This window comes from Ruegeria sp. H7 (assembly GCF_056532945.1).
In genome coordinates this window covers 172,095-229,765 of sequence record NZ_JBQFNZ010000005.1, presented here as the reverse complement: position 1 = coordinate 229,765, position 57,671 = coordinate 172,095, and the positions used below count along the sequence as shown (strand labels likewise).

The following is a 57,671-nucleotide window of genomic DNA, read 5'->3' as shown; positions in this document are numbered from 1 at the left end:
CTCCTTAGAAAACTGCTACTGGGCCGCAAGCGGCGGTTGCGCGCACCGCTGCGACGACATCAAATTGCTGTAGTGATCGATCTGCGCATCGGTCAGACGCGCCATATCCTCGCCCGAAAGCTGAGCCTTGTACCATTCAACCGTCATTCGAATGGCTTCGGACAGGTCCAGTTGTGGCCGCCAGCCCAACTGTGACTGCGCCTTGGTGCTGTCCAGCCGAAGCAGCCCGGCTTCGTGCAAATCATCCGGTGGGGTGCCAAAGGTAAACTTGGGCGCGCCGTCCCCCCAGGTCTCGGTCATTATCTGCGACAGGCTACGGACATTCACTGTGCCGGATACATCCGGCCCGAAGTTCCACGCGCCCGCAAAATCCTGACCGGACCCCAGCAGCCGTGCCGCCAGGGCCAAATAGCCTGACAACGGCTCAAGCACATGTTGCCAGGGTCTGATGCTGTTGGGGTTGCGAATATGAACCGGCGTGTTCTCTGCCGCGGCGCGGATGATGTCGGGGATCAAACGATCCTCGCTCCAGTCCCCGCCGCCAAACACATTGCCCGCCCGTACGGTGGCCAGACGCGGGCCGTCTGGGTCGGCAAAGAAGGAATGCGCGTAGGACTGCGCCAACAGCTCGGTACAGCCCTTGGAGGCGCTATACGGGTCCTTGCCGCCCATGGGATCGTTTTCGCGATACCCCCAGACCCATTCCTTGTTGTCATAGCATTTGTCACTGGTGACAACGACAACCGCCTGCAAGGATTTCATCCGCAGCGCGGCGTCCAGAACATGCGCCGTGCCCGAGACGTTGGTGGCAAATGTCTCAGCCGGGCTTCGGTAAGACCGGCGAACCAAAGGTTGCGCGGCCATGTGAATGACCAGATCGGCATCCACATCCGCAAGCGCCTTGTCAACCGCTGCCGCATCGCGAATGTCGGCAAACCGACTGTCGGTGAAACCGTCGACCTTGCACAGGTCAAAGAACCCCGGCCCCGGCTCAGGCGGCAGGGAAAGTCCGACGACGTCTGCCCCCAGCTTTCTGAGCCAGGCGCAAATCCACCCGCCCTTGAAACCGGAATGCCCGGTTACAAGAACCCGCCGCCCGGCAAAAGCGGCGTCAAACTGAGGATCGACTTGGTCCGTCATGTTCCGATCTCAAATCGCCAGTGCAGGATAGCTTTCGTCGCCCTCGTCGCTGAAGTTCATCCAGGGCGGCAGTTCATCGTCGCACAAGGCGTTCAGCGTGTTCCGGTCGCGAATGGTGTCCATTGGATGCCAGAACCCGTCATGGCGGAAGGCCATCAACTCTCCGTCGCGGGCCATCTGGGTCAGCGGCGTCATTTCCAGCGGTTCATTGTCGTCGACCATGTAGTCCAGAACGCCGGGTTCGAAGACAAAGTAGCCGCCATTGATCCAGGTATCGCGCTTGCGCACCTTTTCGGTGAACGCCTCGACCCGGTCGCCTTTGATTTCGATGTTCCCAAAACGCGCCGGAGGTTGAACGGCCGTCACAGTCGCCAGTTTCCCGTGGCTTTTGTGGAAATCGATCAGCGCGTTGATGTCGATATTGCCCAGCCCGTCGGAATAGGTGCACATGAACGGCTCATTCGGATCCAGCCATTCTTTTAGTCGGCGAATTCGACCGCTTGTCATCGTGTGCGCACCCGTGTCGACAACCGACACGTTCCAGCCGCCGGGGGCCGAGGGCACAAGCTTGAGCTCTCCGGTATCCAGAGCGACCGAGATGTTGTTTGCAATAAGATGGTAATTTGCGAAAAACTGTTTCAGCAGCAACGCTTTGTAGCCCGCTGCAACCACAAAATCCTTGTGGCCGAAATGACTGTAAATATCCATGACCCGCGCGATGATAGGACGACCGCCTACCTCGACCATGGGTTTCGGGATCGAAACCGTCTCTTCGGCCAGACGTGAGCCCAGTCCACCAGCCAGAAGCACCGTTTTCATCGTTTTTCCTTCCTTGTTAAAATCAACTTAAAAAATCGAGAACCACCCAGAAGGATGCCCGACGCGTCGGTTACATCGTCACTTCGTGGGAAACGAATCGAGCCTTTCACGCTCATTGACCCGCCTCCTTCGGCTTCAAGTATACCACACCTTGGCCGTAGCGATTATCAAGACCCGCGATTTCGGCCTTTTGGTACCCATTCGTCAACGCGTACTGCAACAATGATGCTTCCAGCGTTGAATCGTATCCTAATACGAAAGCGGCAGGCGGGGTTTCGTTAAACAAATCTTCAATCTGGTCGTCACCAACAATCTGGTAGTGCTGCGCCAACTCGGTTGGCGTAAATTGCGCGATACGATACGCAAATGGACCGGTCGCGAATTCAGGATAGACAGGCAGATCCGCTTCCAGCGGGTATAGCGGCACCAATGTTGCCACAGGCCCTTCGGGTTGACCGCTTTGCGCGATGGCTTGTTGCAGGGCGGCTCCGCCTTCGACGAATTTCTGGGGTGTAAATTTGCTTGGGTTTGTGGCCGCGAGCATCCCCAACCCAAGACGCGGCAATCCCAGCACCAGCACCACAAGGATGCCCGCCCCGATCATTGGAACGACTTGCTGACGGCTGGCGGCGGGCAAAAGGCGGTAAATCAGCGCCAACAGGATCGGAATGCACACGATCGGCTGGACATAATATTGCGGAAAGCCCGGCGTCGGTACAAATGCAAACACCGCCGTAAGGCACATGATGGCCAGAACAACAATGGCCTGTCCAATCCCGGAATTTGCCAGCGCCCCCGAGGACACCCTCAGGCTTGCCACCATCAATACCAAAGTTAGCAGCACCAAAGTCAGGACAAGGGATGACCCCGAAAGCCATGCGGAATAGGCAAGTTGAAGCTTGCTTGACAACCCAAGCGCCAATTCCGGCTCGGACGCGGCGTTGGCCTCCCAATACGCGATATGGGGGCCTGTGTGAAACTGCAGGACATGCGCGATGAACAGTTGAGGATCGGACAGCAGGTACCAAAACAACGGCACAGCCCCCAGCAATCCGCCAACCAACAACGGCAGAACAACGCGTTTCAGACGTTCGCTGAACGTGAATCCTGCGGGTAGGAAGAACGCGGCGATTGCGATCGGCGGAATGAACATCACCGCACTGACCTTCATGCCTGCGGCAATCGACAACAGGACACCAGCCAACACCAAGCGCCAGGGTCTGAGTTCGGTTTCCAGCGTCTCGCAGACAAAAAGCCCAATACCCAAGACCGCAAAGGGCAATGGCAGAAGGTTGTTGGTTGCGGCCATCCCGGCCTCGGTCAGGAACGATTCACTTGTGAGCAGAGCAACCAGTAAAAACGTCGCCAGAAATCCTGATCTGGTCAAACGGTAGGTCAGCCATCCCGTGCCGATCAACAGCAACAGCCACGCGGCAAACACCCCGAACCGAGCCGAACCCAAAAGGCCAAACCCTTCGAACAGGGTGTTGAACCCAAGAAAATACCAGGCTGAGTACGGCACATGGTTGTAGAAAAAATCGGAATACAGGCTTTGATCCTGCATCAGGCTGCTTGGGGGAACAAACATCAGCTCGTCCCTACGTAGCCCGTAGCTCATCAAACGACCAAATACTGAGACCAGCAGAAACACCAAGCCCGAGATCGTCACCAGGTTCAGCAGCAGGCGCCAAACGTTCAGCCTTGAAGGGGCAACCCTTGCACCTGAGGTCTCGTATTGAAGATCGCTCATGACGGGTCTTCTCCGAAGGCTCGGACCTGCAGCGCCCATGAGATCAAGAGGTAGGACATCACCACAATCGGACCCAACGCGATTGCCTGAGCCAGATAGGCGTCAAGTCCCGCTTGCATCAGCCAGTGCAGCAGCACTGCGTTCACAAAGTATATCAGAACATAAGAAGAGGCATAATAGGGAAGACGTCCATATCCCTGCACACCAAAGACATAGCGTTGGTGAATGCGGAAATTCCACAAGACGCACAGGGTGAACTGCAGCAATAGCGCAAGCTGGGCCGGGACGTTCAGAACAACCAGCGCGGCGAACACAAGGTACCCGAACGCTGTGTTTACCACACCGCTTCCCAAGAACCGTATGAGCCTGGATCGCATTTCCGGCGGTGACTCCACTGGACTCAGATAGGATCCTGCAGTTTTGCTACGATCACTAAACAACGTATTCAAACCATTTAACCAATATTCGTCAAAACTATGACGAGAACAAAAAACCGGGCAGCCAATCAGCTGCCCGTAGTAGCAAATTCCCCAGTTTGAGGCAGAGGAGCCTTCCCTTTCAGACCAGCGACAGCAGGTGCAACAGATACACGGGCCGGCTTGTTTTTCAGGTCCGAGACGTCAATCGGGCGCAGCCCGTTCACGCCATAACCCGGCACAAGCTCTTTCAGAAGCCGTTTGGCGGTCAGCTCGTCACATTCGATTGCCGCCGCTTCCAGCTTGCGGATCATGGCCCGCAGTCTCGCAGCCGGAACACCTTCCGGGCGTGCGGAGCCGACACCCGGAATACCGCTGTCATGGCGCTGTTCGGACGCGTCAAACAGTTCTTCGAACAGTTTTTCACCCGGACGGGCACCGATGAACTTGATGTCGATGTCCTCATACGGCTTCAGGCCTGCCAAACGGATCATCCGCTCGGCCAGATCGACGATTTTCACCGGGCGACCCATATCCAGAACAAAGATCTCGCCATGGCTTGTGTCTTGTTTCAGGCCACTGGCAGCCGCGACCAGAGTCAACTGCACGGCTTCGCGGATGGTCATGAAGTATCTCTCCATGCGCTTGTCCGTGACCGTCAGCGGTCCACCGTTCGAGATTTGCCGCTGGAACAGCGGGATGAGCGAGCCGGACGACCCCAGAACGTTGCCAAAGCGGACCGAGAAGAACCGGGATTGTTCTTCCGTCTCATTGGTAATTCTGTCCTGCGCCTGAACATAGAATTCAGCCACCCGTTTCGTCGCACCCATGACATTGGTCGTGTTGACCGCCTTGTCGGTCGAGACCTGAACCATGGCAATTGCGCCAACATTGCGGGCTGCGTCGGCCACATTGCGCGTGCCGATCACATTCGTCAGAACACCTTCGCAGGGGTTCAACTCGACCATCGGCACATGTTTCAGCGCCGCGGCGTTGAACACCAGTTCCGGGCGGTGCCGTTCGAAGATTGCGTTCACACGGGTTTTGTCGCGAATGCTGGCGACATACATCCGGCGCGGAACGTCGGCGAAGTTCTGCGACAGATCCATGTCGATCGAGTAGGCGTTGAATTCGCAGTTATCGATCATGACCAGCTCTGCCGGATCAAACGAAGCGATCTGACGGCTGAGTTCGCTGCCAATCGATCCGCCCGCGCCCGTCACCAGAACGCGGCGACCCTTGAACATCTCGCGCAGCATCGACCGTTCGACTTCTTTTTGCGGACGATCCAGGATTTCTTCGGGGTCAACATCCTGACCCTTTCCGGTGTCGTGATCTTCCAGACCGGGAACGCGCGAAACGGAAATCCCGTTGGCTTCGCACCAACGTGTGATCCGACGAATGCCGTCGCTTTCGAAATGCGTCACGGGCTCGGTCAGAAACAGGCGCCGGGGCAGATTGTTCCAGGTTTCGAGTTTCTCGATGACTTTCTCAGAGTCCAGCAAGGTGCCAATGATCTGCACATCGTGGAAATACAGGCCCTGTGTGTTGCGGGCGTCATCGATAATGCCAACCGGCTGGAATTTGGAGTCGGTGTTGCGCAGGGACCGAACAAACAAGTCGCACGCAGCGCCCGTTCCGACCAAAAGAACCGGCACTTTCGTCTGCGCCTGGCAATGGGCCATCAGGCTGGCGTTTTGCCGTGTCAGCTCGCGGCTGCGCGCGACAACCCGCAATGCGCTGAAGCACAGGATCATGACACCAAACTGAATGACGTAAACCGCAAACGGAACGCTTGCCGTGACGGTCAGGATCGACCCGATCGCCGCAAGACAGCACGCTGCCAGCCCCGCGCCAAGCATGATCAACACAATATCCCGAAGCGAGGTCGAGCGCGCATGACGACGGTAGACACCGGCCAAGGGGAAAACCACCAAGCCAATAATACATGACAGAATGGCCAACGGTCCGGTTGCCGGAACCAGATTTTCAGCGATGGACCCGCCACCGGCCAGGTTCAGCGCGACAATCACCGCAAATGCGGACGCGACAAGGTCACCGATGACAAGCCGGTGATTTGCTCTTAGCTCGTTGAAGATTTGAGACTGCCAAGACTGGAACCCCGACAGCAATCCCCCACTTTCCTTAAATTTATTTCCCTGAGACCCAGCCCCGGAAGAAACATAATCGAAGTCACTCATACGAACGCTCCCGCGCTGCTACACACCTCTTACTGCTGGTTTGACGGATATTGGTATCGGCGCAATTTTCGCACCGCAGACATAGAACTCAAAAAAAACAACCGACTAAACGCCAGCTGGTCGATTTTATGAATCGTACTGTCTTACCCCCTCCACCTGTGCGCCCTAAAAACCTCGCCCAGGCTTGATTAACCATCTCACTCGCAGCTGCCGACAATCGGCTTACAAACAACCATCTCTGGTTCTAACTATGCCCTGACGTTACCACAGGGCAAGGCGGAACAAAAAGTATTTTTTTCACACAAGGACCCGTGAGGGGGTCTGACCCCGAAAATTTGATGTAAAACACTGGTAAAGAACATTTTTATGTCTGATTTTTGGTCATTCAAAGAGCGTTTTTTGAATATGATTTGCTCAAAAAAGCCGAGAACAGTTTTGATGCTTGGCCGGGTCCGTTTCCTTTCCGGAAACAGGGGTGCCATGTGTCACTTTATTAGGCCACTGGGCGACTCGGCAGCCAAAGGTTTACGGGACTCTCTCGCTGCGGCGGCCGTGATTTTATTATATCGTTTCAATATCTTAATTGTCTCTCGCGAAAGATGTAATGTCCTCGGGCGAACTCAGTGTCTTTCACGCTTCGCTGGTCAGACTGAAAATTTCCACGCCTTGAATTCACGAGAACCTTGCAAGGCCTTCCACTTTGCGGACAAGGTAACACGCAGTTCGAGTCACTTTGTTGGACGAAACCGCTGTGAAGGTCGACGTTTAAATTAAATTGATCCGTGTGCTAGTTATTTAGGCGTTCCGCCGTAGTGAAACAGTGAGCTTGGTCGTGAATAGAGTTTTCGAAGTCTTCGTTTGCATTCTGGCTGCTTTGCTGGCTGCACCGTTCTTCGTCATTGCCTGCCTGATCGTTATGATGAATCTGGGCTTTCCCTTGTTTTTCAAGCAAACACGCGCCGGTAAGTCGGGCGGGGTTTTTAGCATCCACAAACTCAGGACAATGACAGACGAGCGCGACTCGGCAGGTAATCTGCTGCCCGACAGCGAGCGGCAAACCCGTGCGACGGCCATGTTGCGGCGCTTGCGGCTGGATGAGGCGCCGCAGCTGTTGATGATCCTGCGCGGCGATATGGCCCTTGTGGGCCCGCGCCCGTTGCTGCCGGAAACGATCCAAGCCTTTGGCGAAGCCGGGCAGATGCGGTGCACCCAAAGACCGGGGCTGACCGGATGGGCGCAGGTAAGCGGCAATACAACACTGTCCAATCAGGAAAAACTGCAGCTTGATTTGTGGTATGTCGCCCACCGATCTTTTGCGTTGGACCTTCAGATCATGGCCGAAACAATCCGTGTGGCGATCCGGGGCGAACATCGCCGCCCTGACCGAATTCAGGCTGCCGAATCCTGGGTCAACGCCAGTACGTCCTTTGAATTGAAGGAGACGACCGCATGAAAACTGTTTTTGTTGGTGCGGTCGAAGGATCCCACGTCGCCTTGTCAGCAATTTGCGCAACCGGCTTTGTGCCGGAAATGGTGGTGACACTGCCGCGCGAACTGGCGCATCGGCATTCCGATTTCGCGGACCTGACCCCGGTGGCCGAGCGCTATGACATTCCGGTTCATTACACCGCCAAAAGCGATTCTGCCGGAACCCTGAATGCAATCCGCGCGGTGAACCCCGATTTGATTCTGGTGATCGGCTGGTCGCAGCTCTGTGGCCCCGAATTTCGCGCTCTGGCCAAGATCGGGTGCGTGGGCTTTCACCCCTCCGCCCTGCCGCGTTTGCGGGGCCGGGGTGTCATTCCGTGGACTGTCTTGCTGGGGGAACGCGATGTTGGTGCCTCGCTGTTCTGGTTGGGTGAAGGGGCCGATGACGGCCCGATTGCTGCCCAGGCCCGGTATGCCGTGGACCCGGACACGGTTACCGCGCGCGAGCTTTATGACCGCGCCCTGCAAGCCCTGACAGAGTTGCTGCCAAAGCTGTTGGCTCAAATAGAGGAAGGGGATGTTCCGGCAGCCCCTCAGCCCGAGACAGGGATCAGTATCTGCGCCCGTCGTCGTCCGGAAGATGGCCGGATCGACTGGACCCAACCCGCCGCAGAAATCCATCGTTTGATTCGGGCCGTTGGTCCCCCCTACCCGGGGGCGTTCACGCATGGCTCGGACGATACTGAACTGGTCATTACCGAAGCCCGCATTTCACCCCGTAAAGGGTATTATATCGGCCTGCCCGGGCAGGTTCAGGCTGTCGATGGGCATGTGTTCACCGTCTATTGCGGCGATGGTCAATGTCTTGACATAACCGGCTGGTCGGGCGCCGAGACACCCCCTGCCCTTCATTCAAAACTTGGATTTAAAGTATGAGTTTCCCCGGATTTTCAACCGCAGACCAAGGGCCCGTTCTGGTCGTCGCCCCTCACCCCGATGACGAGGTGCTGGGCGCGGGCGGTACCATTGCCCGGCTGGCCGATGAAGGCCGCGCCGTTCATGTTGCCATCGTCACCAAGGGCCAACCCCCCCGCTTTAGCGAAGACCAAATAGCAGGCGTGCGGGCCGAGGCGCGCGCCGCCCATAATGTGCTGGGCGTGACCCAGACCCACTGGATGGACTTCCCCGCAGCAGAACTGGCCGAGCATCCGCATGGTGCATTGAATGCGGGGCTGGGAGAGCTCATTCGCAATCTCGACCCCTCACTTGTTCTGGCTCCGCATCCGGGTGACATTCACTTGGACCACCAACTGACATTCCTGTCGACCCTGGTTGCAAGCCGCCCGTATCAGTCGGCGTATCCGGCGACCATTGCAGCATATGAGACGCTATCCGAAACCAACTGGAACGCGCCCTACCTGACACCACCCTTTGTTCCCAACGTTTTTGTAGACATATCGGACACGCTGGAGCGCAAGCTTGATGCATTCCAGTGCTTTGCCAGTCAGGTCAAAGAGCCGCCGCATGAGCGTTCCGTGGCCAGTTTGAGAGCATTGGCGACCTTGCGCGGCGCGACCGTACATCGCCACGCCGCCGAGGGGTTTGTTCTGGTTCGGTCCGTGACCTAAGCGTTCACGCTTTGCCGTAACGCCGCATTGCCGACTTTCACCACGGTTTCCGCCAATTGGTGGGTTCGATCCGCCGACCAGGTCGGGTCCACCAGAAACGCCAGACTGGTCTGTCCCAGTTCCTGCGCCACCGGTAGCGGTTTGTCAGGCGTCAAGTTGTATCTTTCGAAAACGCCTTCCCGGTAAATCTCTGAACAGCTTCCGCTGAATATGGGGAACCCGGCCTCTGACACTTCTGCGATTATTCTGTCGCGGCTCCAGCTGGCGCTCAGGGCCTGAGGTTCGACAAACGCGTAAAACCGATAGTAGGCATGCGTCAGGTCCTCCGGGGGCATCGGCACACGAAACGCCGGACAGGCCATCAAAGCGTTTGCCAGAATCGTTGCGTTTTCCGTCCTGTGCTGGCGCCAGCCGTCCAACCTTTTCAACTGCACCCGACCTATTGCCGCCGACATTCCGGTCATCCGCAAATTTGTCCCCGGTTCGGCACTGTGCAGCCAACGGAAGCCGGGGGGATGGTCCTTGCGATGGACCTGATCATAGCTTTTGCCGTGGTCCTTATAGCTCCAGGCGCGGGACCACAGATCATCGTCATCCGTGACCAGCAGACCGCCTTCGCCCCCGGTCGAAATGATCTTGTCCTGACAGAAGGAAAAAGACCCAAACGTGCCGAATGTTCCGACGTGACGGTCCCCGATCATCGCGCCATGCGCCTGCGCGCAATCCTCGATGACCCACAGGTTGTGGGCTTTCGCAAGCGCCATGATTTCGGGCATATCCGCAGGCCAACCAGCAAGGTGGACCAATATGATGCCGCGTGTCTTTTCCGTCAGCACCGCTGCAATCGTCTCGCGCGAGAGGTTCTGAGTGTCGCGGTCCACATCCGCAAAAACCGGTGTGGCCCCGGCCATCAGCACGGTGCTGACCGAGGCGATAAAGCTGCGGGGTGTCACAATGACTTCGTCGCCCGGCTGCAAGTCAAGCACCTGCAAGGCTGCGTCCAACGTCACGGTGCCATTCGCCATGGCAATCGCATGGGCTGAACCGGTGTAGGCGCGATACTCTTGCTCGAAGGCGTTTACATCCGGTCCCGTCCACGCATTGACGCGCCCGGACCGCAGAACCCGTTCAACCGCGGAGATCTGTTCTTCATCAAAAACTGGCCAAATCTGACTCATTACTCTTCCTATGAAACTGAAAGACCCGGGACGACCGAAGGCTTTCCCAACTTCAAACGCTATACGTTACACAACGGCTAATAGAATTGCCTGCGTGCAGCATAAACGCCAAGTCTTAAATCATCCAAGTGGGAATAGCAGGACAATGTTCGCAAATCGGGCGGCACCGTTTCAACAATCCGAAGAAGGCGCGGCGCTGTCTCCGAAGACTTAACAATCGCGTGAACCGTCAAATCGATACTGATCCAAGTTCAGCTGATTTTCGCCTGCTCTGGTCATATTCCCATCGCTCTGTTTTTGAACAAGAAATCGACGCGATCCAAAAGCTTGACGCGGGCTGCGATCTGTTCGTGCTCTGCCTTTTTTCGCGATGTTCGCCTAACTGTGAACTCGGCCCTATACTTGGTTCGCTTGACATGAAAGACAGCCTAAACCAGCATTAAATTAACGTCAGATCTTAGTGTGAACATTTGTTGATGAGTGACTTTTCTAACCTCTCGCCCGGTTCGGGTTGTGATCCGTCAGCGGGCCCGCATTCACATACAAGAAAACCCAAAATCGTGTTCGTCGGCAGCCTGACGACGTCGCTGACCAACTTCCGCTATGACATTCTCAAGGAACTGTCCCAACGCGCAGATGTTATTGCCTGCGGCCCGGAACGGCACCCCAAGACCGAAGCTACCTTGGCCGATTTGGGAATTGAGTTCCGACAATTTCCTTTGTCGCGAGCCGGGTTGAACCCGTTTCAGGATCTGTCGTCGCTTCGGTCCCTGATCCGGATCTGCCGGGACGAACGGCCGGACATGGTGGTCTCGTACACCATGAAACCGATGATCTTTAGCGGGCTTGCCGCGCGGCTGACCGGTGTGCCGCAAAACTATGCGATGTGTACCGGGCTTGGATATGTGTTCTCGGAAGACGATCAATCGTTCTTCCGAAATCTGTTGCGCAAACTGTCCGTCGCCCTGTACCGCATTTCACTGAAAGACGTGGATGAGGTTTTTGTCTACAACTCTGTCGACGCGGCAGAGTTTCGATCCCGACGCCTGATCGCGGCTGACGTGCCCATGCTTCAGATTCCCGGCTCGGGCGTCAATCTGGAACATTACCAGCATTCTGAACCACCCAGCGGCCCGCCCGTCTTTCTAATGGTTGCGCGCCTGCTGCGGTACAAAGGCGTGTTCGAATATGTCGAGGCCGCCCGAATGCTGCGGCAGAAATACCCGAATGCGCGGTGTCAGCTTTTGGGTCCGCTGGACGACAACCCCAATTCGGTCAGTGCCGAGCAATTGTCCCAATGGCAAAAGGACGGCGATATCGAATATCTGGGGGAAACGGATGACGTACGCCCCTATCTGCGGGATTGCTCGGTTTTTGTGCTGCCGACGGCGTATCGCGAAGGCATTCCGCGTTCGATCCTCGAGGCGATGTCAACCGGGCGCGCGGTCATAACTACCGATGCGCCGGGTTGCGAAGATGCGGTGTCTGACGGGCAAACGGGCTTCATTGTTCCGATGCGGAACTCTCAGAAACTTGCTGACGCGATGCAGCGCTTTGTCGAAGACCAGAGCCTGATTGCGACTATGGGTCGTGAGGCGCGTCATCGGGCGGAAAATGAGTTCGATGTCGCGCGGGTCAACACGATCCTGTTGCAAAAAATGGGGCTGATGAGCGAACACGAAAGTTTGCCGCCATCAGGACTGTCGATCCAAATGGCAGCAAACGAGGCGTAGAGCCTGTTAAGCAACCGAAGGGTCAGGGGAACCGGAGCGAACCGCTGGCTCGTCGCTTTTCACAAACTCCTGCAGGCTGGTCCATTGCCGCGATATTCCCGGCATATATCCATTCAGCTCATCCGCGTCTTTGGCAAAAAACTCTGCCATTTTCCGGGACAGATCGGCCGGCAATGGGGGGTATTCCACTTTCCGCGCCACAGCATTGCGCACGGCTTGCACCGGCCAGGTATTTCGGACAGGATCCAGCAACGGCCTTATTGGGCCAAGCACCCGGCGCAACCCGCGCGGAACCAACGGGATTTCCTTGTCCTTCACGCGCGTCTGCAGCGGAGGGTTCAGCGTGCCCGCAAATCCGATATGGCCGCTGACCTTGGCCAACTGCTCTTGCGCAGCGGTCCGGACGTCTTCGTAAGCCAGCAGCAAAACGTGATCTGCCGGAAACAGATCGTAAAAGCGCCGCAGGTGGAAGGCATATAGCCCGTCATTCAAAAACCGTTGATCGGCGGCGCGGTCCGGGTCCAGATGAGCGTAGATGTCGTCATTCACCTCACCCCGGCGAAACAGCATGCAATAGTCCGAATAGGCACGTTGCACAGGATCGCGCATCTGAACGATCAGCCGCACACCCGGACAATCGCGTTTGATCCGCTCGGCCGCCTTGGGTGCCGTCATATAAGAGTTCGATTTCTCACCAACCAGCTGAGCTCCGCCAGCGGCCTCAAAATAGCTGCTGTACCAGTCAGGCCCGCGTTCATATTCACGAGAAAAATAGTGCAGTTCCGGATCCGGCATGAAAATTTCCTGCGTCTCCATCAGCGACATCTGCAACCAGGTCGTCGCGCATTTTGCGGCACCGATGATCAGAAAATCCATTTGTCTTTCAAGCGGCATTAATCAGGCCCCTTCGCTTCACAATGCTTTCATAAATTGAACTGACCCGAGCGACATGCACATCGCGGCTCATGCTTTGGTGCACGTTATCTCGTGCCGCCGCCGTCACTGACTTTTTCAGGTCCGGCGACTCCAGAAGCTGTCGTACGGGGTCAACAAATGCGGACGGGTCATAGGGATCCACCAAAAACCCGCTGCGACCGTTTTCGATCGCCTCGGGATTGCCGCCATGGTTGGTCGCCACAACTGGTGTTCCCAGATGCATGGCTTCGATCAATGTGCGGCCAAAGGGTTCGTCCAGTGCCGTGACCAACAGCGCGTCGACACCTGCCATGGCCTCAGCAATGGGCGACCTGTGACCCATCAGGTGGATTTGTTCGGTAATGCCCAACGTGCGCGCCAAATCCCGGCATGTGTCTGCCAAACCTATATCGGCTGTCTCTTCCTGACCAAACACCACCCCGTGCACGGGGCGGTCCGGAATGGCGGCAGAAATCTCTGCCACTGCGCGGACGAAGTGATCTGGCCGTTTTCTTGTGTTGAGCAGGCCAAAATACCCCAGCAAGACCGCATTCTCGGGCAGGCCCAATTCCGTGCACAAGGCTGCGTGACAGGTCGAATGTTCGGGCGGATCGCTGGAAAAATCGAACGGGCTGCGCACAACTTCGAACCGGTCATCTATTGGCCGGATCGGTTTTATGGGGCGGGCAAATTCGGAAACCGAGAGGATCTTGTTGGCAAAGATCGGCGCAATCTTGTTGATGCCCGAGGCATCAGGCCCCTGACGATGATACCAGACAAACCGGGTCCCCGCCAAACGCGCCGGAAGCGCCCAGTTGGCATGCATGCGCCCGTCATTTGTGGTGACGATGTCGATGTTAAGCTGTTTCAGAATTCGAACAAAGCGGGGCACCGAGCGGGTCAGATATTTCGGAAGTGAGGCGTCACTGTCCGAGCGGCTGTAAGACGGTGCAATAATGCCGGGCTCGGTGATCAACTGATAATCCAGCCCAAGGGACGAGATATATTCCCCCAGATCACCGGCTTCGCGATGCAAGGCAATGATGGGCTCAAACCGCGCGCGATCAAGGGCCGCCACAAGGCTCAGCGATGAGATATGACTGCCCCCGATCTGATCCCCGCCGACATAGGGGAAAAACACCCGGATGGGATTTGGCATAACAATATTCCTGACTATTCAGTGTTTGGTGATAAAATAACGGTCCGGCTAACGACCAATGTGTCGCCGGGAAGCAATGCGCCAACAGCATCAAATGCGTCGGACAACAGCTTGGATTCTCTGGTTACACTGTATTCAATAACGGTTTCGCCCACCGGCTCGGCATCAGTTGCAAGACCCGCCGCGACCACCTCATTATGTAGGGTCTGTGCCGTCGCAAGCCGCGTGCGCAACGTGAGCAATTCTTGTTCAACCTGATTAAGACGGGTCAGGGCCTGTGATCTGGCCGTATCTACCAGAGCCAATTCGTCCCGTTGCGCGCGGTTGAGCTGTTGCTTGGCATTCAGCAACGCAATCTCCAGATTGAGCCGCTCGGATATCAGGTTGCTGAGCGAGATATTCAGCGCCGTGACCCGCGCGTTGACCGCCAGCCCCCGTTCCTTCAGTTCATTCACACTTTCCAGATCTTTCCGCGTAAACTCGATCTGTTCTTCGCGCAGCTTCAGTTGTTCTTCCAGGCTTTTGATCTGCTGCTCCTGAACCTCCTGCAATTCGCGAAGGCTGACCCCCTGCCCGCTGCGGGCCGTCAGGGTGGCCGCAAGGATTTGACCTTCCAGCCCGCCGATCTCGGCGGTTCCATCCTGATCCTCGGAAGACAGGGCATCGAGATCGGTCGTAAGACGCTCGCGCTCGTTTTCCAAAGCTGCGATTTGCGTGGTCAGCAAACGGATTTCGCCGCCCAAGCTGAGAGTCTGAAAATCATTCCCGGACCCCAGCTGCAATGGCGGTCGCAAGGGGCCACCAGCCAGGGCCAAAGCCTGCTGTGCCGTCAGACCGGGCCGGAACGGATAGGCGCCGGGGGCCGTGACATCGCCCAGAACATAAACGGGCAGATGGTCGATTACTTCAATCGCGACATGTGGCGGTTCAGCAAGACCCACCTGCCGCCGCAAACGCGTTTCGATCAGCTTGGAGAGGGACTCCAGCGTATTCCCGGTGGCTTGAATCTGTCCCGCAAGCGGCACCATCAAGGTTCCGTCCGGGCCGATTTTGTATTCGCCCGAGACCCCGTCCCATTGAACAAATGACGACACGACAGGATCCCAGCGCATCGCGCGCAGCAACAGGCGGTCATGTTCAAGAAGCTCATAGCTTTCAGCATGCGCAACTGCCGGGGCGTAGCCAATCGACATCAGGGCGCAGCACAAAATAAGTCTTATGAATTTCAATGCGTGATCCTCCCGGTACGCGGTGTTGCAGTATTGTTTTGGTGATTGGCCAAACCGGTTCTGAACTCGGCCATGCACGATGCGCTCAGCGACAGTGCAAGGATCAAAGGAACATTCCAGAACCGGGGATAAAAGGCCGGAAACATGTTCAGCATGACGCTGTAGACCATCAGGATGGTCAGTGTGATCGCGGGTACTTTGCGGGACCCGTTGGATGCAAATGCCAGCCATGCAAGATAGATGCCTGTCAGGATAAAGCCGACAAGCCCGAGAAGCGAGATCAACCCACCCTCGGTCAACGCAAGAAGATACATGCTGTGAACCGGTGCGCCATGGTCGCTGACGGTACGGTATTGTTCGGCACCCAGCCCCAGGAACAGAGTATCCTGCGCAACGTGCAATGCCTCTTGGATCAGGAAATAGCGGCCATCGAATGTGCCGGCTTCGCTGATGTCGCCATCAACCAATGCGCCAAGGACCCGGTCCTGAAACACTTCGGGCAGGAAATATTGGCCGAATTCCAGCATCGAGAACAGGGCGATCAGAAACCCGACCAGGGTAATCACAATGCTGCGCCGCGTTCCGCACAGGAAAACGATGATGATGGTGCCAAGCGTGCTGATCAACAGGCCGCTGTTCGATCCGGTCAGGATGACCCCGTAATAGAGCGCGGGCAGACATATGACCAACCAGATGGCCTTGATTTCTTTCAGATAGTACAAGCCCAACGTAAGGATGATCGCAATCGCGGCCAGTGTGGCACATTCGTTTTCACGCTCGATCAGTGATCGCATCCTGCCGTTGTAAGACAGCAGCCGGGGCCCGGCGTCTTCGACGAAGTGAACGATATAGGCACCAAATACCATCACAAAGGTGATGGACACGATCAGCACCCGCAGCAATGCGATCACCTGCGGGTAGCTTCGTGCCCCCAGCAACAAGGGCAGCAGCATCAGCGAAAAGAAATACTGCGATACCACAGTCACCAGTTCGACAGGATTGCCGTTTACCAACGAGCTTATGGTCAGCCCCCCGGCGAAAAGGAAAAAGGACAGATACCACATGCCACTGGCGCGGCCAAAGTAGTTGAGAGGCAGACGTTGCTGAGACACCAGAACAATAACGGCGATCACCGCGCAGGCGTCAGAGGCTGTGAAATAGACCGCTTGCAAGCGCAGGTAATTGATGGGTGCCAAAGCAACCACAAGAAACAGAAAGAACCCTTCCAGCCCTGTCAAACCGGCGCGTCTGAAACCGAAGACATCCGGCACCTGAAAACCGCCGTGTTGAGCCGGTTTGACGGGTTGGTGCAAAGCGTCAGCTTTCACGAGGCACCCCATTGTTGACGGCTGCACTGACAGCCCGTTTCAACACGATACTACACAAAACCAACCAAATGGCGTTACAAATCAAGTGCGACGCAGCAGCCCCGGCTACCCCGAAAGTTGTGACCATCGGGTATATCAGGACAAAAAACAGCCCGGTAATTAGGGCACCGATCCTGACCATCGCGCGGTCCTGTTCCAGGCTCAGCAGCGCGGGGTTGACGATGCAGCCAAACAGATAGAACCCAACGGCCACAGCCTGAATTGCAACAACAGGAACTGCAGGGCCGAATTCCGGCCCGAAGAACGCCAGAATGATCTTATCCAGCTGCCAGATGACCGGTGTCAGCACCAGCACCAGCACCACCGCAAATCCGGCGCTTATGTTGCGCAGGATTTTCCCCAGCTTCGCGACTTGTCCGCGTGCCGAAAGCCGCGTGAATTCCGGGTAGATCGTTTGGCTGAGCGGGCGACCCAGTCGCAGTGCCGCATCTCCGCAGCGCCGCGCGATATGGTAGTAGCCAACCGCAGTTGCCGGAACCATTGCGGCAAGAATAATGACGTCCAACCGTTGCGAGGTTTGGCGTAGAATGACCGAGAGGTTGCTGTTCCACATGAACCGCAGGAATCCCGGATTCTCGGCCAGCGTTTCCCGGATACCGCCAAACTGCAACCGATGTCCGCGTTTTCGCATCTGGGTCAGGCCCACCAGATAGGCCAATGTGCCGTCCAGCAGACTTATGAGAACGAAAATCGCGGCAAACCCCACAAGACCCAAGTCCAATACCCAGGCCATGATTGCCAGAAACGCCCGAAACGCCGCTGTTGCACTGTCCAGTTTGGCCAGAATGTCAAAGCGGTCATAGATGCGAAGCAGTGAAATACCTGTCGCCCGCAGCGACAGGACACAGGCTGCCGCCCCGACCGGCAACAGCCAGAAATAGGTGTCTTCCAGTCCAAGCAATGGTGCCAAAATGGGCGCGAGAAGAAATGCCACGGTGGCCGCTAGCACTCCGCCAGCCAAGTCCACGAGCACGGACAGGCCGATCAACCGTCCGAAGCGATCCACCTCATCGTTTTCCAGCGCCGTACTGGCATGTCGAATGACGGCCTGCCACGGCTCCAGATGCAGCAATCTGGCCATAATTCGGCTGTAGGCCTCCAGAACAGCAATCAGCCCCAGCCCCGCCGCACCCAATGCGCGCGCGCCAAAGGCAAGATAGACCATTCCAAGCAGAGCAACCGCAACCTGTGCCGAGAAAATCCACTTGAGATTGCGCAGAAGGCGCTTTTTCAACGGCTCATCGCGAAGCCCGGATGACAGGCGCGCAGTCAAGACAGGTCTCCGGCCATGATGGCAAGCCATGTTTCAACATGGCTCAACCCCGTTTGCGGATCCAAAGCCCACGGATCATCAATGCGGTTGGGATCCAGCCCATCGCGGGTTTCTTCCCAAGCATCGGGCAAACCGTCCAGATCGCTGTCGGCGACCGGATTGTCAGACGTAATATCGGGCCAGCCGCCAACTTGCTCGACCTCGTCGATGATCTGACCGGTGCAGTTTTGAACATCCCCGATAATAGCCGCATCCAAACTGTCCGGTTCGCGGTGCCCTTCGATCCGGTCCCCTGACCGGCTCAGCACCGTTTCAAGCGCTTCGGCGGCCGGGAGGGGATCTGTCGTCAACGGCCAGCTTCCGGGAGGAACCTGTTGCTGTATGGCGGTCACGTCCAAAACCTCGAACCGGCGCGCGCGGCAGCCGTCGGGCGTGTCTGCAATGTTGCCCTCGGCCCAAAGAGCAACGGCATAGTCATCCTCCCACTCGAACACCTGAACGGCTTCGGGCGTTTTGCGGATGGTATCGGGGCCGGTCAGGGCGACGTTCCCGATATAGGCGATAGAAGCGTCGCCCAGCAGGTCGTAGAACTCGCCAAACTGGCTGATTGGATTGTAGAAAACGTTGTTGATGACCTCGACCGGGCCAATATCAGTTGCCTTGATGTCCGGCTGCCGGTCGCGGTGATGCGCAAACAGATTTCGGATCAATGAAATCCGCCCGCACGCATTCGTGGGACCTTCGTCCGAGCAGATCAGCGCCCCTTTTGAATGGCGCCCTTTGGGATGGTTCGAACGATCCAGGCTAAGCGCAACAATACTGTCCGCCAGTGTTATGTCCTGCGCGGTCGCGTTCGAGACGTGAATGTTGACCGTCTCGTCCGAGGCGAACGCCAGGGACAGGTTGCCAAGATAGACGCGCTGACCGTTTTCTACCGTTACCGCATCCACAACCGATGACTGTTCATCCGTCACCCCGGGACGCGCCTTCAGAAAGCGCACCACGACATCGTTGACGTTCTTCAATATCAGCGTGCCGACTTTCCCTTCGACAATCCGCAGCTGTATGCCATCCCCGGGCGCAGTCTGTCCGGCGATATAGGTGTTTGGTCCAACCCAAATCGCGTTCGTCAGGTCGATAGTCCCGCTAACCGCAAAGACACATACGCGCGGGGGGCCGTTGCCTTCGGCACATTCCCGAAGCGACCCCGGACCACTGTCGTTTAGGTTAGTCACAGTCAGAACACTGCCGCCCTTCCAGCCGACAGCACCAGCGCCATAGCCTACGGCACCCGGAAAGGCAGACTCTGCCGCGACATCTTGCGCCAAAAACAAAGCAACGCTCAGGGCAATGACGGTCGACGCGCGCGCAATCAGCTTAGTAGTAGCCTGACTTATTGTAGGAATAATAGTCGGCGCCACCGCCATAACCATATCTCCTGTGCTTGCGGGTGTTCACGTCGTTGATAATTGTTCCCGTGACGTCAATTCCGTTACGCTCCAGCTTGTCCACGGTGTCGCGCAGGACGGCCTCGCTCGTATTGCCCCAACGCACAACGATCAGGGTTTTGTCGACAAGGTCGCCCAGCCGGCACGCATCATGCACGATCAGAGTTGGCGGAGTGTCCACGATCACCAGATCGAAATGCTTGCGCAGCTTGGTGTTCAGGCGCTTGAGCGTGCTTTTTGCATTGGCCGGAGACTGATCGTCCAGCATGTGCAGCGACAGAAGGTGGAACGCAGTCTCGCCGTTGACGACAACCGGCTGAGGCACAACTTTGTCTGCCAAAACATCCGCGGCGCTTGCGGGTTTGGCATCCGATCCAACAAGCTTGGTCGCGCCTCTTTTGTGGTTGTCCAGATCAAGGACCAGAACTTTCATCTGCTCTTTTGCAGCGGCCGCAGCGATGGAAACGGCGACCGTGGATTTACCTTCGCCGGGAAGGCCGGATGTAATCATGACGATCTTGCCATCCGTGACCAGATTGAACCAAAGCGTCAGGAACCCGCGCAGCGCCTGAAAGAAGGACGGGGTCGCGTCGCCCTCGAGGAACCAGGACGACGTATTCTCGCGACTGAAAAATGTGCGTTCCTTGATGCTTGGCAGGAACCCAAAATTCGCAAGGCCGGAAATTCGGGCGGTCTGGCGTTCACTCCAAAGACGGTAGTTCAGGCCTTCCAGCAACAGCGCTGCGATAAAGGCCAAGGCCAGACCGGCAACACCGCTGACCGCAACCGCAACACGCGGGTTTGGCCAATACGGCTCAACAGGAATGCGCGCGAATGAGACCTGACGCGCGCCTTGACCGGCAAACTCCAACTGTGTCTCAAGCTCATTCAGCTTTTCGATTGAGTTCTGATACCTGAGGCGCAGCAGTTCAATCGACCGTTCCATCCGCATCAAGGCCAGTTCCGAGCGTGTGCGTTCATGCAGGGCGACCTGAATCTCGGCCAGTTCCTTCGCCACACGGTCGGATTCGTCTTTCAGCGCCTCGTCGTCCTTGACGGCATCATAGATCGAAGACAGACGGTCGTTCTCGGCACGCAACCTGTCAGGCAGGGTCAAATCATCCAGTTTGTTTTGCCGAATGAACGCCGCCAGTTGCAGTTCGGATTGCGAGAGTTCTTCGCCCAATTCACTGACCCGCGTCCGCAGGAAGGTGATGGAGTCCGAAATCAACTCGGTCCGCTTCAGCTTTGAGCGCAGGATATAGGTCTCGGCAACGGTGTTCGAGAATTTGGCGGCCAGAAGCGGGTCGTTGGATGTTGCGATAATCTCGATGGCCAGGCTTTCGCCCCGGCGAACCACCTTGTACGACCCCAGCGTTTTGTCGATGACCTTTTCTCTGCGATCTGCTGTTGAGCCGGGCGTTCCAGGGTCTGCATATGGCACAAAGGTCGGATCATTGAACAATGACATTGCTTCTGCCACATCTGCCGCAAACTCGCGGGATCGCAGAATATCCATCTCGGTTTCGATAACCGCGCGGGTCAGTTCAAAGGTTTCCAGTTCAACCTCGGTCGCGCTGACCCGGGTCTCGAGCATCGTCATGACAACGGTTGAAACTGTGCGGTAGCGTGGCTCGAGCAGGCGAACCGCCAGGAATGTAATCCCGACGACCACCGCAACAATGGCCAGCATCATTGGCATATGTCTTCGCACAATGTGCGAAACGCCATCTAATCCGATGCGACCTTCACTTTGCGACACTACTGTATGTTCAATTCTCTCTTGAACCGTCATATTCAAACCCTTTTACCGCAATAGCGGTACACTCACTCTTAAAACTTCCGGGGCTCGAACGTGCATTTGCCGAATAACCGAGCCCGCCAGCCTGAGTTCACACAAACCTAGGCAGACTTCGACAAACCACTATTGCTCGACGCCTTAACATACATCGCCTTAAGATAGGCATCCTCGTGCAACTGTATATACCTCTCGGCAGAAAATTCCGACTTAATTCTTTCACGGGCCAGTTGGCCCAATTCCGCGCGCTTGTCCCGCCCCGCATCCAGAAGTTGCGCCACGGCCCCGGCCTGAGCGTCCGGATCAGCCGGTGGAACGACAAGCCCGGAGTTGCCGACAAGAAAGCCGCTGTCACCCACATCCGTCACGACGCAGGGAACCTGGCATGCCATTGCCTCGGCCACCGCCAGTGGGAAGGCTTCGCCCCAGGCTGAAGACAGCAGAAAAATATCGAGGCCCGGCACCAGTTTTTCCACATCGGGTCGGCCTTCGAACGCGCTGACCCTGTCGCTGATGCCCAAAGCGTTGGCCTCGGCCACCGCAGGGCTTGTCGTGGTGCCCTGCCCAAAGATTACCGCATGCACATCGTAGCCCGATTCAAGCAGCTTTGCCGTTGCCCTGACCATCGAAACATGATCCTTCATCGGATGGCTGCGGGCAAAATTGCCGACAAAAAACCTGCCGTCATTCACGCCGCACAGATCCTCAAGCCGCTTGCGCGCCGCATCGTCCGGGCGAAACATATTGGTGTCGATCGCATTGGGGATAAGCGCCGAATTCGCGCCCGAGAACCCAATAGCCTCGTGCTGTTTGCGCGATACGTCCGAACAATAGGTAATCTGCCCGGCGAAGCCTGACAGTTTGGCCAGCGCGCGTATCAGAATGCGGTTTGAGCGTTTCTCGTTCTGAATGTCCTGCAAGGAATGGTGCACCGCCCAGACAAGCCCGGGTTTCGAAGTGATGCGCCCGGCAATTGCGGCCCAGGCCGCCATGCATCCGTGATACATCCATCCATGCACGACGTCCGGAGCGTGTTCCCTGACCGCACGGCGCAGGTTCACCAGCGAGCCCGGCGTCACCTGCCCTTCCCGCAAATTCAGCGAAGTGACATTGACCCCCAAAGAGCGGATCGGCTCTGCAATAACACCGTCACCCATCAACGAGACCACCGAATGATCGCGGGCGTCAGATCCCAACGCCGCTAAATATCTTTGCAACATAATTTGGGCACCCCCAACATTGGTGCCCGTAATCACATGAACAACTTTCATTAAAAATACCTGCTACAAATCAAACAACGGAACAATGATGTAGTTCACAATTCTAAAGAATGAGCCTGCGAAGTCTTGGATTGCCACTGGTTTGTGACGGAAAGTGCGGTTTCCAGATTATTGTTGAAGGAATAGCTTCAATCATTTCGAATCTACTTTGATCGTCAGCTTCACCTATCTGAACTCACATCGGCTATAAATTGACAATTAATTACAAATACTTAAAGCGTTATGTGCGCTTCCATAAGCAGCACCGTCACCAACGGCTCAGTTCATAAACCCCCTTTGTTGCAATCCTGCTGCGATGGCCTCGGCCGCCAGCGACGCCCCGGCCGGGCTGAAATGCGCGTCTGACGCGTACAAATCCTTGGGCCTGGGATGCGCTTCAAACTGATCTGTCAGGTCGATCACCGCCAGCCCAACCTCGTCGGCGGCGCTTTGAACCAAGTCTCTGAGCGGGTCGTGCAGGAAGTCCTGCGAAATCAAACCACTAAAACGGTCGACCGGGGGCACGAAGACGATAACAAGCTCGCCCCCCCATTGTGCCACTATGTCCTCAGCGCGGCTGAGAACATCCTTATACTCGGGTTGCGGCGCGACCGCCTGCGGGTAGTGAAGCCCCAACAGCTTGGCCGTTTTTTGCAAGGCAAGGAAATTTCGAACAACACGTCTGGATTGGAAATAGTGGCTCAGGGACAAGTCCATGCTGCCCCACTGTTGATCAATCTGATCTGTCAGCGTTGCAATCTGTTGATCCGATTTGGCGACAGGCCCAAAATCCACCCCGTCTTCCAGAGCCTGAGCAAGCCACGGCATTGTCAGTTCGCGGTTCAGGTTTCGCCAGTCATTGCCTGCAAAGAACACCATTACCGTCAAGTCTGGCTCAAAGGCCGGGCCATAGCGCCCCAAGACCGCCAGTTCGAACAAGGGCCCGGCGCTGCGGTGCCCCAGATTCAACAAGTTGGGGGAATAGGCGCGCAGCTGGTCCGCAAGGTGTTCACCATCCTGCAGACAGAACCCCTCAACAAACGAGTCCCCCAGCACCAACACCTCAATGTTGCCATCATAGACAGAGTCGGGATTCCGGAACCCTAACCTGTCGGGCTCATACGTGACCGGCTGGCCATCCAGCGAACACAGAAACATCTGGTTCTTGGGCTGCGGTGCCAATACCGCCTTGCTCAACTGTTTCAGTTCCACCGCGTTATTGACGCTTTTCAACGTCGCAGCGGGCGGCAGGTTTTGCAGATACGGCGCCAGATCAACGTCGTCTTTCACAATGCCGACCGACCCCAATTCGCCTTGTAGAGATTTGACACTGATATAGCCTTCGAACAGAAAAAGCGTCGCCAACAAGGTGGACATGCAAATCCCGACCATCAGCCGTGTGTCGCGTCGTGTGAACACTGCAGCAAGCACCAAAAACAGGCCCAATGCAGCCGGAACCAGAACATAGCGCAGCAACCGCGCGGCGCCGGCGGCGTATTCGGCGAAGTTGACCAGCGCGTAAGCCGCCGTGGCAAAAAAGTACAAAGCCGGGATCAAGCACAGAATCCGGCCTAACCGTTCGCCACGCCCAACGCTGTCCAAATGATCGCTCCCGTTCATGTAGAAACTCTGCCCTTGGCCCAGCGACTAAGGCGCATGGGCGTTAAGTCTCTGATAATCTGCACGCATTCCTGAAATGCAAGACAAGTCGTTCAAGCTTTTTCAACGGCCGCGTGAGTGTTGCCAAACTGAACCGTGAGTTGTGCTTTTTCCTTAAACCTTAATTAATTTGGAAACGAAAAACAAAGGGCAGGCCGATAAAGGCCTGCCCCCTTTGGTTTTGGTCGATCAGTGACCGTGCCGAAGCTCGGTTATCCGGTCGGCTTTGGTTTAACCGATGATCGCGTTGAGTGTTGCGCTGGGGCGCATCACCGCAGCGGTTTTCGCCGGATCGGTATGATAGTAACCGCCCAGGTCAGCCGCTGCACCTTGCGCGTTGGCCAATTCGCTAAGGATTTGCTCCTCCTTCGCTGCCAGGTCTGCCGCGACGGGTGCGAACTCTGCCGCCAGTTCCGCATCGTCCGACTGCGCGGACAGTGCTTCGGCCCAGTAGCGCGCGAACCAATAGTGGCTGTCGCGGTTGTCGGGCTGGCCGACCTTGCGGCTGGGCGAGCGGTTGTTGTCCAGAATGCCCTGCGTCGCGGCCTCGGCTGCGGCACCCAGTACACCCGCCTTGGCGTTGCCCTTGTTGTCGGCCAGGAAGTTCAGGGATTCACCCAGCGCGCAGAACTCACCCATCGAATCCCAGCGCAGGTGGTTTTCCTCAACCAGCTGCTGCACGTGTTTCGGGGCCGAACCCCCCGCGCCGGTTTCGAACAGACCGCCGCCATTCATCAGCTTGACGATGGACAGCATCTTGGCCGAGGTGCCCAGTTCCAGGATCGGGAACAGGTCGGTCAGGTAGTCGCGCAGCACGTTGCCGGTGATGGCAATCGAGTCATTGCCTGCCGTGATGGTTTCCAACGACTGGCGGGTCGCCTCGCGCGGGGCCATGATCTGGAACTTGTCCGCTACGCCTGCAGCTTCCAGCACTGGTGTCACGTATTTGATCAGCTCGGCGTCATGGGCGCGGTTGGCGTCCAGCCAGAAAATCGCCTCGGACCCCGTCAGGCGCTGACGATCCATCGCCAGTTGGATCCAGTTCTCGATGGGGGCCTTCTTGACGGTGCAGGACCGCCAGATGTCGCCCTGTTCGACCTCATGCGAATGCAGCGTCTCGCCATTGGCCAGAACGATGCGGATGGTGCCATCAGCAGGGGCCTGGAATGTGGTCGGGTGCGAGCCATATTCTTCGGCCTTTTGCGCCATCAGGCCGACGTTTGCGACCGCACCGGCAGTGGCCGGGTTCAGCGCGCCATTGGCTTTGAAGAACTTGATGGATTCTTCGTAAACCGGCGCATAGCAGCGGTCGGGGATCACGCAGTTGGTGTCGCCCTTGGCACCGGTCTCGTCCCAGCCCTTGCCGCCTGCGCGGATCACGGCGGGCATCGAGGCGTCGATGATCACGTCCGACGGAACGTGCAAGTTGGTGATGCCTTTGTCGCTGTCGACCATATACATGGACGGGCGGTCGCCCTTGATCGCGTCAATGGCGGCCATGATGTTGGCATTGCCCTGAACACGCTCCAACAGGTCGCCCAGGCCCGAGTTCGGGTTCACGCCTAACGCGTCCAGCTCGGCACCGAATTTCTCAAACACCGGGGCCAGCCACGCCTTGACGGCATAACCGAAGATGATCGGGTCGCTGACCTTCATCATCGTGGCCTTCATGTGCAGCGAGAACATGGTGCCGTCTTTCTTGGTGTCCTCGATCGCGTCCGCCAGGAACGCAGACAGCGCCTTGACCGACATGAACGTCGCGTCAGCCACGGTGCCCTCGGCCAGCGGCCAGCCGTCTTTCAGAACGGTCACGCTGCCATCCTTGCCGACAAATTCGATCTTCGCATCACCGGCCTGAGCCGCCGTGATGGTGGCCGATTTCTCGTTTGCGTAGAAATCGTTGCCCGGCATGGACGACACTTTGGTTTTGCTGTCCGACGACCACTCACCCATCGAATGCGGGTTCTTCTGGGCATAGTTCTTCACCGCCCGCGCCGCGCGGCGGTCGCTGTTGCCTTCGCGCAGAACCGGGTTCACGGCCGAGCCCTTGATCGCGTCATACCGCGCGCGGATCGCCTTTTCCGCGTCGGTTGAGGGTTCTTCGGGGTAGTTCGGAATGTCATAGCCCTGCGACTGCAGTTCCTCGATGGCCGCCACAAGCTGGGGCACCGAGGCCGAGATGTTCGGCAGTTTGATCACATTGGCATCCGGTGTCTTCACCAACTCACCCAGAGCGGCCAAATCATCGGTGATGCGCTGCGCGTCTGTCAGGTTTTCCGGGAAGGTTGCCAGAATACGGCCTGCCAGCGAAATATCTTTGGTGCCAACACTGACACCCGCCGCCGAGGCGAACTTGCGAATGATGGGCAGAAACGACGCGCTGGCCAGTTCGGGCGCTTCGTCTACAATGGTATACAATATGTCGAAGTTCGATTTATCTGCCATATTCTTTTACCTTTTTTAAGCCTTTCGGGGCGTGCGATCCAAGAGTTGGGGCCACATCAGCGTGGCGCGGTAGGGGCAGACCAATGCTATCGCCCCTGGGTGACTCTGTTTTGACAGGGCCTCCCATAAATGAGGTTTGGATTGGAATCAATCACCCAAGGGCGCGCGTTTTGCCACGGGTGGCAGGATCAGGTCGCGAAGGATGTCGGATGCAAGCGACGGGCCCGCCGCTTAGCGAAACCGCTGACCTGTCTCGGGATCAAACACCATCGCACGCTCGGGCTGGACCGAGATGCCGATGCGCTCGCCCGTTGTGCTGCGTTGGTCGTCGCGTTCCTCGACGATCAGTTTGTCGCCATTGGGTGTCAGCAGATAGGAATATGACACCCCACCCAGCGCTTCGGTCAGATCAACCGTGCAGGTTTCGGCAGAGCGGTCGATCTGGATGTGTTCGGGGCGCATGCCCAAGGTTACCTTCGACAGACCAGCAGGAACCGAGGCTGAAACCGGCAAGGGCTGGCTAAGTGCGGGGTGCGTGACATGGCCGTCGGCATAGTCGCAGTCCAGGAAGTTCATTGCGGGCGAGCCAATGAAACCGGCAACAAAGCGGTTATCAGGATCGCGGTACAGGTCCATGGGGGCACCCACCTGCTCAATCCGGCCATCGCGCAGCACGACGATCTTGTCCGCCATTGTCATCGCCTCGACCTGATCGTGGGTTACGTAGATCATCGTCGCGCCGATTTCCTGATGTAGACGGGCGATTTCGACCCGCATTTCGACCCGCAGTTCGGCGTCGAGGTTCGACAGCGGTTCGTCAAACAGAAACACCTCGGGGCCGCGCACGATCGCACGACCGATGGCAACGCGCTGACGCTGACCGCCGGACAGGGCCTTGGGTTTGCGTTTCAGGTATTGATCCAGCTTCAGGATGTTCGAGGCTTCCTGAACCTTCTTGTCGATCTCACCCTTGGCCACGCCGTTCATGCGCAGCCCAAAGCCCATATTCTCGGCCACGGTCATATGCGGATAAAGCGCGTAGGTCTGAAACACCATTGCCACGCCGCGCTTGGCTGGGTCCATATGGGTCACTTCGCGCGCGCCGATATGGATTTGACCTTCGGACGTCTCTTCAAGCCCCGCGATCATCCGCAGCAGCGTGGACTTGCCACAGCCCGAGGGGCCGACGAACACGCAGAATTCGCCATCTTCGATCTGCAGATCAATGCCGTGAATGACCTGAGTCTGGCCATACCGTTTGATCGCCTGGTTCAGAGTTACACCTGTCATGTCCCTTGCATCCTATCGCTATAGGCATCCCGGCGGGTTTCGGGGAACCGCCACGCCTGCGCCTCGGCCCCGATCTGTTCGGCCACGCGCCGAACCCGGGGAACCCAGGCTTCCAATTGCTCAAAATTCATTCGATCTGTTGAACCGGTCACGGAAATCGCACCCAGCATTCGCCCGCCCGAGGTCAGAATCGGGCAAGCGATACAGATAATGCCGGGCTCGTGTTCTTCGTCATCCACGGCGAAACCGCGCTGGCGGATCAGGTCTAGATCGGCCCGCAGCGCCTGCTCGGACGCAAGCGTTTTGTCCGTGAAACGGTGGTAGCTTTGCTGCGACACCGCCTTGTTCAAAGCGTCTTCATCCAGAAAGGCCATCATCGCCTTGCCGACGCCCGTGCAATAGGCCGGGCCGACCTTGCCGGCTTGCGAATACATCTCGACCGGCTGCGCCGCGTTGCGCTTGTCGACATACAGGACCTGACTGGAATCAAGCTGCGCCAGATGCACCGTCTCGCCCGTTTCCTGGCTGAGCGCATCCAGAAACGGCCGCGCAATCGGGGCCAGAGAGCTTTGGGTCCAGGCGGCATGTGCCAACCGCACCAGCCGCAAACCGGGGGTATATGTCTGTCGTTCGGGCTCATACGACAGCATGCCCTGATTGGTCAGGGTTTGCAGAAACCGATACAGTGTCGCCTTGGGAAAGGTGCTGCGGTCCAGCAATTCCGCAAACCGCACGGGGCGTCCGAACGACGCCACCTGATCCAGCACATCACATGCTTTGCCTATTGTTCCGTCACCTGCCACGGGTGCCTGTTCTCCTCCGTTTGACCGCCGCCATCCTCATCAGGGTCTTGACAAGACTAGCCGAGTCGATGTGTAGTTTTCAATATATAAAACTAGGTTTCAATATTTGGAACTACAAAATGGAAGCTTAAGGGAGGAAACCATGCATTCCATGTTCAAGCGCACTGCGGCTGCTTTGGCGGCCAGTGTGGCACTTGCCGCGCCTGTTGCGGCCGAGTTGACCGGTGAACTGCGAATCTTCCTCGATACATCGAACCCGGCGCCGCGCGCGACGATGGAAGCGATGATCGAGCGGTTCGGAGAGCAGCACCCGGGGCTGGAGATCGAGACCACCGTGATCGACCGCGAAGCCTACAAGACCCAGATCCGCAACTTCCTGACAGCGGACACGCCGGATGTGGCCACCTGGTACGCTGCCAACCGGATGAAACCTTATGTCGAGGCGGGTCTGTTCGAAGATGTGTCCGACCTGTGGGCCGAGCCCGAGATTGCCGACAATCTGGCCTCGACCAAGGGCGCGATGACCATCGACGGCAAACAGTGGGGCGTGCCCTATACCTACTACCAGTGGGGCGTTTACTATCGCAAAGACATCTTTGACGAACTGGGCCTGACCGAGCCGACCACCTGGGAAGAAGAACTGGCCAACTGCCAGAAGATCGTCGATTCCGGTCGTGCCTGCTATACCATCGGCACCAAGTTCCTGTGGACCGCCGGTGGCTGGTTCGACTACCTGAACATGCGTACCAACGGCTTCGACTTCCACAACCAGCTCGCCAATGGCGAGATCAGCTGGGAGGACGACCGGGTCAAACAGACCTTCGCCAACTGGAAGCAGCTGATCGATATGGGCGCGTTCATCGACAACCACCAGACCTATAGCTGGCAAGAGGCCCTGCCCTTCATGGTCAATGGCGAGGCCACGGCCTATCTGATGGGCAACTTTGCTGTCGCCCCGTTGCGTGAGGCTGGCCTGACCGATGACCAGCTGGACTTCTACCAGTTCGTCGCCATCAACCCCGATGTCGAGCTGGCCGAAGACGCGCCGACCGACACGTTCCACATCCCTGCCAATGCCTCGAACAAGGAAGCCGCGCGCGAATTCCTGCGCTTTGCGGTTTCTGCGGATGAGCAGACCGAGATCAACAACGGTGCAAACCTCGGGCAGCTGCCGGTGAACGCACAGTCTGCTGTGGATGATGACAAGTTCCTGCAGCAGGGCTTTACCATGCTGTCGTCGAACAGCCCGGGCGGCGTTGCCCAGTTCTGGGATCGTGACGCGCCTGCCGAAATGGCAAAGGTGTCGATGGAAGGCTTCCAGGAATTCATGGTCAAGCCGGACAATGCTGATCGTATCCTGGCCAAGCTGGAGCGCGCACGTCAGCGCATCTACGACAACTAAACGGACAGGGCCGGGCTGAAGCCCGGCCTACGCCAAACTGCAAATGTAAGGCGGGCTTCAGCCCGCCACCCCTCAGCCGGAATGCCGCCATGACCATTGCCGCAGACGCCCCAGAACAGGAAAGCTGGTTCCACCGCAACCAACAGCGTATCGCGCCGTGGCTGTTTCTGGCCCCGGGTCTGCTGTTCTTTATGGTCTATGTGATCATCCCGGTTTTCCAGTCCTTCAACCTGTCGCTTTATGAATGGGACGGGCTGGGCGCGGCGGAATATGTCGGGTTCCGCAACTACGAAGACCTTTATTGGGAATGGGTTGATCGGGATGCGTTTTATATCTCACTGAAAAACAACCTGATCTGGCTGCTCCTTTACTTGCTGGCAATCCCTGCGGGCCTGTTCATCGCCTTGTTCCTGAACCAGACGGTTGTGGGCATCCGCCTGTATAAGTCCCTGTTCTTCTTTCCGTTTGTCATTTCACAGGTCGTCGTCGGCCTTGTGTTCACATGGTTCTACGACCCGACCTTTGGTCTGCTGAACGAGTTTCTTGGCTTCTTTGGCATGGGCCCGCTCAACGTGCTGGGCGATGAGAGGTTCGTCACCTACGGCATCATCTTCGCGGGCCTTTGGCCGCAGACCGCGTACTGCATGATCCTCTACCTGACCGGCCTGAACGCCGTGGACCCCGAACAGATCGAGGCCGGACGGCTGGACGGTGCAAAGGGCGGGCGGATGCTATGGCACATCATCCTGCCGCAACTGCGCCCGGCCACCTTTATTGCCTTCGTCGTCACCATCATCGGCGCACTGCGGTCGTTCGACCTGATTTCGATCATGACCCAAGGGGGGCCGTTCGGGTCGTCCCGCGTGCTGGCCTATTATATGTTCGAGGTCGCCCTGTCCGAATACGGCTTCCGCATGGGATACGGCGCTGCCATCGCGGTGATCCTGTTCCTGATCATGCTCTGCTTCATCGCCTACTTCCTGTGGTCGATGTATCGCGAAGAAAAGGGGCACTGAGATGTTTCCCAAACCCATCGAAAAACAACCCCGCGCGGCGCAGATCACCTATCAGGCCATGTTGCCGGTCGCCCTTCTGTTGTGGCTTGGCCCTCTGCTGGCGGTCGCCTTGTTCTCGGTCAAACCCGCTGCGGATTTTACCAATGCGAACTACTGGGGCATGCCGTCCAGCTTTGAGGGCGCGTTCAACTACGGGCAGGTCTTCTTCAACTCGGACATGCCGCGCTATCTGATGAACTCTTTCCTGATCACCATCCCAACGGTGATCGGATGTGTCGCGCTTAGCTGCATGACCGGGTTCGCGCTGGGGATATACAAGTTCAAATCGAACCTCTGGATCTTCTTCATGTTTGTCGCGGGCAATTTCGTGCCGTTCCAGATTCTGATGGTTCCCGTACGCGACCTGACGCTGGAATTAGGTCTCTACAACACCAAAACCGGGCTGGTCTTGTTCCACATCGCCTTCCAGACCGGATTCTGTACCCTGTTCATGCGCAATTTCATCCGCGCCCTGCCTTTTGAACTGATCGAGGCTGCGCGGGTCGAGGGTATCAGCGAATGGCGCATCTTCTGGTACGTGGTTCTGCCACTGATGAAGCCCGCGATCGCGGCGCTCAGCGTGCTAATTTTCACCTTTATCTGGAACGACTATTTTTGGGCCGTGGTCCTGACCCAGGGTGCCGAAAGCCAGCCTGTCACCGCAGGTATCACCAGTTTCAACGCGCAATTCCGCGCCGCCTATCAATTGATGAGTGCCGGTTCCATCGTCGCGGCTCTGCCGCCGGTGGCCATGTTCTTCCTGATGCAGAAACACTTCATCGCGGGCCTGACCCTCGGTGCCGTAAAATAACGTCAAACCAAAGGTTTGCAAAATGACCAAAATCGCCTTTGTCGGAGCGGGCTCAACGATCTTCATGCAGAATATCGTGGGCGACGCGCTGCTGACCCCTGCGCTGGCCGACAGCCACTTTGCGCTGATGGATATCAATCCCGAACGTCTGGCAGAAAGCGAAGCGGTGGCCCGCGCCATGATCCGCTCGGTCGGTTCGGGCGCAACCGTTTCAACGCATATTGACCGCCGCGCCGCGCTGGACGGGGCCGACTTTGTCATAACCGCCTTCCAGATCGGCGGGTATGAGCCCTGCACGGTCACCGATTTCGAGATTCCTAAACAATACGGCCTGCGCCAGACCATTGCCGACACGCTGGGAGTCGGTGGCATCATGCGCGGGCTCCGCACGGTTCCAGTTCTGTGGGACGTGGCGCGAGATATGATGCAGCTTTGCCCCAACGCGACGCTGCTGCAATACGTCAATCCGATGGCGATCAACACATGGGCGCTGGCGGAACAATTCTCGGCGCTGAAACAGGTGGGCCTGTGCCACTCGGTCCAGAACACGGTCGAGGAACTGGCCCATGATCTGGACCTGCCTAAGGACGAATTCCGCTACAAGGTTGCGGGCGTCAATCACGTCGCTTTTTTCCTGAAACTGGAACATCAAGGCCGCGACCTTTACCCCGCGCTGCGGCAAGGCTATGCCAGCGGTCGCCTGCCCAAACCGCCATTGCTGATGCCGCGTTGTCCCAACAAGGTGCGTTATGAGGTTATGGACCATCTTGGCTATTTCTGCACCGAAAGCTCGGAACATCTGGCCGAATACGTTCCGTGGTTCATCAAGGACGGGCGCTCGGATCTGATCGAGCAATTCTCGATCCCGCTGGACGAATACCCCACCCGCTGCATTGAACAGGTCGCCAACTGGAAAGAGCAGGCCAAGACGCTGACCGATGGCCGTGACATCACTGTCACCCGCAGCCATGAATTCGCCGCCGATCTCATGAACGCTATCGTCACCGACACGCCCTATGTGGCTTATGGCAACCTGCCCAACACTGGCCAAATCCCGCAACTGCCCCTTGGCGCTGCGGTCGAGACCCCCTGTCTGGTGGACAGCAACGGGGTGCAGCCTTCGGTCGTGACCGATATCCCACCCCAACTGATCGCGCTGATGCGGACGCAGATCAATGTGCAGGAACTAACGGTGCGCGCTTTGGTCGAGCAGAACCCGGAATATATCTATCATGCTGCCATGATGGACCCCCACACCGCTGCCGAGTTGGACCTGCGCCAGATCCGAAACTTAGTTGACGATCTACTGATTGCGCATACCGACTGGCTGCCGGACTGGTGCAAACCCGCCAAGGCCGCCTGACCCCAAGAGTAGAAGGCTGACAAGAATGACAAAGAAACGCCGCTCAGCGCATTGGTACGGAAAGCTCGACAAGGATGGGTTCATCCACAGGTCCTGGATGAAGAACCAGGGCTTCCCCGATCACGCCTTTGACGGGCGGCCCATCATCGGCATCTGCAACACCTGGTCCGAACTTACCCCCTGCAACTCAGGCCTGCGCGATCTGGCCGAGGGCGTCAAACGCGGCGTGTGGGAGGCCGGAGGGTTTCCGGTGGAATTCCCCGTCATGTCGCTGGGCGAAACCCAAATGAAACCCACCGCCATGCTGTTCCGCAACCTGCTGGCCATGGATGTCGAGGAATCGATCCGTGCCTATGGCATCGACGGCGTCGTGCTGCTGGGCGGGTGTGACAAGACCACGCCGGGGCAGTTGATGGGCGCTGCGTCAGTCGATCTGCCGTCGATCGTGGTCAGTTCCGGCCCAATGCTAAACGGCAAGTATCGCGGGCAGGATATCGGTTCGGGCACCGACGTTTGGAAATTCTCCGAGGCCGTGCGCGCCGGAGAGATGACGCTGCAGGACTTCATGAACGCCGAATCTGGTATGTCGCGCAGCGCAGGGGTTTGCATGACCATGGGCACGGCTAGCACCATGGCCTCTCTGGTCGAGGCGATGGGCATGTCCCTGCCCACCAATGCCGCCCTGCCTGCCGTTGACGCCCGCCGCATGGCGCTGGCGCATCTGACTGGCAAGCGGATTGTCGAGATGGTGGATGAAGACCTCAAACCATCCGACATTCTGAGCAAAGAGGCGTTTGAGAATGCCATCCTCGCCAACGCCGCCGTAGGTGGGTCGACCAACGCGGTGGTTCACCTTCTCGCGTTGGCGGGTCGGGTTGGCGTGGACCTGACGTTGAAAGACTTTGAGATCGGTTCCGAAATCCCCCTGCTGGTCAATTGTATGCCTTCGGGCAAGTACCTGATGGAGGATTTCTGTTATGCAGGCGGCGTGCCGGTGGTTCTGAACGAACTCAAGCCCTTCCTGCGCCCGGCAAAAACGGTGCTGAACAAGGATATCTCGGCCCATTACGAAGGGGCTGAATGTTTCAACAATGACGTGATCCGACCCTTCAATGGTCCGGTGAAACCCGCCGCTGGCCTACGCGTGCTGCGGGGCAATCTGGCACCGAACGGGGCCATCGTGAAGCCTTCGGCGGCCACAGATGCCTTGCTGGAAACCGAAGCCGAGGCTTACGTTTTTGAGAATATCGAAGACCTCAAAGCCAATATCGACCGTGATGACCTGCCGGTGACGTCTGAGACCATTCTGGTGCTCAAAGGCTGCGGCCCCAAGGGTTATCCGGGCATGCCCGAGGTCGGCAATATGCCGATCCCTGCCAAGCTGGTGAAAGAAGGCGTGCGCGACATGATCCGCATTTCCGACGCGCGCATGTCGGGGACCGCCTATGGCACTGTCATTCTGCATGTCAGCCCCGAGGCGCAGGCGGGCGGTACTCTGGCGTTGGTCAAAACCGGCGACCGCATCCGCGTTTCGGCCAGTAAGGGCGAGTTGGAACTTCTGGTCGATGAAAAGGAACTGGACGCCCGCCGCGCGGCATGGCAACCGGACGACCCGCACTACACCCGCGGCTATGCAAAACTCTATATCGACCACGTGCTGCAAGCCGATCAGGGCGCAGACCTTGATTTCCTTGTCGGCAAAGATACCCGCCTTGTGACCAGAGAGAGCCATTGATGACCCAACCCGCCACATTCCATGACCTGAACGGGGCGTCTGTCTATATCACCGGCGGCGGCTCGGGCGTCGGTGCAGCCCTAACGGATGGGTTCCTGGCGCAAGGGGCAAACGTTGCCTTCATCGGCCGCTCGGACGCCAGCGCTTTTGTCGAAGAAATGCGTGATAAACACGGTCGCACCCCGCTGTTCATGCAGGGCGACATGACCGACACCGAATTGTTGCACGCCACCATGCAAAAAGCCGCCGAGGCGCATGGACCCCTGAATGTGCTGATCAACAACGCGGCCAATGACAAACGCCACTCGCTGGAAGAAACCACCACCGAGTTCTGGGACTGGATGATCGAGGTCAACCTCAAGGCCTATTACTTCGCCTGTCAGGAAGCCGCGCGACAAATGCAGGATAAGGGCGGTGCCATCGTCAATTTCAGCTCGATCAGTTACATGATGGGCAATGCGGGCTATCCGATCTACACGACCTCGAATGCTGGGATCACCGGCATGACGCGGTCCTTGGCGCGCGAATTGGGGCCGCAGAACATCCGAGTGAACGCCTTGGCCCCGGGCTGGGTGCTGACGCAGAAACAACTGGATATGTGGGCCACGCCCGAAGATCTGGCCGCCCATATGGATCGCCAATGCCTGAAAGAACACCTGACGCCCGAGGACATGATCGCACCGACCCTGTTTCTGGCGTCTCAGGCCAGCCGCGCCATGACCGGGCAGTGCATGGCCGTTGACGGCGGCGTAGTGGTATCGGGGTGACGCGATGAAGACCGAATGGATTGCTGTCGATTGGGGAACCTCTCACTTACGGGCCTGGGCCATGCAGGGCGACACGGTGCTGGATCAGGCGCAGAGTGATCTGGGCATGGCCCGAGTTGCGCCGGGCGCGTTTCAATCTGCGCTGCTGGCGCTGGTGCAAGATTGGCTGGGCGATGCGCCCGTCGATGTCGTCGCCTGTGGCATGGTTGGCGCGCGGCAAGGCTGGGCCGAAGCGCCTTATGCCGCTGTGCCCTCGGCCCCCGTACCAAATGCGCCGGTTCGTGTTCCCGGCACCGATCCGCGTATCCGGGCCTTTATCGTGCCGGGTCTGAAACAAGCGACGCCGCCAGATGTGATGCGGGGCGAAGAAACCCAGATCGCCGGATTTCTGGCCGGGCACCAGAACTGGGACGGTGTGCTGTGCCTGCCCGGCACCCATACCAAATGGGTGCAGGTCAGCGCGGGCGAAGTGATCAGCTTCCGCACCTTCATGACGGGCGAGATGTTTGACCTGCTGTGCGGGCAATCGGTTCTGAAACATTCGGTCGGCGAAGGTTGGGATGAAGCGGCCTTTGCCGAGGCTGTGGCAGACACCTTGTCAAAACCGGAAAATCTGGCGGGCCGTTTGTTTGGTCTGCGCGCAGCGGACCTGTTGCAAGGGCAGGACAAGTCCATCGCCCGGGCGCGTCTGTCCGGCCTGTTGATCGGGGCCGAACTGGCTGCGACCCGGCCTTATTGGCTGGGCCAGCAACTGGCTATTATCGGCGCGGACGAGGTTTCGAAGATCTATGCGCAAGCCCTGCAGCAACAGGGCGCATTCGTCGAGACGGCGGATGCCACGCTCTCCACTCTGGCCGGTCTGGCACTGGCCCGCACGCTGACGAAGGAAACCGCATGAGCCGCCCGATCATCGCCATTCTGCGCGGGTTGAAGCCATCGGAGGCTAAAACCGTCGGACGTGTCATCATCGATGCGGGCATCGACCGGATCGAGGTGCCGCTGAACTCACCCGACCCGCTGGACAGCATCGCCCGATTGGCCTCTGCCTTCGGAGAGCAGGCGTTAATAGGTGCGGGGACGGTGTTGACCGTTCAACAGGTAGAGGATGTCGCACAGGCCGGTGGGGAACTGATTGTGTCACCGAACTTCGACGCCGAGGTGATTGCGCGCACGATTGCGCTAAACCTGCAAAGCTGGCCGGGTGTATACACGCCGACCGAAGCTTTTGCCGCCTTGAAAGCCGGGGCCACCGGTCTAAAGCTGTTTCCGGGCGTCACCGCCGGACCATCCGGTCTGGCCGCGCTGCGCCCGGTTCTGCCGCAAGGGACACTGGTTTTTGCCGTCGGCGGTGCAGGGCCCGAGAATTTCGATCAGTGGCTCGCCGCAGGCGCAGACGGGTTCGGCATTGGGTCGGCCCTGTTTAAGCCGGGTATGGACATCGCCGAAATCTCGGAACGGGCCATCCGGATTGTTGCCGCCTATGACGAGGCCGTGGGATGAGCGCCGTTTTCGACAACCGCCCCTGCGAATTGGGCGAAGGCCCGTTGTGGCATCCCGAACGGCAACAGCTATTCTGGTTTGATATCCTGAACAAGCGTCTGATGACCCAGGAAGCAGGCGAACAGAAATGTTGGGACTTTTCCGAACATGTCTCAGCCGCGGGTTGGGTGGATCACGATACGTTGCTGATCGCGTCCGAAACCGGGCTGTGGCGGTTTTCCCTGACCACGGGGCGCAAGGATCTGGTGGTGGCGCTGGAGGCCGACAACCCGATCACCCGGTCGAATGACGGGCGCGCGGACCCGTGGGGTGGGTTCTGGATCGGCACCATGGGCAAGCGGGCCGAGCCGGGTGCCGGTTCGATTTACCGCTTTTGGCGGGGCGAGTTGCGCCGCCTTGTTCCCGATGTGACCATCTCGAACGCGATCTGTTTCGCGCCGGATCGTTCATGCGCCTACTATGCCGACACAAAGACGCGGCAGGTCATGCGCTGGCCTTTGAACGCCGAAACCGGATGGCCCGAAGGCGAGGCGTCGGTGTTTCTGGACCTGTGGACCGACAGGCTGAACCCGGATGGCGCTGTGGTCGATGCGGCGGGCAATATCTGGATCGCGCAATGGGGCGACCACCGGGTTGCCGCCTATGACCGCTCGGGCAAATACCTGCATTCGGTGCGTTTCGATGCGGCCCATACCTCATGCCCGGCCTTTGGCGGCGCTGAACTGACAACGCTTTTTTGCACCACAGCCCGCGAAGGCCTGAGCGCCGAGGCGATCCAAACCCAACCTTCCAACGGAATGACCTTTACCGCGCTGAATGCCGGTCAGGGTCAGGCAGAACACAGAGTCCTCTTATGAAGCCAGAACTTGGCGTTTGTTATTACCCCGAACACTGGCCCGAGGCTGTTTGGGCCGAAGACGTTGCGCGCATGATTGAGGCGGGCTTGCGCTGGGTGCGGATCGGTGAATTCGCCTGGAGCCGGATGGAGCCATCGCCGGGCGACCTGCAATTCGACTGGCTGGATCGCGCTATCGATACGCTGGGCGCGGCGGGCCTGAAGGTTGTTCTTGGTACGCCAACAGCCACGCCCCCGCGCTGGATGCTGGACAAACACCCGGATATGTTGGCCGTCGATGCTCAGGGTCAGGTTCGCAAGTTCGGCTCGCGGCGGCATTACTGTTTCAGCCATCGTGGATACATTGAGGACTGCGCGCGGATCACCCGGATCATGGGTGAGCGCTATGGCCGAAATCCGCATGTTGCGGCCTGGCAGATCGACAATGAATATGGCTGTCATGACACCACGCTCAGCTACAGCCCCCCCGCCCTGAACGCGTTTCAGCGCTGGTTGGCGGATCGCTATGGCTCGGTCCAGGCGCTGAACGAAGCGTGGGGGAATGTGTTCTGGTCGATGGAATACAGCAGTTTCGACCAAATCGACCTGCCCAACCTGACCGTGACGGAACCCAATCCGGCCCATGTTCTGGCCTTCCGCCGATTTAGCTCGGATCAGGTGGTGGCGTTCAACAAGGCGCAGGTGGAGGTGCTGCGGGATCTGACCGATGCGCCCCTGCTGCACAACTATATGGGTCGCGTGCTTGAGTTCGACCATTTCGATGTGGGGGCGGATCTGGATATCGCCACCTGGGACAGCTATCCGCTTGGGTTCCTGTCGGATCGGCTGGAGGACAGTGCGGAGCACAAAACCAAATACCTGCAACAGGGCGATCCGGATATGCAGGCCTTCCATCATGACCTGTATCGCGCTGTCGGGCGGGGTCGCTGGTGGGTGATGGAACAGCAACCCGGCCCGGTGAACTGGGCCCCGTACAACCCAGCCCCCCTGCCCGGCATGGTCCGCCTGTGGTCGCTTGAGGCCGTGGCGCATGGGGCCGAAGTGGTCAGTTACTTCCGCTGGCGGCAAGCGCCCTTTGCGCAGGAACAGATGCATGCAGGATTACTGACGCCGGGCAATCGCCCTGCCCAAGCTTTGGCTGAGGCGCGCCAGACAGCCGATGATCTGGCCACCTTGGGCGCGGTTCAGCAGGAACAGGCCCGCGTGGCGATCCTGTTCGACTATGCCTCGGATTGGGCGTGGAAAACGCAGCCTCAGGGTGCCGGGTTTGACTATTTTCGGCTGGTATTCTCGGCCTATCGCGCGCTGCGGCGGGCCGGGGTGTCAGTGGATTTTGTCCCGGCGAACGCCGTTCCCGACGGCTATGCGATGATCCTTGCACCGGGGTTGGCGACGGTGGATGAGGGCCTGGAACAGCGTCTGTCAGACGCCTGCGATCTGGCCATTCTCGGCCCGCGAGCCGGGGCCATCACCGGCGATTTCCAAATCCCCACGACGGGCCGCCCCGGTTTGAACGGTTTGGACTGCGAGGTTGATCTGGTCGAGACGCTGCCACCGAATATCCAGCGCCCTGTGGCAGGTGGCGGATCGGCACAGCACTGGATCGACCGGGTATCCGGTGCTGCCCCCGACCTGCTGAGCTTTGAGGATGGAACCCCTGCCCTGAAAGGGGACGGCGGATTGTGGTATCTGGCCGGGTTCCCGGATGAGGCGCTGTGGGACCGCGTCATTGCGATGGCTGCGGAAACAACAGGGCTGACCCTGCACCCCCTACCCGACGGGTTGCGAAAGCGTGAAACGGCCCAGCAGGTTTTCCTGATCAACTACAACGCTGACCCGGTTGAGTGGAACGGTCACCGCATTGCGGGTTGCGATGTCCTGATCCTGAAACGCGCACGGCCCGAACGGATCTAGTTTCCGTCCGGGCCGAGGCTGTTTTTCAGAGCTTGCGACTAGTCGCTTTGCAGACTGTTGGGGTCAAAGGCCCCGCCAAAGCCGCCATTGTTTGATGGTTGCTCTTCGGTCTCTGACTCATCGTCTTCGGCCTCTCCGCCACCCAGCGCATTGGGGGCAAACACGTTTCCGAACCCGCTGTTGTTCGACGGTTTCGGCGCGGTTTGCGTTGTGCCTTGTTCGGCCTCTTCCGCCTCGCGCTGTTTGCGGCGCTCCTCGCGCTGCTTTCGCAGTTCCTGAATGCGCTGTTCGGCTTCCAGCTGTTTTTGCTCGCGCACGTCGGCGATGCACTGACCGGGGTTGTAGGCCGTAGCCGTGCCGACGACTGTGATCGTCGCAACCGCAAAGACCACCAGCAGAACCGCAGCCATATTGCCCGCGAAGAAGCTGGGCAGTTTGATCTTGCCTGCCAGTTCTTCAACAGTGGCGTTCTTGCGCGCTGCGGCCACCAGTTCCTGACGCTTCAGCTTGGCCTCGTTCAGCAGGGCAAAGAACACCGTCAGAACCACGATGATAAAGGCCAGCGCCGAGATCGAAGGCGTGATGCCATAACGCACCTTCTGCGCCAGTTCGATGGTCAGCGTCGGGTATTCCCCAAAGGTGAAGGTGGTGGTGTTGTAGTTCTCGAACGAGGCGAGGAACGCCAGCACCGCCGCCGACGCAATCGCCGGGCGCATGAAGGGCAGCAGGATCTTGCGGAACGCCTGTGCGTGGGTTGCACCAAGGTCCAGCGCCGCCTCGGTCAGCGCCACGTCATAGCGTTGCAGACGCGCCACCAGAACCAGCATGCAATAGCTGGCGATAAAGGTGGATTGGCCGATCACCGTCAGGAAAATCCCGTTCGACAACACACTGTCCGCACCCAGCCCCAGCATCCGGTTGATCCGGTCCCAGAACACCAGCGTCGAGATACCCAGAACAACGCCCGGGATCAGGATCGGCGCGATGATGATCGTGTAATAGGTCGCGCGCAGCTTGGGCCAGATCTGCGTGAGCAGCAGCGCCCCGGCCAGACCCATTGCCACCGACAGAACAACCGTCCCGGCCCCGATGATCAGCGAGTTCTTGATGCCGTTCAGGATGCGCTGATCCTGAAACAGCTCTCCGAACCACTGGAAGGTCAGGCATTCCCACGGGCTCATCCTGGGAAAGCTGGGCGAGTTGAAGGCGGTGATCGACATGATCACCAGCGGCCCCAGCAGGTACAGGAAGAAGATCGTCAGATAGACCCAGATGCTTATGCGGAGGAAGGAATTATTCATTTCCCGATATCCCCCATGTTCACCTTGAACAGGCGCATCACGGCCAGCACGAACAGGATACAGGTCACCAGAAGCACGATGGCGTAGGCGGCCCCTTGTGGCCAGTCATTGTTGTCGTTGAACTGCTGATAGATCAGCTGCGTGAACCACAGGCTGGACGGCCCGCCCAGAATTTGCGGCGCGGCCAGCGCACCGGCGGACAGCATGAAGACCATCGTACAGCCCGAACTGATGCCCGGCTTGGCATAGGGGATCACGACCCGCCAGTGAATGCGCCACCATGGGGCACCCAGATCGCGCGCGGCCTCGATCTGATTGCCGTCGAGACTTTCGATCACGTTATACATCGGGAAGATCATCAGCAGGATATAGGCGTAGCCCAAACCGGCATAGAGCGCGATGTCGTTGCGGATGAAATCGAACGGCGTATCCCAGATACCCAGACCCATGAACAGGGTGTTCAGAACCCCGGTCTCACCAAAGATGATCCGCAGGGCAAAGGCGCGCAGGATCTCGTTGATCCAATAGGGGATGATCAGCATGATCGCGAAAATGCGGATGTGATTGCCCTTGGACTGACCCAGGTAATAGGCAATCGGGTAGCACAGGATCAGGTTGAAGATCGTCACACAGACCGCCGCCAGCAACGTTCGGAAGAACACGCGCAGATCGACCGCGTTGTAAGCCTGACTGCCGCCTTCGGGGCCGTAGATCAGGTATTTGTAGTTCTCCAGCGTATAGACGTCCTTGGGGCCACCAATTTCAGGCGGCGGCAGGTTGGGACGGAACGAAAAGTCCAGCATCGACAATTGCGGCAGGATGATCAGGCCAATGGTCCAGAACAGGACCAGACCAAGGATCATCAACCCCATGCCGGTGCCATTGCGGTTGAAGAAGTCTTTCAGAAATCGGGGCATCTGTTGAACCCCTTACTCTGCCGCCAGTTCACCCGCAGGAACCAGAACCGCATTGCGGGCCTCGTATTCCAGCGTGATGGTCTGGCCGGTGTGATCTTCGAAGGATTGCCCCAGGTTTGGCAGAGATACCTTGATCTCTTTCCCGCCGTCGCCTTCGGTGAAGATGTTGAAGACGTTGCCCTCGAATTCTTCGTGATTGACGCGGGCGGTGACAAAGTGATCTCCGGTCGCGCCATCCGGGGCAATGGCAAAGGCTTCGGGGCGGATGAACATCATCGCGTCATCGCCCTCTTTCATCTTGCCCTGATTGGCGGACGAAATCCGCGCCACCAAATCGCCCGAGCGGTTGGTCGCGATCAGCGCCTCGTTGCCCATCACCTGTTTGATCTTGCCACGGAACACGTTGTTTTCGCCCACGAATGAGGCCGCAAAGGCCGTGTTGGGATCGTTGTAAATCGTTTTGCCATCGGCAATCTGGTCGATCACCCCGGCGCGCATGACAGCGATATTGTCCGACATGGTCAGCGCTTCACCCTGATCGTGGGTGATGTAGATGAAGGTGATGCCGACACGCTGTTGAATTTCACGCAGCTCGGTGCGCATGTGCTGGCGCAGTTTCAGGTCCAGCGCCGAAAGCGGTTCGTCCAGCAGCAACACGTCGGGTTCGGCGCACAGCGCGCGGGCAATGGCGACGCGCTGACGCTGACCGCCCGAAAGCTCGCTGGGCAGTTTGTCGCCCTGCCCCGGCAGCGCGATCATGTCCAGCAACTCGTCCGCGCGTTTGCGGCGTTGCGCGGCGCTGGCCCCCTTGATCTCCATCGAGAAGGTGATGTTCTCCCACACTTTCATCAGCGGGAACAACGCGAGGTTCTGGAAGATCAATGCGGTCGGGCGTTTGTTGGGTCCGATCCCGCGCATGTCATTGCCACCGATCAGCACCTTGCCTTCGCTGGGATCAAGAAACCCCGAAACCGCGCGCAGGATCGTTGTCTTGCCACAGCCCGAGGGGCCAAGAAACGAAAAGAAATCGCCCCCGTTGATGTTCACATTGGCATCGCGCACAGCGACGAAATCGCCGAAACGGATCCACAGGTTTTCCAGATCTACTCCGACCCCTGCACTCATTTTAGATATCTCCGTCTGGGGCACATGACTTTCGCACCCTGATAGGCCTGTCGCGCCACAAGGGCGCGCAGGGATCAGCCCCCCGCATATGCAAGGGGCCGGGGTTCGAAACGCTTAGGCGCTTTTGAACTTGTTGACGAACTCGGTGCGGGTTTCCGCATACCAGGGCGCTTCGGCAGGCCACGGGTTGAGGTTGGCCAGCGAGTCGCCCGGATAGGCTTCGGCAAAGTTCTTCTTGTAGGTGTCGCCCGAATACTGGTCGGCACCAAGAACGGGCGAGTTGTACCCGTGGCTATCAATCGCAACACCGGCCGGCTTCGCCTGATAGGCAAAATCGATGAAGGCATAGACCTGATCGATATTGGCAGCACCCGTTGGCATCGAGATACCGTCGACCCAAGCCATCGCACCTTCGACCGGTGCCTGATAGTGCACAGGCTCACCGGCCGATTTCAGGGCCAGCGGCGGGCCGTCCCAGGTCTGGCCGACCACAACGCCTTCGTTCAGTAGGCCGTTTTTCTGCGTATCCGCGTCGTTCCAGATCAGCTTGATCCGATCCTTGCGCGCCACGCACCAGTCGGTGATCTGACCCCAGACCTTGCGCATGGTGTCTTCGTCACCATAAGCGGCCCAGACCGAACCCGGCTCCATCTCGCCCGAGCGTTCCATGTAGAGACCCGCGCCCAGCATCATCGAATGTGCACGGCCCATGGTCTTGCCCGCGTTCTCTTCCGACCAGACGTCGCCATAGGACGGTGCGTCGCCTTCCGGCAGCCACAGGTCGGTGCGATAGGCGATGCCTTCGGTGCCCCAGATATGCGGCAGCCAGTGTGCGCCGCTGTCACCAAAGTTCCACGCGTCGGTGCCGATCTTGGCCATTGCCGGGTTCACCAGATCAACCGGCACCTTATTCATGTCGAACGGTTGCAGCAGTTCCAGCGGCTCCCACTGAAGCGAGCGGTTGTTGGTGGGCGACACGATGTCAAAACCCTGGCCCTTGGTGGCCTTCATCTTGTTGATAATTTCTTCGTTCGACCCGATACCGGTGTAGTTCACCTTGATGCCGGTCAGCGTCTCGAATTCCTCAATGAAGCTGGGCGGCAGGTAGTCCGACCACATCAGGATATTGATCTCACCCGACGACGCCAGCGCGCTTTTGCTGTAAAGCGGTGCGGCCAATGCAGCCGCGCCTGCGCCTTTTAGCACCGTGCGTCTGGAAAGGGATTTCCGTTCTACCATTTTGATGTCTCCCATAGTTGGACGTTTGTTTTTGTTATGTGATTGCAGGCCAGAATGTTGCGGCAGAGCTTTTTGTCCAAAAGTGACAGTTGCCAGTTTCCATGAGTCCAGTTTGCAGCCACGTCCGGTGTTTTCCGTGAGGGTGTCACGACTCGTGCCAGACAGCGATACCATAGGGCGGGATTCTCGAACTACCAATAACGTACTGGCGTGAATCGTCGAATTTAAGATCCTGTGCATCGGGGCCGAAGTTGAAGGCAAAGACCAGATCACCCCGGCAGGTGATCCACAGATCAGGCCCGCAGTCCGTTTTCCGTAGTCCGGCCCAGTCCAGAACGTCTACCAAAACAGCCATTAACAGGTCGCCGCGCGGGATCATGGCCAGATATGTCGCCCGTTCTGACCGCACAATCGCCGGGCTTCCATCCCGGTAAGCGCTTGAAAAACAGCCAAGTACCTGATCACCGGTCTCGATGACCTCGCGCCAGCCCGTGAAGGGATACGTTGTTCCATCGGGCATCCGGACGGATTCCTGTGCCAGATCGGGAAGCGATTCCACCCGCAGAACCCGGACACCCGCCAGATCGGACAACACGCCAGGCGCCAGATTTGATGGCGTGTGCATGTCCTCGGTCTTGCTGCCAGCGCGCGCGCCGATCAGCAGTTTGGCCTTGCTGGCCTGAAGCTTTTCCGCCAGTGCAGGCGAGACGATCATGGCCTGAGGAATCACGATCAGGCGATACCCGGACAGGTCGTCATCTGGCCCTATAAAATCCAGATCAACGCCCTGCGCGCGCAATCCGGCATACCATTCCCGCAGGATATGGGCGTTTGGAAAGGCGTCATCATGGGGCAGAATATCGGCGGCCCAGATTGAGGTATAATCCAGCAGGATCGCCGCCTGCGCCCTTTCCCGCTGTACCGGAGGCAACGTATCGCGCTCGACCGCCACCTGCGCCAGTTCAATTGCCGCCTGATCCGCGCTGCCATCGGAACGAAGCAGCGCGGTGTGATATTGCTCTTGCGCGAAGCGGGCCTGCCGCCAGCGAAAGAACATCACCGCCTGCGCACCATGGGCATATGCGGCCCATGTCCAAAGCCGGATCATGCCATCCGCAGGCGAGGGGTTCTTCTCGGCCCAGTCCACCGGGCCGGGCTGCTGTTCCAGCACCCACATGCGCCCCCGCCCTTGCGAGCGATAGAGGTCGCAGTGAAACCCCTGATAATCCGGCGCGCCGCTACGGAGATAGCGGTGCTTGTCCGCGTCCGACAGGGTCGATCCCAACAGGTTGCCCAGCGGGTAACTGTCAAACCCGACAATATCCAGATCCTTGGCAACGGCGTGGTGATCGAACTCGAAACTACCTGCCATGAAGTTGTGGGTGATGTCCCGGCCCGGCGCATGTTCCCTTAGAATATCCGCCTGCGCCTTGTTGAAAATTCGGACCCGATCCGAGGAATAGCGCGCAAAATCCAGCGCATGGGTCGGGTTCGGCGTCGCAACCAGCCCGTTGGGCAATTCGATCTGGTCAAAGCTGGAATAGAGCATTCCCCAGAACACCGTGCCCCATCTATCGTTCAACGCCTCAATCGAGCCGTAACGGCCCTGCAACCAGCGGCGGAACCCGTCGCGGGCGGCGTCCGAATAGCTCAGCACCGTGTCGTGGTCATTGTATTCATTGTCGATTTGCCAGGCATGAACATGCGGGTTCTGGCCGTACCGCCGCGCGTATTCGGTCGCGATACGCCGGGCTTCTTCCAAATAAACTTCGCTGGAGAAACAATAATGCCTGCGCGAACCGAACCCACGCACGCGACCGTCAGGGCCGACGGGCAGGATCTCGGGGTGCTCATCTATCAGCCATTTTGGCGGCGAGGCTGTCGGCGTCGACATCATCACACGCAGGCCCGCATCGCCCAGAATACCGATCACCTCATCCAGCCAGCCCCATTCGAACTGATCGCGTTTTGGTTCGATCAGCCCCCAGGTGAATTCAGCAATGCGCACCCAATCCAGCCCCATTTCAACCATCCGCGCCGCATCGTCACGCCATTGGGACGGGTCCCATTGTTCGGGGTAGTAGCAAACGCCAAGTTCCAACCGGCTCATCTGGTGTCCTTCGCGGTGCGGCGTTCGATCCATTTCAGGAAGCTGGCGCAGCCCAAAGTGATCACGACATACAGGATCGCCGCCGTGTTGAAGGGCGCAAAGGGCAGGAAGCTGGCGGCCTGAAACTCTCGCATCCGCTGGGTCATGTCACGCACCGACAGGATCGACAGCAGCGAGGTGTCCTTGATCATCGCGATGAATTCGTTGCCCAAGGGCGGTGTCACGATCCGCAGCGCCTGCGGTAGCACGATCAGCCGCGCGGTTTGCCAGCGGGACAGGCCCAACGAACTGCCTGCCTCTAACTGCCCTTTGGGGATGGCTTCGATCCCTGACCGGAAAATCTCGGCCATGTAGGCGGAATACCCAACCGAGATGGCGATGATCCCGCGGGTCATGTTGGTCATGTCGATACCGCCGCCTGTGGCGTCCTTCACGGCCCCGGCCAGAGGCAGACCGATGTAAAGGATGATCACCAGCATCGGGATGCCCCGGATCGTGTCCACAAAGAACTCGGCCCCGACGGCAAGCGGGTGCAGTTTGTGTTGCGCGCCGCCAATGGTCAGGGTCAGCAGTAGAAAGCCGAACACGGCAAATGCCAGCGCCGGGTTGCGGTACTTGTCGGGCAGAAAGCTGGTCTGCCACAGCACCGGATAGCCCTGCGTATGCGCCTCGACCGGCACAAACGCACCGGATACGCTGTCGACCGTTTCTATCTGCTCCAGCGCGCTGGCGGCATCGGTTGCGCTGCGGATGCGGTATTGTTGATCTCCGCCGCCATCGAATTCGCCAAACCGGATGATATCGGCCTGCGCTTGCGGCGTGCCGCGCACGATGGCGATCCGCGCCTCGGTGCTGCCGACGAGGATATAGCTCACCTTTGGCTGCATGAAGAAAAACGTCGAAATGGCCAATAAGGCCAGGCTGATCGCACCGTAGATCATCGTCGTGCGTGCTTTGGCCTTGAACGATTGCAGTCCAACCCAGATCAGCCCAAGGATGGCCGCAAATATGTAGGCAAAGATCGCCGCGCGGAATGTGATGGCGACGCCGGTGGCAAACTGCCAATGGGCCATGAACATCAGATAGAACAATGCGGCCCCGGTCAGGATTTCAAACCCCAACTGCACATACCCGCGCATCGGATTGGGCAAACGGTCCGAGACCGAACACAGCGCGATGATCACTGCGTAAGCCGCCAGCAGAACCTGTAAACCCGTCTGCACCTGCGCGACCACCTCGGGGAACAGCACCCAGGTTTGGTTGGACCGGTCAATCAGGTTCGAGGTGTTTTCGCTGAGGGCATGAAAGAACACGGATTCGGCGAAAGGCATCAGCATTTGCGGTGCGACAAGGGCCAGTATCGACAAGCCAACCGCCACCGGAAACGCTGCCAGCGCGGCGAGGCGCAACCAAAGGGGGGCTTGCGATTGGAACCGGGTGTGCCGGGCGCAGAGGTATCCAAGGATTGAGGCCGTCAGGACCAGCAGAAAGCCCACAAAGATCGGCCCCGCATTGTTGCCGATCCCCAGAATGGCCACCAGGGACCGCAGGTATTTCGACGACGTGGCGAACAGGTAAATGATAAACGGCGCGGCGGCGAGCAACACAAGGTTGCTCGGGCGGATCGAGCTGAGGCGCGACATGGGGTTCTCCGCTAAGTCAAAGCCCCGGCGATTGGGTCCGCCGGGGCTGTTCGTGTCTTATGGGATTAGTTGGTGCCCCAGTATTTCGCTTTCAGTTCGTCCAAAGTGCCGTCTTCCTGAATGGCGGCCAGCCCGGTGTTGATCGCATCCACGGTTGGGTCGCCTTCCTGAAACACGATGCCCAGCGGGTCGGATTGCAGGCCGGTGATGCCCACGGTCAGCTCTCCGGCGAACTCCTGCTCGTAAGCCGAAGCCGAGGTGCCGTCGATGATCACCCCCTGCACATCGGCGTTTTGCAGCGCCAGAATGGCGGCCGAGAAGTTGTCATACAGGCTGACGTTCTCGCGCCCGACCAGTTCTTCGGCCAGTTGCGCGTTGGTGGTACCGGTCTGCGCGGCCAGTTTCTGACCCCCGGCCTTGAAGTCATCCAGCGTCATGTCGCCATTGTCCACCTGCAGCAGGATGGCCTGGCTGACGATGATGTAGGGTTCGGAAAAATCCATGGTCTCTTCGCGTTCATCGGTGATCGACACGCCCGAGATCACCAGATCGAACTCGCCCTGCTGAAGCGCGGCAAAGATACCGTCCCAGGCGGTGTTGACGAAGTTGGGCACGCAATTGACCTTGGCGCAGATTGCATTCATCACGTCTACGTCGAAGCCCACGATCTCACCCGTTGTTTCATCCACGGTTTCCATCGGCGGATAGGTGGCATCTGTCCCGATCTTCAGCACGCGCCCCTCAAGATCAGCGGCAAAAGCTGCGGGCGCGGTCATCGCGGCAAGGGCCGCTGCGGCAAATAGATGTTTGAACATGTTCGGTTTCTCCTTTGTTGGATCAGTTGGATTGCGCCAGTTCCGGCGCGGGGGTGTCAGGTTGCCGCTCGATTAAGGTGGCCCTGATCTTTTTCTGGGTCTCGGACGGGTCGGCCCCGTCCAGGGATTTCAGCATGAACTCGCCCAGCAGACGGCTGGTTTCGCTGATCGGCAGGTAGTAGGTGCTGGGCGGCGGTACGAAATACTGGCTGAGTTGCAGATCATCGGTCGATATTACCACCACATCCCGCCCGACCTGCACGCCGGATTTGGCAGCCGAGGACAAGACGCCCAGCGTCATCGCCTCATTGGCGCAGATGATGGCTGTGGGTGGGTTTGAAAGCCGCGCAAATGTCTGGAAAGCCATTTCGCCCGACAATGCCGTGGTCGGCCCGTTGAATACAAGGTCTTCGGCAAATCCGATCTGCGCGGCGGTCAGAGCCTGCACATACCCCTCTTCCCGCTGCGACGCATAGATCAACTCGGACGGTGGATTGACCAGCGCGATCCTGCGGTGCCCCAAACGGATCAGTCGCCAGGTCGCATCAAATGCTGCCGCCTGACTGTCGAAATCAACATAGGGGTGGGGTTGGGTGGCATCGCTCATCCCATATGTCACGAAGGGAAAGTTCTGTGCTTGCAAATACGCAATGCGCGGATCGTTCCTGAGCGTACCCGAAAAGATCACCCCATCGGCCAGACCCTCTTGCACGATATTGCGCAAAGTCGTCATGGCGCCGTTCAGGTCCGAGACGCTGAATACGCTCAGTTGATAGCGTGAGCCCTGCAGGGCGCCCGATATGCCGGACAGAATACGTGTGAATTCAACACCTTCCCACTCCTCAGGCTCATGAGCCGAGACGCCAACCAGAACCGCAATGCGATAGGATTTGTTGGTGCGCAGTTTCAGGCCGTCCAGATTGACCCGGTACCCTTGTTCTTGCGCAACCTTCTGGATCGCCTCGCGCGTTTCGCGCCTGACAGATGCATCATCGCGCAAGGCGTTCGAGACGGTTCCCACCGAATAGCCCGTTTGACGGGCAATCGACTTGATCGTCGCCCGCGCCACTACGCCGCTTTCCTCAGATGTTGTTCCAGAAATCTGCGCCCGGTTTCCAGCGTGGCTTTAAGGTCGGGGCTTTCGTCATGTTCGACAAACAAATCCGCGCAGCCTGTGCGTGCAAGAGCCGCCAATAAAGGCCCCCAATCAACAACTCCCTGCCCCAGATCGCGCCAGCGATCATCGCCTTGCTCGGTCGGATCGATATCCTTGGCATGGATGGACAGGATCGAACCCGCGTGGCGCTGAACCATGTCCACAGGATCCAAACCCACCGCCACAACCCAGCCAATATCGGGCTGCCAGTAGATGTTGCCTTGCGACAGGATCAAATCCAGCGGAGTGTCACCCGCCTCGCCCTGCAGATCGAAATCATGGTTGTGATACCCCAGCCTGACACCCTGCGCGGCCAAACGGGTGGCCCACTCGGATAGCTGATGCGCCACCTTGGACCAGTCTGCACGAGATTTTGGGCGCATCTCTGGTGACAGCCAGGGCATTATTGCCACCGGGCAATCCAACAGGTTCAGAACCGCTGAGACCTCATCAAACCGGTCTTCGAACTCTTCCCAGTCAAAATGGGCAGACCGCACCCGCAGGCCCGAGCGTTGAACGATCTCTGCCATCTGGGACGGCGTCAGTTCGTGTAAGCCCGTCGTTTCGACATCCGCAAAACCGCAGGTCGCCGCCATGTCCAGCTGATCGGCCAGACCCCCGCAATGCCGGACTGTGTAAAGTTGCGCGGAAATACGCATATCCCACCATTGAAACGTTTCAAATATGGTGGAATACGAGGGGCGCGCTTGTCAAGCACCCCGCACGGCCCTTGTTTTCGGTTATTTTCGCATCGACATTCCGTTGTGGAACAAATGCACCTTGTCCGGGGCGGCGGTCACCGACGCGGTCTGGCCCCGCAGGTTTCGTTGCACGCCGGGCAGTTTGGCGATGACCGATTCTGCCCCTTCGGATTTCTCGAAATAAAGCAGTGTGACCTCGCCCAAGGCTTCGGTGAAATCGACGGTGCCGGACAGGATCGGATCGCTGTCGGTCAGGACAAAATCTTCGGGCCGAACGCCAATATTGACCTGTTTGCCTTCGTCCCCAGCCTCGGTCGGGATTGTCGAAACCGCCGTGCCACCAGAGGCCAGCGAAACAGTGGTCATCTGCCCGGTGCCCGTGATCGTGCCCGGCAACAGGTTCATCGAGGGTGAGCCGATGAACTGCGCCACAAACTCATTGTCCGGCGTTTCATAAAGCTCCAAAGGAGTTCCGACCTGCGCAATCCCTTTGTTGGCCAGAACCACGATCCGGCTGGCCAGCGTCATGGCCTCGACCTGATCGTGGGTCACATAGATCATCGTGCTGTCAGGCATCGCCTCTTTCAGACGCGCAATCTCGATCCTTGTGGCCACGCGCAGGGCGGCATCGAGGTTCGAAAGCGGTTCATCGAACAGATACACCTTCGGATCACGTACAATCGCGCGCCCGATAGCCACCCGTTGCCGCTGACCGCCTGACAGCGCTTTGGGCAAACGATCCAGAAACGGTTCGAGCTGAAGGATTTTGGCGGCACGCTCGACCGAGGCGTCGATCTCGGAGGCTGGCATCTTGGCGATCTTCAGGGCAAAGGCCATGTTCTCACGCACGGTCATATGCGGATAGAGCGCGTAGGATTGGAACACCATGGCGATGCCGCGCTGCGCAGGCGGGACTTCGTTCATGACCTGCCCTTCGATCTCTAGCGTGCCACCAGAGATCTTCTCCAACCCTGCGATCATCCGCAGCAAGGTGGATTTACCGCAGCCCGAGGGGCCGACGAAGACAATCAACTCACCCTGTTCGATGTCCAGATCGATATGTTTCAGGACATCAACAGGACCATAGGACTTGGCAACGTCCGTCAGCTTGAGTTCAGACATGGCTTTACCCCTTTTCCCTGATCATCAGGCAGAATTGTGCTTCGTTCAGTGTGACTTGCCCGGTGCCATCCACCGCGCCAAGGTCCTGACCAATTGGCCGCCAGTCACCTTCTGGCAGACGCAGATCGGCGCTGTCCGAGCCCAGATTGAAGGCGCAGAACACCTGTTCGGTTTCATCTTCACGTAGGAAAGTCAGGATCGGTCCGGTCTGCTCCATCCGCGTCTGCGTGCCCGAGGCCAACGCGGAATGCGACTGACGCAAGGCAATGGCACGGCGATAGTGGTTCAGCATCGACATCGGATCATTTTCCAACCGATCCACCGCCTGTTCAGCCTGCGCCATGCTGACCGGCAGCCATGGCTCAGCCGCGCTGAAACCGGAATGCTCATCCTGTGCGGCCCAGACCATCGGCGTCCGGCAACCGTCGCGTCCCTTGTATTCGGGCCAGAACTCGATGCCGTAAGGGTCTTGCAGTTTTTCAAAGGGCACATCCGCTTCGTGCAGACCCAGCTCTTCGCCCTGATACAGACAGGCTGAACCGCGCAGGCACATCATCAACACAGCATGTTGCCGTGCGGCAGCCTCGGTCAGGTTCCAGCGCGAGGCATGGCGGGCGACATCGTGGTTCGAAAACGCCCAGCAGGGCCAGGCGTCGCCTGCTTTCGTTTCCAACTGATCAAAGACCTGCTTGGCGTAGTCGGCCGTCAGCGCGCGCTTTTCCAAAAACTCGAACGCGTAGCACATATGCATTCGCTTATCGCCGGTGGTGTATTCGCCCATGATCTCAAGCCCGCGTTGGGCATCCCCGATCTCGCCCAGACAGGCGCGGCCTTCATATTCGTCGGTCAATGCGCGAAGACGTTCCAGAAACGCGATGTTTTCCGGCTGGCTTTTTGAGAACAGGTGATCCTGATGGTTATACGGATTCACCGCAGGCGCGATCGAGGCATTGCGCTGATCCTCGGGCAGCGCCGGATTGTCCCGAAGCGCTTTGTCGTGGAAGTAGAAGTTGATGGTATCCAGGCGGAACCCGTCAACGCCCATATCCAGCCAGAATCGCGCAACGTCCAGCAGCGCGCCCTGTACTTCAACGCAGTGAAAATTCAGGTCGGGCTGCGAGGTCAGAAAGTTGTGCAGGTAATATTGCAGACGGCGGGAATCCCATTGCCAGGCCGAGCCGCCAAAAATCGACAGCCAGTTGTTAGGTGGTGTGCCGTCCGGCTTGGGGTCGGCCCAGACAAACCAATCGGATTTCGGGTTGTCTCGGCTGGCCCGGCTTTCGCTGAACCACGGATGCTGGTCCGAGGTGTGCGACAGCACCAGATCGATCATCACCTTCAAGCCCTTGGCATGGGCCTTGGCCAGCAGGTCCTGAAAATCCGCCAGCGTGCCGAACATTGGGTCCACGTCCCGATAGTCGCTTACATCGTAACCGAAATCCTTCATCGGGGATTTGAAGAAGGGCGAAATCCAGATCGCATCCACGCCAAGCGACGCGATGTAATCCAACCGTTGGGTGATGCCTTTCAGATCCCCGATCCCGTCACCATTGCTGTCCTGAAAGCTGCGCGGATAGATCTGATAGATCACACCGCCGCGCCACCACTCGGACGTTGCTTTGGTCGATTTGGAAATGTCCACGATGTTTTGCACGTTCATCAGACGCCTCTATTTGACAGATCCGGCCAACAGGCCCCGGACCAGATATTTTTGCATTGCGAAGAACACGACCAGCGGCACGAAGATCGACACAAAGGCCGCTGTCGCAAGGATTTCCCAATTGCCGCCTCGGGTTCCCAAAAGCTCGACAATCCGGTTGGTCATTACGGTGGTCTGACCGGTTGCATCGATCAGGAAAACCTTGGCGACCAGCAGGTCGTTCCATGTCCACAGGAACTGGAAGATCGCGAATGAAGCCAGCGCCGGGAAGCTGAGCGGCAGGATCAGCTTGGTGAAGATCTGGAACTCGGTCGCGCCATCGACGCGCGCGTTTTCGATCAGATCACGTGGCAATCCGGCCATGTAGTTGCGCAGCAGGTAAATCGCCAACGGCATCCCAAAGCCCGTATGGGCCAGCCAGACACCCAGATAGCCTTTGCCGATGCCGATATTCAGGTGGAATTTCAGCAACGGGATCAAGGCCAGCTGCAGCGGCACCACCAGAAGGCCGACCACCGCCGCGATCAGCAGCGCACGGCCCGGAAAATCCATCCATGCCAGCGCATAGGCTGCAAAAGCCGCCACAAGGATCGGGATGATCGTCGCCGGGATCGTCACCGTCAGCGTATTGAAGAACGCTTTGGCCATATTGTCGTCACCGCTGTTGCTCAGCAATACGGTGCCGTAATTCTCCATCGTGAATTCCGACGGTACTTTGGCGGTGACAAAGACACGCGCGCCACGATTGCCGGTGAACGCCTCGGAGTTCTCCATTCGGTAGTTGCCCTCTGCGTCCACGGTGATTGTACCGCCCCTGCGCAGTTCGGCCACATCGCCGGGTGCGAAGGCATCGATCTCACGCGCGCTGATCCCCCATTTTGAAATCGTCGCCTGCTGCGCTTCGTCGAACAGGTTGCCCTCGATCACATACAGATCACCCTGTTGCACCTGAGTTTCGGGCGCGGCGGCGCGGATCGTCAGGTTCTGTTCCGACGGGAACATGGCGCGCCACCAGCCGCTGCTGGAAATCTGATCCGCCGTGCGGAACGAAGAAATCAACAGCCCCAGTGTCGGCACCAGCCACAGCACGACCAGAAAGATGACCGAGCCATGAACCACCCATCTGAGGGCGGGTTTGGTTCCTGCAATATCGCTCATACCCGCTACTCCATTTCCTTGCGCGCATTGCGCACGTTCCAGACAAGGATCGGGGTTACCAGCAGCATGATGACCATGGCCGAGGCCGAACCGACCCCCCAGTCATCGCCCCGGAACAGCTTGTCATACATGTAATTGGCCAGGACCTGCGTCTCCCATTGCCCGTTGGTCATGGCAAAGACGATGTCAAAGACCTTCAGCACCGTGATCGTGATCGTCGTCCAGACGACGAGAATGGTTGTCTTGATCTGCGGCACCTTGATCTTGAAGAAAATCTGAAACGGGTTGGCCCCGTCCAGAATAGCGGCCTCGATCGTTTCTTCGGGAATACCGCGCAGGGCCGCTGACAGGATCACCATCGCAAAGCCGGTTTGGATCCAGATCAGGACGATCATCAGGAAGAAACTGTTCCAGAACGGCACCGTCAGCCATGTCTGCGGCTCGGTCCCGCCAAAGAAGATATAAAGCGCGTTCAGGATGCCGATCTGGTCTTGCTCGGCTGGCCGGGCGTCATAGACCAGCTTCCAGATGACCGATGCACCGACGAAGGAAATCGCCATCGGCATGAAGATCAGCGACTTGGCAAGATTGCCCCAGCGGATGCGGTCGGTCAGTTGCGCAACCAGCAGACCAAAGGCCGTGGACATCGCAGGCACCACGATCAGCCACAGCATGTTGTTGCGCATGGCCTCCCAGAATTTTGGCTCGGCGGCCATCTGGCCGTAGTTTTCCAGCCCGACCCATCTGTACCCGCCGCCGGGCACGCGTTCCGTGAGGGACAGACGCAAGGTTTCAACCACCGGATAGGCCAGATACAGGCCAAGTGCGGCCAGCGCGGGAAACAGAAACAGCCAGGGCCGGATCATGTTTGCGCGGTTGATGTTGCGTCCCGCATTCGGCCCGCGCGGCGGGAACAGGACTTTGTCCAGAAACTGGTTCGAGAGGTAGAAGTAGCCCACGCAACCCGACACACCGATGATGATGGTCAGCAGGCCCTGAAGTGCCGGTGTCATGACGCCCTCATGTGTTTGGAAACGGGGCAGCCGGTGGGCCGCCCCATAACATCAGTTACTTCGCGGCATCCCACGAGGACTGGATTTCGCCTGTAACCGTGGCGGCATCTTTCGCACCCGACGAATAGTCGACCATGCCGGTCCAGAAGGTCCCCGCGCCGACCGCACCGGGCATCAGGTCAGAGCCGTCAAAGCGGAAGGTGGTGGCGTTTGTCAGAATCTCACCCTGTCCGCGCTGCGTGTCATTGGCGTAATTCTCGGGGTTTGCCCCCAGATGCGGGGTCAGGAACCCGTCCTGCGACATCATGATCTCATGCGCGAAGGGGGTTTTGAGGAATTCCATGAATGCCTCGGCCGCCGGGTTCGGGTTGGTGATGGTGAACAGCGTGCCCGCACCCAGAACCGGGGTGCCCAGATCCTTCTCGGCATAGGCCGGGAAGTAGAAGAAATCGGCATCCACACCCAGTTCGGTCCCTTCCGGGAAGTAGGCCGGAATGAACGAGGCCTGACGGTGCATCATGCAGGCCGGCGGGCTGTCGAACAGACCCTTGGGGCTGTCGCGGAAATCAATCGCGGCGGTGTCATCGGCATCACCCACGACGTAGTCGTCATTGCGGGTGAAGCTGCCATATTCCTCGATCGCGGCGATCACGCGCGGATCGTCGAACTTCATTTCGTTCGAAACCCACTGGTCATAAACCTCGGGCGGCTGGGTGCGCAGCATCAGATCCTCGACCCAGTCGGTCGCGGGCCAGCCAGTGGCACCACCAGACGCCAGACCAACACAAAGCGGCGTTTCGCCATCTTCGACCATCTGGTCCATCAGTGCTTTGAACTCTTCCATGGTCTGGGGCACTTCGTAACCGAAATCCTCAAAATTCTCGGGGATGTACCAGACCAGGGATTTCACGTTCACATTGAAGAAGAAGCCGTAGAACCCGTCTTCACCTTCGGCATTCTCGAATGTCCCAAGATCAACCCAGGACTGCCCGGCGGCAAAATTCTCTTTGATCCAATCCGCCGACCCTTCGGCCAGAGGTGTCAGATACCCGTTCTTTGCCATGTTGGCGGCAAGGCCGGGCTGCGGAAAGACAGTCAGGTTGGGGGCCGACCCGGCGGCAGCGTCAATCAGGATCTGCTGTTCCAGCGAATCCGACCCGACATAGCTGGCATTGGCGCCGGTTGCATCGATGAAATAGGCCACGAGGTTCTCGAAAGAATCGCCCTCACCCGCCAGCCATGGCCCGAAAATCGTCAGGTCCTGACCGGTCAGGTCATGAGCATCGGCAAAAGCCTGCAACCCATCCCAATCAAAGTTTCCATCGCCGACCGCGTGAATCATTTCACCT

At 58.3% G+C, this 57,671-nt stretch carries 46 protein-coding genes (1 of these 46 only partly in view); 14 read left to right on the top strand and 32 right to left on the bottom strand.

The window, feature by feature from the left end; genetic code table 11:
* Window positions 1-15: 15 nt before the first annotated feature.
* The 5 genes from rfbG to ACR0AC_RS13020 form a co-directional block, all read right to left on the bottom strand.
* Window positions 16-1,140 carry a CDP-glucose 4,6-dehydratase gene (gene rfbG, locus ACR0AC_RS13040; RefSeq protein ID WP_480873927.1) on the bottom strand — a complete coding sequence of 375 codons (1,125 nt, stop codon included), beginning with the start codon at window positions 1,138-1,140 and terminating at the stop codon, window positions 16-18.
* A 9-nt stretch (window positions 1,141-1,149) separates the two neighbouring features.
* On the bottom strand, window positions 1,150-1,959 hold the full coding sequence (gene rfbF, locus ACR0AC_RS13035; protein WP_170453768.1) for a glucose-1-phosphate cytidylyltransferase: 810 nt from the start codon (window positions 1,957-1,959) through the stop codon (window positions 1,150-1,152).
* Between the two features lie 112 nt (window positions 1,960-2,071).
* Window positions 2,072-3,709: a hypothetical protein gene (locus ACR0AC_RS13030; RefSeq protein WP_480873923.1), complete on the bottom strand. Its 1,638-nt coding sequence runs from the start codon at window positions 3,707-3,709 to the stop codon at window positions 2,072-2,074.
* Window positions 3,706-4,086: a GtrA family protein gene (locus ACR0AC_RS13025; RefSeq protein WP_480708496.1), complete on the bottom strand. Its 381-nt coding sequence runs from the start codon at window positions 4,084-4,086 to the stop codon at window positions 3,706-3,708. The genes ACR0AC_RS13030 and ACR0AC_RS13025 overlap by 4 nt, the downstream gene beginning before the upstream one ends.
* Window positions 4,087-4,214: 128 nt before the next feature.
* Entirely contained in the window at window positions 4,215-6,257 is a 2,043-nt protein-coding gene (locus ACR0AC_RS13020) for a polysaccharide biosynthesis protein (protein WP_480873920.1), read from the bottom strand.
* 901 nt (window positions 6,258-7,158) lie between these two features.
* Here ACR0AC_RS13020 and ACR0AC_RS13015 point away from each other — a divergent pair.
* Genes ACR0AC_RS13015 through ACR0AC_RS13005 form a run of 3 tightly spaced genes read left to right on the top strand, consistent with a single transcriptional unit; the run spans window position 7,159 to window position 9,382 of the window.
* Window positions 7,159-7,779: a sugar transferase gene (locus ACR0AC_RS13015; protein ID WP_480708494.1), complete on the top strand. Its 621-nt coding sequence runs from the start codon at window positions 7,159-7,161 to the stop codon at window positions 7,777-7,779.
* Window positions 7,776-8,690: a methionyl-tRNA formyltransferase gene (locus tag ACR0AC_RS13010; RefSeq protein ID WP_480873917.1), complete on the top strand. Its 915-nt coding sequence runs from the start codon at window positions 7,776-7,778 to the stop codon at window positions 8,688-8,690. Before ACR0AC_RS13015 ends, ACR0AC_RS13010 begins: the two co-directional genes overlap by 4 nt.
* Entirely contained in the window at window positions 8,687-9,382 is a 696-nt protein-coding gene (locus tag ACR0AC_RS13005) for a PIG-L deacetylase family protein (protein ID WP_480873916.1), read from the top strand. Before ACR0AC_RS13010 ends, ACR0AC_RS13005 begins: the two co-directional genes overlap by 4 nt.
* Here ACR0AC_RS13005 and ACR0AC_RS13000 read toward each other — a convergent pair.
* Window positions 9,379-10,560: a DegT/DnrJ/EryC1/StrS family aminotransferase gene (locus tag ACR0AC_RS13000; RefSeq protein ID WP_480873914.1), complete on the bottom strand. Its 1,182-nt coding sequence runs from the start codon at window positions 10,558-10,560 to the stop codon at window positions 9,379-9,381. The genes ACR0AC_RS13005 and ACR0AC_RS13000 overlap by 4 nt on opposite strands.
* A gap of 476 nt (window positions 10,561-11,036) precedes the next feature.
* On the opposite strand from ACR0AC_RS13000, the gene ACR0AC_RS12995 reads away from it, so the two are divergent.
* Window positions 11,037-12,293, top strand: coding sequence for a glycosyltransferase family 4 protein (locus tag ACR0AC_RS12995; protein WP_480873911.1), 1,257 nt, complete (start codon window positions 11,037-11,039; stop codon window positions 12,291-12,293).
* 6 nt (window positions 12,294-12,299) lie between these two features.
* Here ACR0AC_RS12995 and ACR0AC_RS12990 read toward each other — a convergent pair whose 3' ends face one another.
* The 12 genes from ACR0AC_RS12990 to ACR0AC_RS12935 form a co-directional block, all read right to left on the bottom strand.
* Window positions 12,300-13,169, bottom strand: coding sequence for a sulfotransferase family protein (locus ACR0AC_RS12990; protein WP_480626704.1), 870 nt, complete (start codon window positions 13,167-13,169; stop codon window positions 12,300-12,302).
* 7 nt (window positions 13,170-13,176) lie between these two features.
* The gene (locus ACR0AC_RS12985; protein ID WP_170453777.1) at window positions 13,177-14,367 is read right to left on the bottom strand and encodes a glycosyltransferase family 4 protein; all 1,191 of its coding nucleotides are present in this window, start codon (window positions 14,365-14,367) and stop codon (window positions 13,177-13,179) included.
* A 14-nt stretch (window positions 14,368-14,381) separates the two neighbouring features.
* Window positions 14,382-15,596, bottom strand: a complete 1,215-nt coding sequence (locus ACR0AC_RS12980; RefSeq protein ID WP_480873907.1) for a polysaccharide biosynthesis/export family protein — start codon at window positions 15,594-15,596, stop codon at window positions 14,382-14,384.
* Window positions 15,593-16,924 (bottom strand): O-antigen ligase family protein, encoded by a 1,332-nt coding sequence (locus tag ACR0AC_RS12975; protein WP_170522837.1) that lies wholly within the window; start codon window positions 16,922-16,924, stop codon window positions 15,593-15,595. Before ACR0AC_RS12975 ends, ACR0AC_RS12980 begins: the two co-directional genes overlap by 4 nt.
* On the bottom strand, window positions 16,914-18,257 hold the full coding sequence (locus ACR0AC_RS12970; RefSeq protein WP_480873904.1) for a lipopolysaccharide biosynthesis protein: 1,344 nt from the start codon (window positions 18,255-18,257) through the stop codon (window positions 16,914-16,916). Before ACR0AC_RS12970 ends, ACR0AC_RS12975 begins: the two co-directional genes overlap by 11 nt.
* Window positions 18,254-19,684 carry a pectate lyase family protein gene (locus tag ACR0AC_RS12965; protein WP_480781189.1) on the bottom strand — a complete coding sequence of 477 codons (1,431 nt, stop codon included), beginning with the start codon at window positions 19,682-19,684 and terminating at the stop codon, window positions 18,254-18,256. Before ACR0AC_RS12965 ends, ACR0AC_RS12970 begins: the two co-directional genes overlap by 4 nt.
* Window positions 19,635-21,401, bottom strand: a complete 1,767-nt coding sequence (locus tag ACR0AC_RS12960) for a polysaccharide biosynthesis tyrosine autokinase (RefSeq protein WP_170453782.1) — start codon at window positions 21,399-21,401, stop codon at window positions 19,635-19,637. Before ACR0AC_RS12960 ends, ACR0AC_RS12965 begins: the two co-directional genes overlap by 50 nt.
* A 206-nt stretch (window positions 21,402-21,607) precedes the next feature.
* Entirely contained in the window at window positions 21,608-22,774 is a 1,167-nt protein-coding gene (locus ACR0AC_RS12955) for a glycosyltransferase (protein ID WP_480873901.1), read from the bottom strand.
* A gap of 267 nt (window positions 22,775-23,041) precedes the next feature.
* Window positions 23,042-24,382: a GDSL-type esterase/lipase family protein gene (locus tag ACR0AC_RS12950; protein ID WP_480873899.1), complete on the bottom strand. Its 1,341-nt coding sequence runs from the start codon at window positions 24,380-24,382 to the stop codon at window positions 23,042-23,044.
* 270 nt (window positions 24,383-24,652) lie between these two features.
* Window positions 24,653-26,866: an NADP-dependent isocitrate dehydrogenase gene (locus tag ACR0AC_RS12945; RefSeq protein ID WP_480873896.1), complete on the bottom strand. Its 2,214-nt coding sequence runs from the start codon at window positions 26,864-26,866 to the stop codon at window positions 24,653-24,655.
* 231 nt (window positions 26,867-27,097) lie between these two features.
* Entirely contained in the window at window positions 27,098-28,156 is a 1,059-nt protein-coding gene (locus ACR0AC_RS12940) for a sn-glycerol-3-phosphate ABC transporter ATP-binding protein UgpC (RefSeq protein WP_170453786.1), read from the bottom strand.
* On the bottom strand, window positions 28,153-28,959 hold the full coding sequence (locus ACR0AC_RS12935) for an IclR family transcriptional regulator (RefSeq protein WP_170453787.1): 807 nt from the start codon (window positions 28,957-28,959) through the stop codon (window positions 28,153-28,155). The genes ACR0AC_RS12940 and ACR0AC_RS12935 overlap by 4 nt, the downstream gene beginning before the upstream one ends.
* 142 nt (window positions 28,960-29,101) lie before the next feature.
* Between ACR0AC_RS12935 and ACR0AC_RS12930 the strand changes: the two genes are divergently transcribed.
* The 10 genes from ACR0AC_RS12930 (at window position 29,102) to ACR0AC_RS12885 (ending at window position 40,362) form a co-directional block, all read left to right on the top strand.
* Window positions 29,102-30,361, top strand: a complete 1,260-nt coding sequence (locus ACR0AC_RS12930; RefSeq protein ID WP_170453788.1) for an ABC transporter substrate-binding protein — start codon at window positions 29,102-29,104, stop codon at window positions 30,359-30,361.
* 89 nt (window positions 30,362-30,450) lie between these two features.
* Window positions 30,451-31,377 carry a carbohydrate ABC transporter permease gene (locus ACR0AC_RS12925; protein ID WP_170453789.1) on the top strand — a complete coding sequence of 309 codons (927 nt, stop codon included), beginning with the start codon at window positions 30,451-30,453 and terminating at the stop codon, window positions 31,375-31,377.
* Between the two features lies 1 nt (window position 31,378).
* The gene (locus tag ACR0AC_RS12920; RefSeq protein WP_170453790.1) at window positions 31,379-32,227 is read left to right on the top strand and encodes a carbohydrate ABC transporter permease; all 849 of its coding nucleotides are present in this window, start codon (window positions 31,379-31,381) and stop codon (window positions 32,225-32,227) included.
* Between the two features lie 22 nt (window positions 32,228-32,249).
* Complete coding sequence (melA, locus tag ACR0AC_RS12915) at window positions 32,250-33,590, top strand: alpha-glucosidase/alpha-galactosidase (protein WP_170453791.1); 1,341 nt, start codon at window positions 32,250-32,252, stop codon at window positions 33,588-33,590.
* Window positions 33,591-33,615: 25 nt separating this feature from the next.
* Entirely contained in the window at window positions 33,616-35,325 is a 1,710-nt protein-coding gene (locus ACR0AC_RS12910) for an IlvD/Edd family dehydratase (protein ID WP_170453792.1), read from the top strand.
* Complete coding sequence (locus ACR0AC_RS12905) at window positions 35,325-36,092, top strand: SDR family oxidoreductase (RefSeq protein WP_170453793.1); 768 nt, start codon at window positions 35,325-35,327, stop codon at window positions 36,090-36,092. The genes ACR0AC_RS12910 and ACR0AC_RS12905 overlap by 1 nt, the downstream gene beginning before the upstream one ends.
* A gap of 4 nt (window positions 36,093-36,096) precedes the next feature.
* The gene (locus ACR0AC_RS12900; protein ID WP_170453794.1) at window positions 36,097-36,990 is read left to right on the top strand and encodes a 2-dehydro-3-deoxygalactonokinase; all 894 of its coding nucleotides are present in this window, start codon (window positions 36,097-36,099) and stop codon (window positions 36,988-36,990) included.
* Window positions 36,987-37,592, top strand: coding sequence for a 2-dehydro-3-deoxy-6-phosphogalactonate aldolase (locus ACR0AC_RS12895; RefSeq protein ID WP_480873890.1), 606 nt, complete (start codon window positions 36,987-36,989; stop codon window positions 37,590-37,592). The genes ACR0AC_RS12900 and ACR0AC_RS12895 overlap by 4 nt, the downstream gene beginning before the upstream one ends.
* Entirely contained in the window at window positions 37,589-38,449 is an 861-nt protein-coding gene (locus ACR0AC_RS12890) for an SMP-30/gluconolactonase/LRE family protein (RefSeq protein ID WP_480873887.1), read from the top strand. Before ACR0AC_RS12895 ends, ACR0AC_RS12890 begins: the two co-directional genes overlap by 4 nt.
* A complete protein-coding gene (locus ACR0AC_RS12885) occupies window positions 38,446-40,362 on the top strand; it encodes a beta-galactosidase (protein WP_480873885.1) in 1,917 nt (638 codons plus the stop codon). The genes ACR0AC_RS12890 and ACR0AC_RS12885 overlap by 4 nt, the downstream gene beginning before the upstream one ends.
* Window positions 40,363-40,400: 38 nt before the next feature.
* Here ACR0AC_RS12885 and ACR0AC_RS12880 read toward each other — a convergent pair whose 3' ends face one another.
* From ACR0AC_RS12880 to ACR0AC_RS12815, 14 genes are all read right to left on the bottom strand, one after another.
* The gene (locus ACR0AC_RS12880; protein ID WP_170632371.1) at window positions 40,401-41,663 is read right to left on the bottom strand and encodes an ABC transporter permease subunit; all 1,263 of its coding nucleotides are present in this window, start codon (window positions 41,661-41,663) and stop codon (window positions 40,401-40,403) included.
* Window positions 41,660-42,580: an ABC transporter permease gene (locus ACR0AC_RS12875; RefSeq protein WP_170453799.1), complete on the bottom strand. Its 921-nt coding sequence runs from the start codon at window positions 42,578-42,580 to the stop codon at window positions 41,660-41,662. The genes ACR0AC_RS12880 and ACR0AC_RS12875 overlap by 4 nt, the downstream gene beginning before the upstream one ends.
* A gap of 12 nt (window positions 42,581-42,592) precedes the next feature.
* On the bottom strand, window positions 42,593-43,705 hold the full coding sequence (locus ACR0AC_RS12870) for an ABC transporter ATP-binding protein (RefSeq protein ID WP_170453800.1): 1,113 nt from the start codon (window positions 43,703-43,705) through the stop codon (window positions 42,593-42,595).
* A 114-nt stretch (window positions 43,706-43,819) separates the two neighbouring features.
* On the bottom strand, window positions 43,820-44,944 hold the full coding sequence (locus ACR0AC_RS12865; RefSeq protein ID WP_170523054.1) for an extracellular solute-binding protein: 1,125 nt from the start codon (window positions 44,942-44,944) through the stop codon (window positions 43,820-43,822).
* 145 nt (window positions 44,945-45,089) lie between these two features.
* A complete protein-coding gene (locus ACR0AC_RS12860; RefSeq protein ID WP_480873880.1) occupies window positions 45,090-47,054 on the bottom strand; it encodes a beta-galactosidase in 1,965 nt (654 codons plus the stop codon).
* Window positions 47,051-48,697, bottom strand: a complete 1,647-nt coding sequence (locus tag ACR0AC_RS12855; protein WP_480873877.1) for an amino acid ABC transporter permease — start codon at window positions 48,695-48,697, stop codon at window positions 47,051-47,053. The genes ACR0AC_RS12860 and ACR0AC_RS12855 overlap by 4 nt, the downstream gene beginning before the upstream one ends.
* A gap of 65 nt (window positions 48,698-48,762) precedes the next feature.
* A complete protein-coding gene (locus ACR0AC_RS12850; protein ID WP_170522780.1) occupies window positions 48,763-49,512 on the bottom strand; it encodes a basic amino acid ABC transporter substrate-binding protein in 750 nt (249 codons plus the stop codon).
* Between the two features lie 22 nt (window positions 49,513-49,534).
* Window positions 49,535-50,581, bottom strand: a complete 1,047-nt coding sequence (locus ACR0AC_RS12845; protein ID WP_480873874.1) for a LacI family DNA-binding transcriptional regulator — start codon at window positions 50,579-50,581, stop codon at window positions 49,535-49,537.
* Entirely contained in the window at window positions 50,581-51,327 is a 747-nt protein-coding gene (locus ACR0AC_RS12840) for a sugar phosphate isomerase/epimerase family protein (protein ID WP_480873871.1), read from the bottom strand. Before ACR0AC_RS12840 ends, ACR0AC_RS12845 begins: the two co-directional genes overlap by 1 nt.
* 81 nt (window positions 51,328-51,408) lie before the next feature.
* Window positions 51,409-52,491, bottom strand: a complete 1,083-nt coding sequence (locus ACR0AC_RS12835) for a sn-glycerol-3-phosphate ABC transporter ATP-binding protein UgpC (RefSeq protein ID WP_170453807.1) — start codon at window positions 52,489-52,491, stop codon at window positions 51,409-51,411.
* 4 nt (window positions 52,492-52,495) lie between these two features.
* Window positions 52,496-54,151, bottom strand: a complete 1,656-nt coding sequence (locus ACR0AC_RS12830; protein ID WP_480873868.1) for an alpha-glucosidase — start codon at window positions 54,149-54,151, stop codon at window positions 52,496-52,498.
* A 9-nt stretch (window positions 54,152-54,160) separates the two neighbouring features.
* On the bottom strand, window positions 54,161-55,309 hold the full coding sequence (locus tag ACR0AC_RS12825) for a carbohydrate ABC transporter permease (RefSeq protein ID WP_170522762.1): 1,149 nt from the start codon (window positions 55,307-55,309) through the stop codon (window positions 54,161-54,163).
* Between the two features lie 5 nt (window positions 55,310-55,314).
* Complete coding sequence (locus tag ACR0AC_RS12820; protein ID WP_170453810.1) at window positions 55,315-56,322, bottom strand: carbohydrate ABC transporter permease; 1,008 nt, start codon at window positions 56,320-56,322, stop codon at window positions 55,315-55,317.
* A 55-nt stretch (window positions 56,323-56,377) separates the two neighbouring features.
* Window positions 56,378-57,671: the 3' portion of an ABC transporter substrate-binding protein gene (locus ACR0AC_RS12815; protein WP_170453811.1), read on the bottom strand. Its footprint extends 65 nt past the window's final position; only the last 1,294 of its 1,359 coding nucleotides appear in the window; its start codon lies beyond the right edge, outside the window; its stop codon occupies window positions 56,378-56,380.

Coding starts and splice junctions, on each gene's coding strand:
- rfbG (WP_480873927.1), bottom strand. CDS start 1,140: ATGACGGACCAAGTCGATCCTCAGTTTGACGCCGCTTTTGCCGGGCGG.
- rfbF (WP_170453768.1), bottom strand. CDS start 1,959: ATGAAAACGGTGCTTCTGGCTGGTGGACTGGGCTCACGTCTGGCCGAA.
- ACR0AC_RS13030 (WP_480873923.1), bottom strand. CDS start 3,709: ATGAGCGATCTTCAATACGAGACCTCAGGTGCAAGGGTTGCCCCTTCA.
- ACR0AC_RS13025 (WP_480708496.1), bottom strand. CDS start 4,086: ATGCGATCCAGGCTCATACGGTTCTTGGGAAGCGGTGTGGTAAACACA.
- ACR0AC_RS13010 (WP_480873917.1), top strand. CDS start 7,776: ATGAAAACTGTTTTTGTTGGTGCGGTCGAAGGATCCCACGTCGCCTTG.
- ACR0AC_RS13005 (WP_480873916.1), top strand. CDS start 8,687: ATGAGTTTCCCCGGATTTTCAACCGCAGACCAAGGGCCCGTTCTGGTC.
- ACR0AC_RS13000 (WP_480873914.1), bottom strand. CDS start 10,560: ATGAGTCAGATTTGGCCAGTTTTTGATGAAGAACAGATCTCCGCGGTT.
- ACR0AC_RS12995 (WP_480873911.1), top strand. CDS start 11,037: ATGAGTGACTTTTCTAACCTCTCGCCCGGTTCGGGTTGTGATCCGTCA.
- ACR0AC_RS12990 (WP_480626704.1), bottom strand. CDS start 13,169: ATGGATTTTCTGATCATCGGTGCCGCAAAATGCGCGACGACCTGGTTG.
- ACR0AC_RS12985 (WP_170453777.1), bottom strand. CDS start 14,367: ATGCCAAATCCCATCCGGGTGTTTTTCCCCTATGTCGGCGGGGATCAG.
- ACR0AC_RS12965 (WP_480781189.1), bottom strand. CDS start 19,684: ATGGCGGTGGCGCCGACTATTATTCCTACAATAAGTCAGGCTACTACT.
- ACR0AC_RS12960 (WP_170453782.1), bottom strand. CDS start 21,401: ATGATGCTGGCCATTGTTGCGGTGGTCGTCGGGATTACATTCCTGGCG.
- ACR0AC_RS12955 (WP_480873901.1), bottom strand. CDS start 22,774: ATGAAAGTTGTTCATGTGATTACGGGCACCAATGTTGGGGGTGCCCAA.
- ACR0AC_RS12950 (WP_480873899.1), bottom strand. CDS start 24,382: ATGAACGGGAGCGATCATTTGGACAGCGTTGGGCGTGGCGAACGGTTA.
- ACR0AC_RS12945 (WP_480873896.1), bottom strand. CDS start 26,866: ATGGCAGATAAATCGAACTTCGACATATTGTATACCATTGTAGACGAA.
- ACR0AC_RS12940 (WP_170453786.1), bottom strand. CDS start 28,156: ATGACAGGTGTAACTCTGAACCAGGCGATCAAACGGTATGGCCAGACT.
- ACR0AC_RS12930 (WP_170453788.1), top strand. CDS start 29,102: ATGCATTCCATGTTCAAGCGCACTGCGGCTGCTTTGGCGGCCAGTGTG.
- ACR0AC_RS12925 (WP_170453789.1), top strand. CDS start 30,451: ATGACCATTGCCGCAGACGCCCCAGAACAGGAAAGCTGGTTCCACCGC.
- ACR0AC_RS12920 (WP_170453790.1), top strand. CDS start 31,379: ATGTTTCCCAAACCCATCGAAAAACAACCCCGCGCGGCGCAGATCACC.
- melA (WP_170453791.1), top strand. CDS start 32,250: ATGACCAAAATCGCCTTTGTCGGAGCGGGCTCAACGATCTTCATGCAG.
- ACR0AC_RS12910 (WP_170453792.1), top strand. CDS start 33,616: ATGACAAAGAAACGCCGCTCAGCGCATTGGTACGGAAAGCTCGACAAG.
- ACR0AC_RS12905 (WP_170453793.1), top strand. CDS start 35,325: ATGACCCAACCCGCCACATTCCATGACCTGAACGGGGCGTCTGTCTAT.
- ACR0AC_RS12900 (WP_170453794.1), top strand. CDS start 36,097: ATGAAGACCGAATGGATTGCTGTCGATTGGGGAACCTCTCACTTACGG.
- ACR0AC_RS12895 (WP_480873890.1), top strand. CDS start 36,987: ATGAGCCGCCCGATCATCGCCATTCTGCGCGGGTTGAAGCCATCGGAG.
- ACR0AC_RS12890 (WP_480873887.1), top strand. CDS start 37,589: ATGAGCGCCGTTTTCGACAACCGCCCCTGCGAATTGGGCGAAGGCCCG.
- ACR0AC_RS12885 (WP_480873885.1), top strand. CDS start 38,446: ATGAAGCCAGAACTTGGCGTTTGTTATTACCCCGAACACTGGCCCGAG.
- ACR0AC_RS12880 (WP_170632371.1), bottom strand. CDS start 41,663: ATGAATAATTCCTTCCTCCGCATAAGCATCTGGGTCTATCTGACGATC.
- ACR0AC_RS12875 (WP_170453799.1), bottom strand. CDS start 42,580: ATGCCCCGATTTCTGAAAGACTTCTTCAACCGCAATGGCACCGGCATG.
- ACR0AC_RS12870 (WP_170453800.1), bottom strand. CDS start 43,705: ATGAGTGCAGGGGTCGGAGTAGATCTGGAAAACCTGTGGATCCGTTTC.
- ACR0AC_RS12865 (WP_170523054.1), bottom strand. CDS start 44,944: ATGGTAGAACGGAAATCCCTTTCCAGACGCACGGTGCTAAAAGGCGCA.
- ACR0AC_RS12860 (WP_480873880.1), bottom strand. CDS start 47,054: ATGAGCCGGTTGGAACTTGGCGTTTGCTACTACCCCGAACAATGGGAC.
- ACR0AC_RS12855 (WP_480873877.1), bottom strand. CDS start 48,697: ATGTCGCGCCTCAGCTCGATCCGCCCGAGCAACCTTGTGTTGCTCGCC.
- ACR0AC_RS12850 (WP_170522780.1), bottom strand. CDS start 49,512: ATGTTCAAACATCTATTTGCCGCAGCGGCCCTTGCCGCGATGACCGCG.
- ACR0AC_RS12840 (WP_480873871.1), bottom strand. CDS start 51,327: ATGCGTATTTCCGCGCAACTTTACACAGTCCGGCATTGCGGGGGTCTG.
- ACR0AC_RS12835 (WP_170453807.1), bottom strand. CDS start 52,491: ATGTCTGAACTCAAGCTGACGGACGTTGCCAAGTCCTATGGTCCTGTT.
- ACR0AC_RS12830 (WP_480873868.1), bottom strand. CDS start 54,151: ATGAACGTGCAAAACATCGTGGACATTTCCAAATCGACCAAAGCAACG.
- ACR0AC_RS12825 (WP_170522762.1), bottom strand. CDS start 55,309: ATGAGCGATATTGCAGGAACCAAACCCGCCCTCAGATGGGTGGTTCAT.
- ACR0AC_RS12820 (WP_170453810.1), bottom strand. CDS start 56,322: ATGACACCGGCACTTCAGGGCCTGCTGACCATCATCATCGGTGTGTCG.